We start from the raw sequence: 43,792 nt of genomic DNA, 5'->3' as shown, positions 1-43,792 counted from the left end.
GTCTGCGTTTCCTGCTGGAACCGTTCGGACAGTTCGCTTTTGGCTGTTTCGAAATCGGCCGGCTTACGGCCCTGATCGTCTTCGCGCTGCATGGTATCTCCTAATGGAATCCGAGGAAGGAGAGGATCGCAAGCACGACGACGACAAGGATGAGATAAATGACACTGTTCATGGTGGCAATCTCCTCCATTGCCTAAACGAACTTGGCGGGGGCAAACATGTTCCGTCACTTCAAGCTAAAATAGTAATCGCTAACCAATCGCTGGGCCGGGTGAAGTCTCTGGGAACTTCGCACGCGCCGTGAGCCAACACGCGGACCTAGGCGGGCCATGCGGAGCGCCTCGGTGCACCGGACCTCAAAGGCTCATGGTCGGACTGCATAATGACGCGCCACGCCTAGCTCTCATTAAGGTCAAAGCTCACCGGAAGGTTGTAGTCTATTGCACGATTGGCAATCATGTTCGCCAGGTCGGAATCTGAGACCGAACATGCCGGTACGATCTGTTTGAGCGCCTTAACGGCGAGCCCCGTCGATATGAAACTATGGCGCCGCCTCCGACTATTTACATACTGTTCGATGAGATTTTCGAGCTCACGCATGTGCAATCCTTCTTTGACGTCAACTGTGCCAATTGAACCCAGCCGTAATCGATCCGGAGCGAGGGCTCATTCACATTGTTTATTTGACGAGAAATCTTGATGCCGCATCAGTGCGCCGACGCGTCTTGGCCGAGGGCGGTCACCGTGGCTCATGGAAGAGATTTAGGTAAGTCGTATCAAAGTCGGCCAGTAAGGCCAATCGCTGGAAATCAAGGATAACAATCCTCCGGTCTTTCCAGATAACCAGGTCCTTCGCTCGAAGCTCCTGCAGTGTCCGATTCACGTGAACTACAGATAGACCAAGCACGTCCCCCATTTCCGCTTGCGTCAGTGGAATAGCGAACTTCTGGTCAGAGGCCAATCCGACTATCTCTAATCGGACATACAACTCGCAAATTATATGTGCGAGATGCTGTTTGGCGGAGCGACGCCCGAGGCAGGTTATCCAAGTCCTTTGGATCGAGGCGTCGATAGTCGTCGAAAGCCAGAGCATCCGGGTGAGATGTGGACTTCCACCCATTGCTGTAAGCAGGTCTTTGTGTCGAATGAAAACTACATCGCACGAACCCAGCGCGCTCACGCTGTGGTCCATCACTTTTAGCAGTAAACTATGCAGATCGACAAAGTCTCCCGGCACGTGAATTGCCGTTATTTGACGCTTTCCTTCCCGAATAGCCTGGTTTCGAACTGCGAACCCATTCGCGACAAGGCAGCTTTCGGTGGGGCGGGATCCCTCCCTGACGATCTCCTCATCGGGTCCGAAAGTTACCGGCCGAACCGGAAGAGCCTCAATAAGCGCGATCTCGACTGGCGGCAGGGTGTCGCGGCGGTCGAGCATGTGAACCAGGAGGTCTTTGCCGAACATCGCGGTGCCTTTTGAGCAGATCAGGCATCGAGTTCCAGCGGCTCGTGCCAATTGACATGCCGCAGGTCCCGAGCATCTACGACTTGGCCGCCTGTCGGACACAGATAGAAATGGTCGCTCTCATGTTCGACTTCTTGGCTATGTCTCTTGCCGATCATGGGCGGCCCTGGTTGTGAAAGGTTCGGTCGTCGTTCGAGATCCGTTCTTGTGTGGTCACGGCGTTTCCGAGCTTCCGAGCCTCCCGATACAGGGTCTCGCGATCATTGCCGTGCTTGCCAAAAAGCTCGCGGATCTGCGGTATTGAGAGGCCGAACTTGGTAGCGAAATAGCGGAATTCATAGTCTTGGTCGCGCGCGACGCGGTTTCCGTCGCCAGAACCTCTATTGCTCTTGTCGTCGGCCATTTTGGTTCCTCCCTGGCTGGCCTTCAGATCAAACGCAACGCGGATCAGCGTCTTTTGTTGCCGCCTCTTATTAGAATCACATTATGTTCTGTTCAGCTGATATAGGCCGCTCACCTGGACCTGATCATGTGGCCCTGTGAGGTGTGGCGCCGGCCGGCCCGACTGGGTAAGCTGGAGCGGGTAGCGGGAATCGAACCCGCGCGTTCAGCTTGGGAAGCTGACAAGCTACCATTACATCATACCCGCGCAGCAGCTTCGTTACCACGCAAGCCGGCGTTCGGGCAATGGGTGAGCGTGCACTCGTGCCTTGCCAGACTGTTACTCCGTCGTGGCAAGGGTATTGTCTGTGGCAAAGGCCGGCCAGTATTTCGAAATGGCCAGCGTGGCCCCGACGGTAGAAAAATGGCCGTAATCGAAATAGAGGAACTGGCCTGCGTCGGCGTAGGAGCAGCGTCCGGCGCTGCAGAGGAAATTCAGCGGATCGATGAAGGTGGCGCCTTTGGTAAATGCGCGCACACGGTTGTTGATGTCGGGATCCATGGCCATTGGCCAGGACGTATCATCGAGATTTTCGCGCTTTGCGAAGAACGCGATTTTCCGAACATCGGTTATGAACTGCGGGGACTGGCCGATGACAAACACACGCACACCCAGACCACGAAGCGTATCGATCGTTTGCTGGAGACCGTCGAAACTTCTGGCCTCATAATCGGTCCACCGACCGCTGAGCACGACCGTCTTGATGCGAGCGTCCTGGATAATCTTCAGGGCTTGCTGATTGAACCGCATGCAATCCGGGCGTCCATAGGAGAAGTAGGAGAGAATCGGGGGACAGCCCGCGTAGGTGTATTCCACGATATTGGCCCGGAGTTGATTTATGTTGGCGTCCAGGCCTGGAACATAGTGGGCGGCGAACGAGTCACCCCACAACAAAACGGTTGTAGGGAAGCCGCGTGTGCGCGTGCAATCCTCGATATTCCAGTTTTCGATCCGGCTGAAGCCCTCGTTGAAACAGGTGCCATTGCCCCAGTCCCCGACAGGAATCCGCTGTTGGACATAGTCTGGAAAGCGTTGCGGAAAGCCGTTGCCGAGCGCCCCCGCCGCCCCGCCAAGGCAAAGAACAGCGATTGCGCCCGCTGAAAAGGCGAAGATGGGCGCCGGGGCGGTGAAGCTCCTTTTCTGCCGAAACGGCTGCTCGACATACTTCCAGGAAAACGCAGCCAGCGCGAGGCTTGCTACCGTCAACGCAACGGTCATCGACGGGTCGAATTCTTCTAGTGAGAGATAGTGCGCGAACGCATTGATCGGCCAGTGAACAAGATACAGCGAATAGGAGATGAGGCCGATCCAGACCAGCGGCCGGACTTCTAGTATGCGGCTGGCGATCGTCGAGGGGCTGTTTTGGCCAACATAGATAAGCAGGACCGTTCCGACGCAGGGATACAAGGCGTTGTAGCCCGGGAACGGATCGCTCTCCGAGATCGCAAAGAACCCGATGGCGAGAAGGCCAAATCCGGCCAACCCGAGCAGTTCCATAACAAACCGGCTGCTCAGGGGCGGGGGGCGTTTCAGCATGAGCACGGCGCCCAGCATGAGTTCCCAGATCCGTGTCGGCAGCAGGTAGAATCCCGCGTTTGGCGCCAGCCACGTCGCCATGACCGCCAGCACGAAACTGCCGAGGATGATCGGCAGGAGTATCGTCAGCCAGCGTTTGGCAAAAAAGCGGTAGATCAGGAACATCAGGATCGGGGCAAAGATATAGTACTGCTCCTCGACCGAAAGCGACCAGGTGTGCAACAGCGGTCGGAGCTCGGCATCGATCGAGAAGTAATTTGACGTTTTCCAGAAATAGATGTTCGACCAGAAAGTCGAAGCCGCTATGACGCTGAGACTGAATTCATGCATATCCGACGGCAGAAGAATGAACAGGGCCGCAACGCAGGTGAGAAGCGTGACAAAGATCAGCGCCGGCAGAATGCGCCGGGCGCGGCGCCAGTAGAAGCTGACGATCGAAAACTGGCCGCGTTCAAGGTCGTCCAGCAGGCTTCCGGTGATCAGATAGCCAGATATGACGAAGAAGATATCAACGCCGGTAAAGCCGCCTGGAATTGCCGAGATGCCGAAATGGAAGAGTACGACCGGCAGTACCGCAACGGCCCGAAGACCATCGATATCGCGCCTGTACTTCATTCAAGAAGCCCTGTGTTCGCAAGTCACGGTGAGGCAGCGCAGTCCGTCCATCACCGGGCGATGAGTCTGGCAGTTCGATATCAACTGGTTACCCTCTGTCGCCCAATTTTGCTGCACTGCAACATAAGTGTCAAGAGCACAATTCGGCAAAGCGCCGACCGCAGCAACTGAGCGATCGCCTTGATGCCGGGCGGCCAAGTGCGTATTTCTGGAGTTGTGCCCGAATCGGGGCAACCGAATCTGGAGACACGCCTTGTCTGCACTGACGCGCTTTCTCGGCGACACGCCGCTCCGGGTGCTCCTGAAGCTGCTGGTGCTATCGTTCCTCGTCGGCCTTGTCATGAACGCTTTCGGCTGGTCGCCGATGGATGTGCTCTACGGCATCCGCAATGTCTTCGTCGATCTCTGGAACCTGGGCTTCCGCGCTATTGACCGTTTCCTCGGCTACATCCTGCTGGGTGCGGCGATCGTCATTCCAGCCTTCATCCTGCTCAGGATCGCCAACTACCGGAAATAGAGCAGACGCCGAACCGAAGGTCAGCGTGCGTCAGGCGAAGCCTGAGGCCGTTTCGAACAGGATGGCGTGGCGCGCGGCCAGAGCCGCCACGTCAGTCGAATAGCCGCCGCCGATAACGCCGCAGACCGGGATGCCGAGCGCGCGGAAATGACGGATCACCATGTCGTCGCGCGCACGCAGCCCGTCGTTCGACAGCGACAACCTGCCGAGCCGGTCCTCGGCATGAACGTCGACCCCGGCATTGTAGAAAACGATGTCCCAGCGCGCCTTGGCGGTGAGTTCCGGCAGGATGCCGCCCAACCTTTCGAGATAGGCCGCATCGCCGATGCCGTCGGGCAGGGCGATATCGAGGTCGGAAGCGATCTTGCGCGTCGGATAGTTACGATCGCCATGCATGGAAAAGGTGAAAACGCGCCGTTCAGCGCCCAAAATGTCGGCCGTGCCGTCACCCTGATGCACGTCGAGATCGACGATCAGGATATTGCCGGCGACGGCTTCGGCAAGCAGCACCAGTGAAGCCACCGCAACATCGTTGAAGGTGCAGAAGCCGGCGCCTTGCGCGCGCCGCGCATGATGGCTGCCGCCGGCGGTATTGCAGGCGATGCCGTTCAGCAACGCCAGCCGCGCCGCCAGCACGGTGCCACCCGTTGCGAGCTGCGCCCTGAGCGAGACGCGCGGGCCTACCGGAAAGCCGATCTCGCGCTCGATTTTTTCTGGCACTTCGCAGGCCAGCACCTGGTCGACATAGCCGGCGGCATGGGCAAGCTTCAGCCATGATGCCGGGGCCGGCTCGGGCATGTTGAGCGCGGCGTGGCCGGCCAGTCCGCGCGCGCCCAAGGCTTCCATCAGCAGCTTGTATTTGCTCATCGGAAAACGATGGTTGACGGCGAAGCCGGCGTCGTAGTCGGGATGATGAACGATCTGCAGGGGCATGAGCGGCAGGTGCTTTTTAGAGCGACTTCGGGTTAGAGCGGCTTGGATGCCCATCGGTCGAGGCTGGTATCGCGCAACTCGCGCAGTGATTTGAGCCGTTGCATGTCGGCGAACCGGACCATACCCGCAACAATGCGGCCCGGCAGTGCCGGCCCGGCATAGATCATGCCGGTATAGATCTGGACGAGATCGGCGCCGGCGCGGATCTTTTCGAGTGCCGTCTCCGCGGAATCGACGCCGCCGACGCCGATGATGGCGGGGTCCGGGCCAAGCAGTTTGCGCATCTTTGCCAGCACGATGGTCGAGCGCTCGAACAGCGGTTTTCCCGAAAGCCCGCCGGTCTCGCCGGCAAGATCGGCGCTGCGCAGCCGCGGCCGCGCGATGGTGGTGTTGGAGACGATGACGCCGTCTATTGCCTTCTCGGCGACCTCGGCGGCGATATCCTCCAGTTCGGCCTCGACCAGGTCCGGCGCGATCTTCAGAAGGATGGGCGGCTGCGCGGCCGCTGCCGCACGTGCGGCCATGACGCGCGACAGCAACTCGCCAAGCTGTTCACGCGCCTGCATGTTGCGCAGGCCCGGCGTGTTCGGCGAGGAGATGTTGACCGTCAGATAGCTGGCGTAGGGCGCAAACCTGGCAACGCCGCGTTCATAGTCACCGACGCGGTCGTTGCTGTCCTTGTTGGCGCCGATATTGACGCCGACGATGCCGGCGCGGCCCTTGCGGGCGGCAAGCCGTTGTTCGGCGGCCGCGTGACCCTCATTGTTGAAGCCCAGCCGGTTGATCACCGCTTCGTCGGATGTCAGCCGGAAAATGCGCGGCTTCGGGTTGCCGGCCTGCGGCAGCGGCGTGATCGTGCCGATCTCGGCAAAGCCGAAGCCAAGGCCAAGCAGCGCATCGGGAACCTCGGCGTTCTTGTCGTAGCCGGCGGCCATGCCGAGCGGATTGGGGAAATCGATGCCGCAGACGCTGACTTTCAGCCTGTCGTCGCGCACGGGTCTCCCGCCTATCGGCAGCCCGCATTTCAGCGCCGCGATCGACAGGCCGTGGGCTGCTTCCGGATCGAATGCGAACAGGAACCTCTGGCCGAGCCGGTCGAGCACGCTCATTCGGCCTCCAGCGTCGGGAATTGGTGCAGGCCATCGGTGCCGAGCGGCAATGGTTGCACCCAGACGACGGCGTTGAGGTCGAGTGGGCCGTAAAGATGCGGGAACAGCGCACCACCGCGCGAGACCTCGTATTTCAGCGCATCACCCAGTCTGGCGCCATCGACGGCGACCAGCAGCAGCCCGGTCTGGCCGGCAAAGTGTTTTGCCGCGGTTTCCCTAGCCTGGCCGGCGGTGGAAAAATGAATGAAGCCGTCGGCGACATCGATCGGCGCGCCGGTGAAGCGGCGATTTCTTTCGGCCTCGCGCCACAGCGGTTCAGGTACTATCTTGTAGATAAGCTGAGACATGGTTGCGCTATAGTCCGAACCAACCATACGGGGAAGAGTGCGCCAGGGTTCTTCCCCATTTCCGGCGCAAACATGCGATAAGATTGCGCTTACTGGCCCATGGAGGACAATATGCGTCCGCAGCACGTCTTGATCCCTGCAGCCCTCGTCTCGCTCGTCGCGGCATCAGCATTTTCCGAGGAAGCCGACCGCTACCGGTTGGAAAAGTCGACCACCGGCTATGTCCGCATGGACACGCAGACCGGTGCGATGTCGATCTGCGAGGAGCGTTCCGGCCAGCTCGTCTGCAAGATGGCGGCCGATGAACGCGCCGCCTTCCAGGACGAGATCGACCGGCTGCAAAATTCGGTGAAGGCGCTCGACCAGCGCGTCGTCAAGCTCGAGAACTCGCTTGCCGCCCGCTTTGAGTCGACATTGCCCAGCGAGGAGGATTTCAACAAGACGATGAGCTACATGGAGCGCTTCCTGCGTGGCTTCATGGGCATCGTCAAGGACATGGAAAAGGACAGCGGCGAGGATGGCCTCAAGCCAAATTCGCAAAAAACCTGAGCACCGTTCACCGGGGAAACCCGGCGCACCGGCTTGCCGCTTGAAAATGGCTGATATCGCCGCATAATCGTTCGACTGATCCCGTAAGAAGCAGACAATCACCAATGGGATTCGGGGAGGGCCATGTGCCGTCAGGCTATACTTTCGTCATCGCTGACGATCATCCGCTTTTTCGCGGCGCGCTGAGAGAGGCGCTTGCCGGCATCGGCGACGTCGCCGGCATTCATGAGGCCGGCGATTTCGAAAGCGCCAAGGCGCTGGTCGTTGCCAATGAGGACGTCGATCTGGTGCTGCTCGACCTGTCGATGCCGGGCGCGAGCGGCCTTTCCGGCCTGATCTCGCTGCGCGGCATCCATCCGACGGTGCCGCTGGTGGTGGTGTCGGCACATGACGATCCGGTGACCATCCGGCGCGCGCTCGACCTCGGCGCTTCGGGTTTCATCTCCAAATCGGCCAGCATGGAGGAGATCCGCAGCGCTGTGCAGTCGGTGCTTGCCGGCGACATCGCTGCGCCCACCGGCATCGATCTCGGCGTCGAGCGCGATCCCGAGATATCCGATCTGATCAAGCGGCTGCAGACGCTGACGCCGCAGCAGACGCGCGTGCTCGGCATGCTGGCCGAAGGTCTGCTCAACAAGCAGATCGCCTACGAGCTCGGTGTCTCCGAAGCGACGATCAAGGCGCATGTCTCGGCCATTCTGCAGAAGCTTGGCGTCGACAGCCGCACCCAGGCGGTGATCCTGCTGTCCAAGATCGGCAGCGACCCGCTAGCGGCGGCCGGCTGACCTTCTGGCGCTACTCGGCCGCCGACGCCAGCGGCCTGACCCTCGCCATCATCGAGCGCAGCACCGCTGGTTTGAGCGGCTTGTTGATCACCGGCACGTCGAGCCTGCCGGCGCTGGCGCGCACCTCGCTCGAGCGGTCGGCGGTGACCAGCACCGCCGGCATGTCATGGCCATGGATAGCGCGCAGTTTGGCGATGGCGTCAAGGCCGGTCTCGCCGTCGAGATGATAGTCGGCAAGCACGATGTCGGGCCGACGCATGCCGGACCCCTCGAGATCCCTCGAGCCGGCAAACGTGTCGACGCTGCAGCCCCAGCCTTCGAGCAGCAGCCGCATGCCGTCCAGGATACGGGCGTCGTTGTCGATGCAGAGCACGCGGAGCCCGGCAAGCGAAGCAGCAGTGCGGACCGGCGCCTTGGCCTCGATCTCGCGCCGCGGCTCCTGCACTGCCGCGACCGGCAGGACGACGGAAAAGCGCGTGCCCTTGCCCGGGCTTGAAAATATCTGGAGTTCAAGGCGCAAGACGCGAGCAATGCGGTCGACGATCGAAAGGCCGAGCCCAAGGCCTTCGGCTTCGCGGGCGCCCTCATCGAGCCGGGTGAATTCGTGAAAGACCGTGTTCAACTTGTCGGCGGCAATGCCGATGCCGGTGTCGATCACCTGTATCTCGGCCAGTTCGCCGCGCCGCCGCACGCCGACCAGGATGCGGCCATGGCGGGTGTATTTGATGGCATTGGATACGAGGTTCTGGATCAGGCGGCGCAACAGATTGCGGTCAGTCGTCACGCTGAGCGACGATGGCATGATCGTCAGGCTGAGTTTCTTCTCGGCGGCAAGCGGCTGAAAGTCGTTGCCGATCTGGCGCAGCAGTCCGTCCAGGCTGAAGGCCGTGTCGTCCGGTTTCATCGCGCCGGCGTCGAGACGGGAAATGTCGAGGACTGCGCCGAGAATGGTCTCGACCGATTCCAGCGAGGATTCGATGTTGATCGCGGCCTTGCCCGCAGGTCCCTTGCCGGCCTTTTCGATCAGCGACGAGCAATAAAGACGAGCAGCGTTCAGCGGTTGCAGGATGTCATGGCCGGCGGCAGCGAGGAAGCGGGTCTTGCCGAGATTGGCCTCCTCGGCCAGCATCTGCGCCTGTGCCAGCTCCTCGTTGACGCGGGTCAGTTCGACGGTGCGGTTCTTGACGCGCTGTTCGAGCGTTTCATTGGCGCGCTTCAGCGCCAGGTCCTGCTCGACGCGCCCGGAAATGTCGGCATAGGTGGCGACGATACCGCCATCCGGCATCGGGTTGGAGCGCAATTCCAGGATGCGGCCGCTGGTCTTCAACTCCATCTGCCAGGGGCTGACGAAGCTGGTGAGGCGGTTGAGCATCGCCACCCGCTGGTCGGCCGGAATGTCGCCACGCTCGGCAAGATGGCGCAGGATGCGGTCGAGCGAGACGCCGACTTGGCCCATCTCGTCCGGCAGGTCGAACAGCGCCCGATATTGCCGGTTCCAGCAAATCAGCCGGAAATCCCTGTCGAAGACGGTGATGCCCTGTTCCATCTGGTCGAGCGCGATCTGCAGCAGGTCGCGGTTGTGCTGCAGCGCTTCGGTGGCGTCGTCGAGCAGGCGAAAGGCGTCCTTCGCCTCTCGATCGTTGCGGCGCAGCAGCAGTGACAGGATCAGCCGCGCCGAAGAGGAGCCGACGGCACTTGCCAGAAGCTGCTCGGAGAAACGGATGACGTCCATGCTGGCCTGCTCGTTGCCGTGCAGCGAAGCGCCATTGCTCTTTTCGAATGACTGAAACGACCGCTCAGTGCGTTCCACACCGAGATAGCGCGCGATGGTGTCCTTGAGGTCGTTGACGGTGACAGTGGTGCGGAAGCGGCGCAGGCTCGGCATCGGGCTCGCCTCGCGCGGCACGAAAATCGACGCCTGGATGCGCTCCAGCGGCACCGACGCGCGCGACAGCGAGCCTAGCACGAAGAACAGCGTGTTGACCGACAGGCTCCACAGGACGCCGTGGTTCAGCGGCTCGGCGACGGTGCCGAACAGCGCTTGCGGCCGCAACGCTTCGAAACCGAACAGGCCGTGGACGACGATGCCGGTATCGGACGCGGCGAGCGAAGGAAGCAGCAGCGTATAGCTCCAGACGACGATGCCGGCGACCATGCCGAGCGCCGCCCCCCTGCCGTTGGCGCCGCGCCAGATCAGTCCGCCGATCAAGGCCGGCGCGAACTGCGCGATCGCGGCGAACGACATCAGGCCGATCGAGGAGAGCCGCGCGCTGTTGGTGCTCTCGCGATAATAGAGGAAGGCGACGAACAGCATGATGAAGATCGCCGCCCGTCGCACGTTGAGGATGAGCGCTGACCAGTCCTCGTTCTCCGATGTCGTGGTCTTGAGCAGGCGACGCACAAACAGCGGAATGACGAGATCGTTGGAGATCATGATCGACAGCGCGACGCTTTCGACGATCACCATCGCGGTCGCCGCCGACAGGCCGCCGATGAACGCCGCCATGGCCAACACATCGTGACCGCTGAGCAGCGGCAGCGACAGGACATAGAGGTCGCTGCTGGTCCTGGTGCCGACCAGCGCCAGGCCGGCGAGCGCGATCGGCAGCACGAAAAGGTTGATCGCCACCAGATAGAGCGGAAACACCCATGTCGCGGTGCGCAGTTCGGCCTCGCTGCGGTTCTCGACGATGGTGACATAGAACTGGCGCGGCAGCATGATGATGGCGAAACCGCTCAAACATGTCAGCACCAGCCAGGTTGCCAGCGAGGTGCTGTAGCTCATCGCTTGCTGAACTTGCGAATTCTGGGCGAGCTTGTCGACCATATCGCCCGGGCCGCCGAAGATCAGGAAGGTCACCATCAGGCCGATCGCCAGGAAGGCGGCGAGCTTGACCACGGTTTCGACCGCTACCGCCAGCACCAGCCCGTCCTGGTGTTCGGTGGCGTCGGCATGGCGCGTGCCGAACAGCACCGCAAACAGCGCAAGCAGCATGGCGACGACCAGCGAGATGTCGCTGACGAATGGATCGAAGGAAGGCGGCGAGCCGGTATAATGCTCGACCATCAGGCTGACCGAGCCGGAAATCGCCTTCAACTGCAGTGCCATGTACGGCACCGCGCCGATCGTCGCGATCAGCGTGGCGATCGCTGCTACGGCAAAACTCTTGCCGTAGCGGGCGCCGAGGAAGTCGGCGATCGAAGTGATCTTCTCTGTCTTGGCCAGCCTGACGATGCGCCGAAGCAGCGGAAAGCCGAACACGAACACCAGCACCGGGCCGATATAGATGCCGAGGAATTCGAGGCCGCGCTCGGAAGAAAGGCCGACCGAACCGAAGAAGGTCCAGGAGGTGCAGTAGATCGCCAGGCTGAGCGCATAGATGAAGGGCCGTGCCCGGTCGGGCCCGGATGTCGTCGAGCGTTGGTCGCCGAGGCTGGCGATGACGAACAGCAACGTGACATAGGCGATCGCGATGATGACGATGAACCAGCCCTGCACGGCCCAAAAATCCTCCCTTGCCGGTTTTTGCATCCGGCCTGCTGAGACGCAATCACAGCTTGGCGATCAAGTCCATCGCGGCTTTCGGCGCAGGATGGCTGCGGCTTCGGGAAATTTTGGCCGGAACCGGTCTTTTGCCGATGCTGCAACCGCAGGTTTTTGCTATTGTGCCAGTGGGGGGAACGAAGCGGGGCCGAACGAAGCGGGCAGAGGCGGCGGCCTGGCCCGTCAGAACAAGGAGGGGCGGATGCTGAAAGAATTCCAGGAATTCATTTCCCGGGGCAATGTCATGGACCTGGCCGTCGGCGTCATCATCGGCGCCGCCTTCGGCAGGATCGTCGATTCCCTGGTCAGCGACATCATCATGCCGATAATCGGGGCGATTTTCGGCGGACTCGACTTCAACAATTATTTCCTGCCCTTGTCCTCAGCGGTCAACGCCACATCGCTGGCGGAAGCCAAGAGGCAGGGCGCAGTCTTCGCCTATGGCAGTTTCATCACCGTGGCGCTGAACTTCATCATCCTCGCCTTCATCATCTTCCTGATGGTCAAAGCGGTGAACGATCTGCGCAGGCGGCTGGAGCGTGAGAAACCCGCTGCGCCTGCTGCCGCTCCGCCGGCCGATGTTGCGCTGCTCACCGAAATTCGCGATCTCCTCGCCAGGAAATAGCGCGGGGGCAAGATCTCTGGACCAAAACCCCGGTCGATTTCGGCCGGGGTTTTCTATTTTCGCCTGTCGCAAAACACGCTAGCTGTCCGGAAGGCGAAAAACGGATCCATCCATGACCCTGATCGAGAATTTGCGCGCCGAGGCCCGGGCCGCGCCGGAAAGCGGCATTGTCGCCGTCATGAACCGCGGCCGCGACCGCGACGGCATGATCCCGCTCTGGGCCGGCGAGGGCGACCTGCCGACGCCCGCCTTCATCACCGATGCCGCTGCCCGGGCGCTGGCCGGCGGCGAAACCTTTTATACCTGGCAGAAAGGCATCCCCGAACTGCGGCAGGCGCTCGCTCGCTATTACATCAGGCATTTCGGCAAGAGCTTCGCCGAGCAAGAATTCATCGTCACCGGCTCTGGTATGCATGCCATCCAGCTGGCGCTCGACGCTGTCGCCGGCAATGGCGACGAGGTCGTCTATCTGTCGCCGGCCTGGCCGAACTTCGCCGCAGCCGCCGGCGTGGCGGGCGCCGTCCCGGTCGCAGTCACGCTCGACCAGTCCGGCAATGGCTGGTCCTGTGACATCGACAAGATCGAGGCGGCGATCACGCCAAGGACAAAGGCGCTGTTCGTCAACACACCGTCCAACCCGACCGGTTGGACCGCCGACAGGCAGACGCTGCAGGCGATCCTCGACCTTGCCCGCGAACGGGGGCTGTGGATCATCGCCGACGAGATCTATTCGCTGTTCCACTACGGCGACAGCCGCGCGCCGTCCTTCATCGACATCATGGCCGACGAGGATCGCATCCTGTTCGTCAACAGTTTTTCCAAGAACTGGTCGATGACCGGCTGGCGGGTCGGCTGGATCAAGGTCCATCCCTGCCTGCAGCAAGTGTTCGAGAACCTAGTCCAGTATTCGACCTCCGGCGTTGCCCAGTTCATGCAGCGCGGCGCGGTCGTCGCCCTCGACGAAGGCGACGCCTTCATCGTCGAGCAGGTGGAGCGGGCGAGGGCGGCGCGTGACCTGGTCTGCGGCATCCTGGCTGCGACCGGCAGGGCACGCTTTACCGTGCCGCAGGGCGCGTTCTATCTGTTCTTCGCAGTCGACGGCATCACCGATTCACGCGCCGCCGCCTTCGACATCGTCGACCGCGCCAATATCGGCCTGGCGCCCGGAACCGCATTCGGTCCCGGAGGCGAAGCCTTCCTCAGGCTATGCTTCCACCGCCGCCTCGACCAGCTCGAGGAGGCCGCGCACCGGCTGGCGAAGTGGATGAAAAGTGTGTGAGGTTGTTGAGGTCCGCGCCAAGCCGGACAGCTGCGAACCGTTGCACTCCTTGGCCAACGTAACGGCATGGATCCTAGGGTCTGCGCCGCGTCGCTTCGCTCCTTGCTACGCCCTAGGAAGACGAAGGCAGCGGAAAGATCAGCCGCCGGACTTCGGCACCAGCAGCGGAATGACGCGGTCGCTTTCCCTCACCGCCGGCCGGCCCGCGGAACCGTAAGAGATGCCCAAGGCGTCCCAGGTCTCGACCAACGCGTCCTGAAGTTCCGCGATCAGTTGATCCGAATGGAATGGCGTCGGCGTGATGCGCAGCCGTTCGGTGCCGCGCGGCACGGTCGGGTAGTTGATCGGCTGGATGTAGATGCCGTGGACGCCGAGCAGGCGGTCGCTGGCCATCTTGCACAGTTCGGGATCGCCGACGAGCAGCGGCACGATGTGGGTAGCGGAGTCCATCACCGGCAGGCCGGCGGCGGTAAGAACCTGCTTCGTTCGCGTCGCCTGGCGCTGCTGCGCGGCGCGTTCGGCCTGCGAGCGCTTGAGATGGCGGATCGACGTGGTCGCCGCGGCGGCAATGGCCGGCGGCAGCGCCGTGGTGAAGATGAAGCCCGGCGCATAGGAGCGCACGGCATCGATCACCGCACTTGTGCCGGTGATATAGCCGCCGAGCGTGCCGAACGCCTTGGCCAGCGTGCCTTCGATGATGTCGATGCGGTCGGCCAGCCCTTCGCGCTCGGTGATGCCGCCGCCGCGCGGTCCGTACATGCCGACGGCATGCACCTCGTCGATATAGGTCATGGCGTTGTAGCGCTCGGCAAGTTCGACGATCTGTTTGATCGGCGCGATATCGCCATCCATCGAATAGACGCTCTCGAAGACGATCAACTTGGCGCGCTCGCGGCCCGCCGCCTGCAGCAGGCTTTCGAGATGCGCAACGTCGTTGTGGCGGAAGATCTTCTTCTCGGCGCCCGAACGCCGCACGCCCTCGATCATCGAGGCGTGGTTCAACTCGTCCGAGACGATCAGGCAGTTGGGCAGCAGCCGCGCAATGGTCGAGATCGAAGCTTCGTTGGAGACGAAGCCGGAGGTAAAGACGAGCGCGGCTTCCTTGTCGTGCAGGTCGGCCAGTTCCAGTTCGAGCTCGACCAGCGGATTGCTGGTGCCGGAGATGTTGCGGGTGCCACCGGCGCCGGATCCCATCTTGCCGGCGGCGTTCTGCATCGCGGCGATGACGTCGGGATGCTGGCCCATGCCGAGATAGTCGTTGGAGCACCAGACGGTGATTTCCTGGGCGCGGCCGTTGGCGCGCCAGATGGCGCGTGGGAAGTTCCCCACGATGCGCTCGAGGTCGGCGAAGATGCGATAGCGACGCTCGGCGTGGAGCTGGTCGATCGCGTCTTCGAAGAACCGCTGATAGTTCATTTCGGCTTCCCAATTTTTGCGTGGGATCATAATCATTGCCCTATTCGCCGTCTACTTGGCCTTTTTGGTCAAAATGCCACGCCCCAAGCCTGTTCCTAACGGCCACGGATCATGGCCTATTCCCTTGATGTGGATCAATTTTGTTTCAGGACGATGCCATGCGCCGATGAGACTGGTTACCGCAGGCACTGATGGACATGGACTAATGGCCTGGCGGCAGGCTTTCCAGTAAGGCGGGTGTTGAGACAGCTTCCGACAAATCTTGAGCAGCGAGGACACGGATGACGGTTTTGGTGACAGGCGGCGCCGGCTATATCGGCAGCCATATGGTCTGGGAACTGCTGGACGCGGGCGAGAGCGTTGTCGTCCTCGACCGGCTTTCGACCGGCTTCGAGTGGGCCGTGGCTCCGGAGGCAAAGCTTGTCGTCGGCGATGTCGCCGACAAGGAGCTGGTCGGCGGGGTCATCCGCGACAATCATGTCGATGCGATCATCCATTTTGCCGGCTCCATCGTGGTTCCCGAATCGGTCGCCGACCCGCTCGGCTATTACGAGAACAACACCTGCAAGACGCGCACGCTGATCGAGACCGCGGTGCGCGAAGGCGTGCCCAATTTCATCTTTTCCTCGACCGCCGCCGTCTATGGCGGCGCCGGGCTGGAGCCGGTGCGCGAGGATGCGCGCCTTGCACCGGAATCGCCCTATGGCCTGTCCAAGCTGATGAGCGAATGGATGCTGCGCGACGCCGCAATCGCCCACGGCTTGCGCTATACGGCGCTTCGCTACTTCAACGTCGCCGGCGCCGATCCGAGGGGCCGCACCGGCCAGTCGACGCCGGGCGCCACGCATCTGATCAAGGTCGCCTGCGAGACGGCGCTCGGCAAGCGTCCCTTCATGCAGGTGTTCGGCACCGACTATCCGACGCCCGACGGCACCTGCATGCGCGACTACATCCATGTCAGCGATCTGGCGGCGGCGCATCGGCTGGCGCTGGAACGGCTACGCGCCGGGGGGAAAAGCCTCGTCGCCAATTGCGGCTACAGCCACGGCTATTCGGTGCTCGAGGTGATCGACAGCGTGCGCCGCGTCTTTGGCCATGATTTCGACGTGCGGATCGGCGAGCGCCGTGCAGGCGACGCGGCGGCGGTGGTCGCCAATTCGGAGCTGGCGCGCCGCGAGCTCGGCTGGACCCCGCAGCGCGACGACCTCGACCAGATCGTCGCCGACGCGCTGGCCTGGGAGCGTATCCTGACCGGCAAGAATTCGGCGCGGAGCTGAAGTCCCGGTTTTTCCTCCGTGGGCTCGTAGGTCGAGCGTAGAAGCGCTATTGAAGGAGCTGCGCGGCTGAAACGTGGAGGCGTTTCGGCCGTATCTGATCCTTGGGGGGCGGCATGAAGATATTGGTCCTTGGCGCTGGCGTCGTCGGCACGGCGGCGGCCTATTATCTGGCGAGCGACGGCCACGAGGTGACGGTGATCGAGCGCCATCCGATGGCGGCGCGCGGCACCAGCCAATCGAATGCGGGCCTGGTGTCGCCCGGCGACGCCACCGCCTGGGCCTCGCCCGCTGCGCTGAGGACGTTTTTGCGCGCGCTCTACAACCACGATCTCGGCATCAAGGTGCGGCTGCGCTTCGATCCTTATTTCTTCGCCTGGAGCCTGCGCTTCCTACGCCAATGCACGCATGCGCGACTGCGCGCCAACACCGACATCAAGCTGCGCCTGGCGCTTTATTCGCGCGACTGCATCAACGCCATCTCGGCCGACACCGGCATTCACTATGACGAGCGCAAGAAGGGCATTCTCTATTTCTTCCGCTCGCAGCAGAGTTTTGATACCGGCACCGACAATTACCGCTATCTCGCCGAGCACGGTCTGCCGATCGAGATCGTCGGCCGCGAGCGGCTGGTCGAGCTCGAGCCCGGCCTTGCCGGCGCCAGGGACAGAATAGCCGGCGGCGTCTATTCACCGATCGACCAGACCGGCGACTCCAGCCAGTTCACCCGAAACCTCGCTGCCTATGCCGCCGAGAAACTCGGCGTCCAGTTCCTCTACGGCACGACGGTCGAAGGCCTCGACATCGAAGGCGATCGGGTGCGCGCTGTGATGACCTCGGCCGGCCCGGTAACAGGCGACGCCGTCGTCATCTCGATGGGGCCGGAGAGCGGCCTGCTCGGTCGCCGCTACGGCATCGACCTGCCGGTCTATCCGGTCAAGGGTTACACTGCGACCGTGCCGCTGGAGGACGAGAGCAAGGGGCCGACCATGGGCGGCGCCGACGAGGATCAGCTTATCGGCTATTCCAGGCTCGGCAACCGGCTGCGGCTTGCTTCGACCGCCGAGTTCACCGGCTTCGACCGCAGCCACAAGCCGAGCGATTTCGCCGCCATGTTCAAAACCGGCAAGGAGCTTTTCCCGGACGCCTTCGACGAGAACAAGGCCGAGCTCTGGGCCGGCTTGCGGCCGATGATGCCGAACTCGGTGCCGGTCATCGGCCGGGCGCGCTACAGCAATCTCTATCTCGACACCGGCCACGGCCATGTCGGCTGGACCATGGCCTGCGGCTCGGGAAAATTCCTTGCCGATATGGTCGCCGGCCGCAAGCCGGAGATCGACCCGCAAGGGCTGGTCTACAAGGGCTAGATCATGTCGGGACCGCAAGTCGCCATCGACCTTGGCCGCATCGAGCGCAATGCGCGCACCATCGTCGACCGCTGCGCCCTGTCCGGCATCAAGGTCTTCGGCGTCACCAAGGGCACTTGCGGCATGCCGCAGGTGGCGCGTGCCATGCTGCGCGGCGGCGTCGCCGGCATCGCCGAATCGCGGTTCGAAAACATCCGCCGGCTGCGCGACAGCGGCATCACCGCCCCGATCATGCTGCTGCGTAGTCCGCCGATGGCGCGCATCGAGGAGGTGGTGCGCACTGTCGACATCAGCCTGCAATCCGAACTCGCCACCATCCGCGAAATATCGCGCATCGCCGACCGCATGGGCCGCGTCCACGACATCATGCTGATGATCGATCTTGGCGACCTCAGGGAAGGCATCTGGCCGAACGACCTCATCCCGACGGTCGAACAGATACTGGCGCTCAGCGGCGTGCGCATCGCCGGCATCGGCACCAATCTCGGCTGCTTCGGCGCCATCATGCCGACGCAGGAAAATCTCGGACAGCTCGTCGCCCATGCCTACAAGACCGAGCGCCTGTCCGGCGCAAGGCTCGACTGGATCTCGGGCGGCGCGTCATCGTCGCTGACGTTGCTGCTCGAAGGCAGGCTGCCCGCCGGCATCAACAATCTGCGGGTCGGCGAGGCGATCCTGCAGGGTGGCGTCGAAACTTTTCGCGAGACGCCGTGGGCCGAACTCGAACCCGATGCCTGCCGGCTGACCAGCGACATCATCGAGGTCAAGCTGAAGCCGTCGCGGCCGATCGGCCAATCCGGCTACGACGCTTTCGGCAACCAGCCGGTGTTTGCCGACGATGGCGACAGGTTGCGCGCCATCGCCAATATCGGCCGCGAGGATGTCTTGATCGAAGGTTTGACGCCGATTGCCAAGGGCGTGCGGGTGCTCGGCGCCTCCAGCGACCATCTGCTTCTCGACGTGACCGATGCCGAGCCGCCACCAGCCGTCGGCGATCGTGTCGCCTTCCGTATGAGCTATGGCGCCATGCTGCTGGCGATGACCTCGGAATATGTCGAAAAGGCGCCGATGCACGATGTCGAGGATTTCTCCGGCCGCAAGATGGTGTCGATATCTGCCGAACCGGCGGCCGCGGGCATCCTGGCCAGGGAGGCGACCGGCGCCCGGCTGGAGGCGATGAATTTCGATGTCGTCGAACTGGCCGATATCGAGCGGCCGCCATCCGGCCTGGTCCGGTTCACCGCCGGCAGCGACCGGCGCATCGCCCACAAAGCGCTGACGGCGACCGCGCGGGCGACGCACTCCTTCGGTTTGATCTGGATCGATTCCATCGCCGCCCTGATGCCCGAGGACGAAGACGGCATCGACCTGCCGGAACGTTCGGTGCTGGCGCGGGTGCTCGGCCTCGACCACAAGCCCGGCGCGCTGCAGCCACAACTGTCGCCGGAAAATGTCGTCATTGTCGGTTTGCGCCATGCCGATCCGGCCGAGGCCCGGGTGCTGAAGGATTCGCGCGTCTGTGCCTTCACCATGACCGACATCGACGCCATGGGCATGCGCGATGTGATGCACGAGGCGATCCGCATCGCCAGCTCCGGCACGCAAGGCTTTCATGTCAGCTATTCGCCTGAGGTGACCGAATTCGCCGGCTGGGCGGCGGGCTCCGGCGGCATCACGGTGCGCGAAACGCATCAGGCGATGGAGGCGATCGCGCTGTCCGGCGGGCTGTTGTCGATGGACATTTCCGGCCTGACATCAGGTCTGGAACCGCGATTGGCGGCGGAAACGGTCAATTTCGTCATGTCGGCGTTTGGCAAGCGGATTTTGTGATCAGCCCTGTGCGTCGACCGCCGCGCGCCATGAACGTGCATAATCCGCCCAGGCCGGGTCGGCCGGCGGTTCGAACCTTTCGCCGGCGCCTTGTATCGTTCCATGCTCCGACGCCAGCAGGGCGGCGCCGATGCTGGTGCCGGTTGCCGCCTCCGACGCGATGACGGCACGCGCCGTCGCTGCAGCCAGCATGCGCGTGAAAGGCCGGTTGCGGGCGAACGGCCCCTCGACGGTGGTCGGGCCGCCGGCGCCGATCAGATCGAGGCAAGTCGCGGTCGTCAGCGCCAGGTAGAAAGAGATGGCGGCAAAGCGCTGGCCGCCGTTGATGCCGTCGGCGTCGAGCCATGCTGCTCTGTGGTGCGGGAACGGCCCCGAACCCTGTTGGGTCGAAGGCAGCAGGGACGTCTTCCGCGCGAGCACTGTGGCTATGTCCGCTTCGGTCCAGTCATCCGATTGGCCTTCCGTCAGCAGCGAAAACTCACGGCCGCCCATGAAACGCGCCGACGGCACGGGATTACCGAGCGCGTTGACATTGACCAGCGTGTCGCGAGCCGGGTCGAGCGTGACCTTGTTGCCGCCAACCGCCATCGACACCACCCAGGTGCCGGTCGAGACGACCGAGAACGGCGGCGTGTCGGACAGGAGATGCGGCAACAGCGAGGCGTTGGAATCGTGCAAGCCGCAAAACACCGGCGTTTGCGGATCAAGCCCGGTCCGTATCGCGAGCACGGGCAGGATCCGGCCGAGGCAGTCCTTCGCCGGCCGCACCGGCGCCATCAGCCGGCGCCACTGCATCTTGTCGACCAGCGACGAAAAATCCGCCTTCCACGGGTTCCACAGATCGGTGTGGCAGCCAAGCGAGGTCACTTCGTTGGCGGCGACGCCGGTCAGGCGCAACGCCCAGTATTGCGGGTACATCAGCATCGCGGCGACCGTGGCGAACTCCGCCGGGAAGCGCTTCTGCTGCCAGAACAGCTGCGCGCCGAGGTTGAGGCCGACCGGCAGGCGCGGCGTGCCCGTCTCGGCGAAGGCCGGACGGATCGTGTCATAGTCCTCGGCAAGGGTGTCGGGCCCGGCAAATTCATAGTCGAGCACCGGCAGCGCCAGCTCGCCGGCAGCGTCCACCAGCACGCCCGTCGCGCCATGGGTGGTGATCGATATCGCGCCGATGCGCTGTTCGCGATTGATCTCGGCGAGGCTGTCGAGGATGAACGACCACAGAATCTCGACATCGTGGTGCGGGTAGGGACCGTCAAGGACAGGCGCGTTCGCCATGCGGCGCAGCGCAACTTCGCGCAGATCGGCGAGGTCGACCAGCGCCACCTTGGCATTGGTCTTGCCGATATCGATGACGGCGACGTGGCGGGTCATTCCATATGGAACATTGTTTCCAGCGGCACCGCCACCGGCTCGTTATCAGGCCCGGTCTCCATGATGTCGGCCATTTCAGCCCACCAGCGCTGCATCAGCTTGTGCTTCGGCAGGTCGTCCATGCCATGGTCGTTGAGCCGCCACAGCACGCCGAACAGTATGTTTGTCTCTTCGTCGAGATGGATCGAATAGTCGGAAACGCCGGCCTGTTTCAGCAGTGCCACCAGCGACGGCGAGATCTCGTCATGGCGCCTTTGGTATTCGGCCTTCATCCCCTGATTGAGTTTGATCTTGAACGCGTATTTTTCGGCCATCAGGTAAAGCGCTCCCGCCGCACCCGCCGCCAGACGATCGGCAGCGCGATGACGATGATCAGCAGCAGGCCGATGAAGATCGACATGACGATGCCTGGCACATTGAGCAGCCCGAGGCCGAAAGTCACCAGCCCCATGATGAAGGCGGCGAGCACCACGCCGAGAATGCTGCCGGCGCCGCCCAGGATGCTGACGCCACCGAGCACCACCATGGTGATGACTTCCAATTCATAGCCTTGCGCGATCGATGGCCGGGTCGAGCCGAGCCGCGAGGTGATCAGCACCGAGGCGATGCCCGCCATCAGCCCGGTCAGGCAGAACAGGATGAATTTGATGCGGCCGACACGCACGCCGGAAAACTGTGCCGCGACCGGGTTGTTGCCGATGGCGAAGACGCGGCGGCCGAAGCTGGTCCGGTGCAGAAGGAACCAGTAGATGACCGCCGCGACGAGGAACAGCGTCAGCTCGAACGACACCACCCACCAGACATAGCCCTGGCCGAAGAAGGCGAAGCTCGCGGGATAGCCCTTGTAGGCCTGGTCGCCGAGGACGATGAAGGCGATGCCGCGAAACAGGCTCATCGTGCCGATGGTGACGACGATCGACGGCAGGCCGAGCCTGGTGACGAGCAGCCCGTTGAAGGCGCCGCAGCCGAGCCCGACCAGGATGCCGATCGCCACCAGCACCGGCGTGCCGGCGCCGGCCTGCACCGCCATGCCCATCATCGTCGAGGCCAGCGCAATGATGGCCGCGACCGACAGGTCGATCTCGCCGGAAATGATCAGCAGCGCCATGGCGAGCGCGATCAGCGCCTTCTCGGTGAAGTTGAAGGTCAGGTCCGACAGCGACCACGCGTCGAGGAAATAGGGCGAGGCGAAGCTGTTGACCGCAAAGATTGCAACCGCCACAGCGACCAGCAGCGCCTCCCACGAGAAGATCGCCGAGTTGAGCGGCGTGTCGAGCCGGTCGGGAATGTGGCGCGGGGCTGGGATGTCGGTCATGCCGCCTCTGCCTTCTTGAGAATAATGCGGCCTTGCCGGCGTTCGCCGCGCGCATTGAGCACCACGGCCAGGATGATGGCGCCGCCCGAAATCGCCATCTGCCAGAACGGCGAGATGTTGATGACCGGCAGCGCGTTGGAGATGATGCCGAGGAACAGCGCGCCGAGCACCGCGCCGCCCACCGAGCCGATGCCGCCAGCGATCGAGATGCCGCCGATGACGCAGGCGGCGATGATGTTGAGCTCGTAGCCATTGGCGACCTCGACCGAGGCGATGACATAGCGCGAGATCCAGAGATAGCCGCACAGACCGGCGGCCATCCCCGAGATGCAGAAGACGATGAACTTGGTGCGGCCGACATCGATGCCGGCGTAGACCGATGCGGTCGGATTGACGCCGATGGCATAGATCGAGCGGCCGAGCGCGGTGCGCGTCATCAACAGGAAGAACAAGGCGATGACCAGTATGGCGATCCACGACAGCACCGGAATGCCGAGAAAGGCCGCGCGCTGCAGGCCGATGAAATCAGGGCTCATCTGATCGGCATTGACCCAGGCGCCGCCTGAAATGACGAAGGTAGCGCCGCGATAGATGGTGAGCGTGCCGAGCGTCACCACGATCGAGGGAATGTTCAGCCGCCATACCAGCAGGCCGTTGATCGCGCCGAGCACCAGGCCGACCAGAAGTGCGATGACGATCAGCAGCGGGATCGGGATTGCCGGATGCGCGGCGTTCAGCATCGCCACCACCATGCCGGTGAAGCACAGGTTCGACGCCATCGACAGGTCGATCGAGCGGGTCAGGATCACCACCATCTGCCCCAGCGCCAGGATCATCAGGATCGAGGTGTCGTTGAACACCTGGCGCAGATTGCCGAAGGCGGCAAAGCCCGGAAAGCGCATCGAGATCAGCCCGATCAGCACGACGATTGCCGCGAGCAGCCAGACTTCGCGATATTTGAGAAAAACCTTCATGCCGCGATCCCTGCTGCCGTCTTGACCAGCGTTTCGGCGTCGAGCCCCTTGTTGTCATAGACCGAGGCGATGCGGCCCTCGCGCATGACGACGACCCGGTCGGACATACCGAGGATCTCGGGCAGTTCGGAAGACACCATGATCACCGACAACCCTTGAGCGACCAGCTCAGCCATGAAGCCGTGCACGGCGGCCTTCGAGCCGATGTCGATGCCTTTGGTGGGCTCGTCGAGGATGATCACCTTGGGCGCGGTCGCCAGCCATTTGGCGATGACGATCTTCTGCTGGTTGCCGCCCGACAGCGTGCCGACATCCTGGCTGAGCGAGGCGGCGCGCAGGTCGAGCCGCTCGGTGTAGGCACGGGCCAGCGCGAACTCTTCGGCCAGCTGCAACACACCTGATTTGGACGTCCGCTTGAGCGAGGGCAGCGAGATATTCTGGAAGATCGGCAGGCCGATCACCACGCCTTGCTTGCCGCGTTCTTCCGGCACGTAGACGATGCCGGCGTCGATCGAATCCGCCGCCGATTTCGGCACGATCGACTTGCCTTCCAGCGTGATGGTGCCGCTGCTGGTGCGGGTGATGCCTGATATCGCCTGCATGACCTCGCTGCGCCCGGCGCCGACAAGGCCGTAGAAGCCGAGGATCTCGCCTCTGTGCAGTTCGAAGCCGATGTCGTCGAACTCGGTCGGATGCGACAGGCCGGAGACAGTGAGCACCGGCGCGCCGATCTCGGCCTTGCGCTGCGGAAAGATGTGATCGACGGCACGGCCGACCATCATGCGCACGATCTGGCTCTGGCCGGCATCCTTGATCAGGCCTTCGCCGACCATCTCGCCGTCGCGGAACACCGTATGGCGGTCGGCGATGCGATAGATCTCGTCGAACTTGTGGCTGATGAACAGGATCGCCTTGCCTTCGCTCTTCAGGAACTCGACCAGCAAAAACAGCTCCTCGATCTCCTTCAGCGACAGCGCTGCGGTCGGCTCGTCCATAATGACGATCTGGGCGTCGATCGACATGGCGCGGGCGACTGCGACGAGGTGCTTGTTGGCAATGCCGAGGTCCTTCAGCCGCGCGTCGGCGTCGATGTGGCCGGCACCCATGGTGTTCAATACTTCATGGGCATTCTTGCGCATGGTGCGCCAGTCGATGGTGCCGAAGCGCGATCGCGGCGCATGGCCGAGAAAGATGTTCTCGGCCACCGTCAGATCGTCGAACAGCACGGTTTCCTGGTGGATGGCGGTGATGCCGTGCCCGAAGGCGGCATGCGCGCTGGGCAAAGTGACGGCCTGGCCATCGATGCTGATCGTGCCCGCGTCGGGCTGGTAGATGCCTGTCATGATCTTGACCAGCGTCGACTTGCCGGCGCCGTTCTCGCCGATCAGCGCGGTTACCTGGCCGGGGTAGAGCGACAGGCTGACGTCATGCAGCGCGCGCACGCCGGGAAAACTTTTCGAAATGCCTGACAGGGTCAGGCGCGGAGCCGGAGCTAAAGGGTGCTCGATGGTCGGGTCGAGTTGGGCTGTCGTGTCCATGGTCGTATCAAGCCCTGAAGCAGGTCCGTTTGAGGACGCGGCGGAACTTGAGCTCCGCCGCGCCGGCTTGAAGGGCTCCAGGATCAATAGATCTTGGAGAACTCTTCGATGTTCGACTTGTCGAACTTGAAGGGCGGAGCCATCGCGGCCGAGTTGGTGTCGTCGAGGGTGACCTTGCCGACACGGCCGATCGACAGCGTCGCACCCGGCTTGGCTTCTTCCTTCTTCACCGCCAGATCATGGGCGAGGTAGACGGCCGAGTAGCCGAGATCGATCGGGTTCCACAGCGCAACCGCCTGGCTGGCGCCGTTGTCGATGAACTTCTTGAACTCCGACGGCAGCGCCAGGCCGGTGACGTTGACCTTGCCGATCAGGCCCTGGTCGGTCACCACCTGGGCGGCGGCGACGACGCCGACGGTGGTCGGTGCAATGATCGCCTTGAGGTTCGGATAGGATTTTAGCAGGCCCTTGGCCTCGTCCGTGCTCTTGGCCGAGTCGTCGTCGCCATAGACGGTGGCGACGAGATTGATCTTGGGGAATTTCTCCGGCAGCACCTTCTTGGCCGCTTCGATCCAGGCGTTCTGGTTGGTCGCAGTCGACGAAGCCGACAGTATGGCGACATCGCCGCCTTCCGGCAGATAGTCGGCGGCAAGCTTGATGATGGTCTCGCCGATCAGGTTGGTGTCCGAGGGGTTGAGGTGGAGCTGGCGGCCTTCCGGAGCGACGCCCGAATCCCACGAGATGACGGTGATGCCGCGATCCATCGCCTTCTTCAGCGCCGGCACCAGCGCGTCGGCGTCATTGGCCGAAATGGCGATCGCGTCGACTTTTTGGGCGATCAGCGAATTGATCACCTCGATCTGCGCTTCGGCGGTCGCCTTTGTCGGGCCGGTGTAGATGATGTCGACGTCTCCGAGTTCCTTGGCCGCCTCTTCGGCGCCCTTGTTGGCGGCATCGAAGAAGCCGTTGCCGAGCGACTTCACCACCAGCGCGATCTTGACGTTCTCGGCATAGGCCGCATTCACGAACATGGCGGCGGAGAACGCCGCCGTCACCATCATTTTCTTCAGAAAGCTCATCGAATATCCTCCCTTGAGCGTTGCATTCCATCGCCGCTGCGAACCCTCAGGCCTGCAGCGAAGATTCTTCCCTATTGCCTGCCGTTGTGCGGGCGACGACCAGCGTCACACCAGCGGCCTCCAACATCTTGGCCTCGCGATCCTCGATGCCGTCGTCGGTGATGACCGTGGCAATGCGCGACAGGCCGCACAGGATCAGGCTCGAGCGCTTGCGGAATTTTGACGAGTCGACCAGCACCACCAGTTCGTCGGCCTGATCGATCAGTTTCTGCTCGGCCTGGATCAGCAGCGGATCGCCTTCCATCAGGCCGAGTGGCCCGAGCCCTTGCGCGCCCATGAACATGCGGCGGGCATAGAAATTACGCGTCACGTCATTGTCGAAGGGCGACAGGATGATGTTCTGCTCGCGGTAGATGGTGCCGCCCGACAGCATCACCGTGTTCTTGGAGTGCTTGAGCAGGTGCTCGGCGATCGGAAAGGAATTGGTGAAGATCGGCATGCGGCGGCCGGTCAGGAAATGCACCATCTGGAAGGTGGTGGTGCCGCCATTGATGATGATCGGCTCGCCGTCCTTGCACAGTTCCACGGCGTCCCGCGCGATCGCCCGCTTCTGCGCAGCGTTGATCGTCTCGTTGACGGAAAAAGGCCGGCCGGCAAGGCCGATGAATTGCGGCGGGGTGATCGCCTCGGCGCCGCCACGCACCCGGCGCAGACGCTTTTGCACATGCAGTGCGGCGATGTCGCGCCGGATCGTCGCCTCGGATGAATCCGTCAGGTCGACCATCTCCTGCACCGTCACCACAGGCTTTTCCTGGACGGCGGACAAAATGATCCTGTGGCGCTCTTTTTCGTGCATGGTTCCTCCCTGCCTCAGCATCTACGCACTCAAAACGCGCAGTGTCAATCATTTCCGATCATATAATTCCATTGTGCAGTGCAATATGATCAATCTTGATCGTTTGTGATTGACAATGCCGTCGCTTCCGTGGACATTCGGCCGAAGCTGACCCGCTATACGGTCGCAATTGACCGCACCGTTTGTGCGTCTCACGTCACGGGAGGATTACCTATGCTTGACAAGCGCTCCGGCACGCGCCTCGCCAATCTTTGGAATGAGGCGAAAGCCCTGGGGATGAGCGAGCCGGAACGTCTGGTCTATCGCTCGAATGTTCTTGGCTCCGACAAGCGCGTCACCAACTATGGCGGCGGCAACACCTCTTCCAAGATATGGCAAAAGGATCCGCTCACCGGCGAGAGCGTGGAAGTGCTGTGGGTGAAGGGCTCGGGCGGTGACAGCGCCTCGATCAAGCTCGACGGCTTCGCCACGCTCTACATGGACAAGCTGCGCGCGCTGAAGGGTCTCTATCGCGGCGTCGAGCATGAGGACGAGATGGTCGCCTATCTGCCCCATTGCACCTTCAACCTTAACCCACGCGCGGCCTCGATCGACACGCCGCTGCACGCCTTCGTGCCGAAGCCTCATGTCGACCACATGCATCCCGACGCCATCATCGCGATTGCCGCCGCCAAGGATTCGCAGGCGCTGACCAGGGAGATCTTCGGCGACGCGATCGGCTGGCTGCCATGGAAGCGCCCGGGCTTCGAGCTCGGCCTGTGGCTGGAAAAATTCTGCTCCGAAAATCCTGAGGCCAAGGGCGTTGTGCTGGCAAGCCATGGCCTTTTCACCTGGGGCGAGAGCCCAAAGGAATGCTACGAGACGACGATCTCGGTGATCAACCAGGCGATCGACTGGTTCGAGCGCAAGTCTGAAGGCAAGCCGATCTTCGGCGGCGAAGTCGTCAAATCGCTCGACGCGCCGGCGCGTCGCGCCGTGGCGGCAAGGCTGATGCCGAGGATCCGCGGCCTGATTTCGGAGAAAAGCCACAAGCTCGGCCATTTCGACGATTCGCCGGCCGTGCTCGAATTCGTCAATTCGAAGGTTTTGCGCCCGCTGGCGGCGCTCGGCACCTCCTGCCCGGATCATTTCCTGCGCACCAAGATCCGGCCGCTGGTCATCGAATTCGATCCCAAAAATCCCGATGTCGACGCCGTCATCGCCCGCCTCGCCGACGATTTGGCGGAGTATCGCGTTGGCTACCAGGCCTATTATGACAGGTGCAAGCATGCGGATTCGCCGCCGGTGCGTGATCCGAACGCCGTGGTCTATCTGATGCCCGGCGTCGGCATGTTCACCTTCGCTGGCGACAAGGCGACGGCGCGCATTTCGGGCGAATTCTACGTCAATGCCATCAATGTCATGCGCGGCGCCTCGACAGTGTCGACCTATGTCGGCCTGCCCGAGCAGGAAGCCTTCGACATCGAATACTGGCTGCTCGAAGAGGCAAAGCTGCAGCGCCTGCCCAAGCCGAAATCGCTTGCTGGCCAGATCGCGTTGGTCACCGGCGGCGCCGGCGGCATCGGCCGGGCGACGGCCAACCGGCTGCTGCGCGAGGGCGCCTGCGTCGTGCTGGCCGACATCGACGAGACCGCCCTTGCCAGCGCCAATGACGAGTTGGCCAAGGCCCATGGCAAGGATTTCGTGCGGCCGGTGGTGCTCAACGTCACGTCAGAGGACCAGGTGATCTCCGGTTTCGCCGAGACGGCGGTCGAGTTCGGCGGCATCGACATCCTTGTGTCGAATGCCGGCCTGGCAACCTCGGCGCCGATCGAGGAGACGACGCTGGCGCTGTGGAGCAAGAACATGGACATCTTGTCGACCGGCTATTTCCTCGTTTCGCGCGAAGCATTCCGGCTGTTCCGGGCGCAGAAGATCGGCGGCAATGTCGTCTTCGTCGCCTCCAAGAACGGGCTTGCCGCATCGCCCAATGCCGCCGCCTATTGCACGGCCAAGGCCGCCGAAATCCATCTGGCGCGCTGCCTGGCGCTGGAAGGCGCGGAGGCGCAGATCAGGGTCAATGTCGTCAATCCCGACGCCGTGCTGCGCGGCTCGAAGATCTGGACCGGCGAGTGGAAGGAACAGCGCGCCGCCGCCTACAAGATGTCGACTGACGACCTTGAGGAACACTACCGCTCGCGCTCGATGCTGAAGCGTTCGGTGTTCCCCGAAGACATCGCCGAGGCGATCTATTTCTTCGCCTCCGACATGTCGGCCAAGTCGACCGGCAATATCGTCAATGTCGACGCCGGCAACGCCCAGAGTTTTACGCGCTAGGCGATCATTTTTTGAGGGTGGCGCTGCCCCTCACCCTTACCCTCTCCCCGCGAAGAACGGGGAGAGGGGGTCGCCAATGCCGGAGCGCTTCCCCTCTCCTGTCTCTATACGGACTCTATACGGGGAGAAGGTGCCGACAGGCGGATGAGGGGCAGCGCCAACCAAACGCATTTGGGAGGAAGCACCATGTCCGAAACCATCATCTCCGCCGACATCGTCGACAAGGACAATCTCGCGCGCGCGGCCGAGCTCAAGCGCGATTACGATGCGCTCGGCGAACGCCTCGACCGCCGCGGCATCGCCGTCGACGCCATCCGCGACAAGGTGGAAAAATTCGCCGTGGCGATCCCGTCCTGGGGCGTCGGCACCGGCGGCACCCGCTTTGCCCGCTTTCCCGGCGCCGGCGAGCCGCGCGATATCTTCGACAAGATCGAGGACTGCGCCGTCATCCGGCAGTTGACGCAGGCGACACCCACCGTCTCGCTGCACATTCCCTGGGACAAGGCCGACCCGAACCGGCTGAAGCAGGCGGCCTCGCGCTTCGGCCTCGGCTTCGACGCCATGAACTCCAACACGTTCTCCGACGCCAGTGACCAAAAACTGTCCTACAAGTTCGGTTCGCTGTCGCATGCCGGCGCCGGCACCCGCCGGCAGGCGGTCGAGCACAATCTCGAATGCATCGAGATCGGCAAGACGCTGGGCTCCAAGGCGCTGACGGTGTGGATCGGCGACGGATCGAATTTCCCCGGCCAGGTCAATTTCGCAAAGGCGTTCGAGCGCTATCTCGACGCAATGAAGGAGATCTACGCCAAGCTGCCGGACGACTGGAAGCTGTTCACCGAGCACAAAATGTACGAGCCGGCCTTCTATTCCACGGTCGTGCAGGATTGGGGCACCAACTACATCATCGCCAAAGAGCTCGGCGACAAGGCGTTCTGCCTGGTCGACCTCGGCCATCATGCGCCCAACGTCAACATCGAGATGATCGTCTCGCGGCTGATCCAGTTCAAGAAACTCGGCGGCTTCCATTTCAACGATTCGAAATATGGCGACGACGATCTCGACGCCGGCTCGATCGATCCCTACCGGCTGTTCCTCGTCTTCAACGAGCTGGTCGATGCCGAGCTTGCCGGGGCCGAAGGTTTCGATCCGGCTCACATGCTCGACCAGAGCCACAATGTCACCGACCCGATCGAAAGCCTGATGTTGTCGGCGGTCGAGGTGCAGCGCGCCTATGCGCAGGCGCTGCTGGTCGATCGCCAGGCTTTGGAAGGCTATCAGGATGCCAACGACGCGCTGATGGCGACGCAGACGCTGAAAGCCGCCTATCGCACCGATGTCGAGCCGATCCTCGCCATGGCGCGGCTGAACACGGGCGGCGCCATCGATCCGGTCGCCACCTATCGTGCCGCCGGCTACCGAGCCAAAATCGCGGCGGAACGGCCGGCAGTCGCTGGCGGCGGCGGTGGGATTGTTTGATACCGGCCTGAAACGAAAAAAACCCGCCTGAGGCGGGTCGCGGCGCAAATCAGGATTATGTTAGAATTAGTAGCATAGTTGCCGGCATGGGGCTTGCCATCAACGCTGCGACGCTGAGATGTAACGGCATGGATCCTAGGGTCTCCGCGACGTCGCTTCGCTCCTGCTCCGCCCTAGGATGACGAAGGGAGAGAGGCATCGGCTAATTTCGAACGCCTTCGCTTGTCATCAGCCTACCTACGCTGCGACGCAACTGCCAAATCTGCGCCATCTGCGATTAGCTACAAGCCAACACGCCTTCGTCATCCTAGGGCGGAGCAGGAGCGAAGCGACGTCGCGGAGACCCTAGGATCCATGCCGTTACATCAGCCGAAGATTGCAACGGTGGTTACGAACCGAACCGGCGCAGGCGTGCAAGCCCGGCGAAATCTTCTTTATTGTCAGTAGACTCAACCTCTCCAAACGGCTTTTCTAGGCGCATCCCACGCCCCGGAGAACGGCCATGCACCGCCGCACCCTAATCGCCCTCAGTCTTTCCCTCACCTTGACCTTTGCGCCGCTGGCGGCCGCATTGGCCGCCTCGCCGCAGCCGGCGAAGGGCGAGCATGGCATGGTGGTGACCGCCCAGCATCTGGCGTCTGAAGTCGGCGTCGAGGTGCTGAAGAAGGGCGGCAACGCCGTCGATGCCGCAGTCGCCGTCGGCTACGCACTGGCTGTGGTCTATCCAAACGCCGGCAATATCGGCGGTGGCGGCTTCATGACCATCCGCTTCAAGGACGGCCGCTCGACGTTCCTCGATTTCCGCGAGCGCGCGCCGCTCGCCTCGACGAAAACCATGTATCTCGACAAGGATGGCAAGCCGGTGAAAGGCGCCAGCCTCGACGGCTATCTCGCTGTCGGCGTGCCGGGCTCGGTGGCAGGCTTCGAGACCGCACGGGAAAAATACGGCACGCTGACGCGGCAGGACTTGATGGCGCCGGCCATCCGCTATGCCAGGGACGGTTTTGTGCTGGAGCAGGGGGATGTCGCCTCGCTCGAAGCCGGCGCCGCGCGGCTGGCCAAGGACCCTGCCGCGGCCGCCATCTTCCTGAAGCCTGGCGGCAAGCCCTATGCCGTCGGCGAGCGCCTTGTCCAGGCCGATCTCGCCGCCTCGCTTTCGGCGGTTTCGGAACGAGGTCGCGATGCCTTCTACAAAGGACCGATCGCCGACGGCATCGTCAAGGCGAGCGCGGAGAAGGGCGGTATTCTGGCCAAGGCGGATTTCGAGACCTACGCGGTCCGCGAGCTCGAGCCGGTGACCTGCAACTACCGTGGCTATCAGATCACCTCGTCGCCGCCGCCGAGCTCGGGCGGCGTCATCATCTGCGAGATCCTCAACGTGCTGGAATTCTATCCGCTGTCATATCTCGGCACCGGTTCTGCCGAAACCGTCAAAGTCATGGTCGAGGCGATGCGCCATGCCTATGTCGACCGCAATTCGGCACTCGGCGATCCCGACTTCGTCGACAATCCGGTCGAAAAGCTGCTCGACAAGAATTATGCCAAAGAAATCCGCGAAAAGATCGATCCGTTCCGGGCCGGCGTGTCGCAGGATCTGATGCCGAAGGGCTTTGGCGAGAGCCAGGAGACGACGCATTATTCGATCGTCGACAATGACGGCAACGCCGTCGCGGTGACCTATACGCTGAACGGTTCGTTCGGCGCCGCCGTCGTAGCCGACGGCACCGGCATCCTGCTCAACAACGAGATGGACGATTTCACCCAGAAACCGGGCGTGCCCAATCTCTACGGCCTGGTCCAGGGCGAGGCGAATGCGATCGCGCCGAGGAAGACGCCGCTGTCGTCGATGAGCCCGACCATCGTCGCCAAAGACGGCAAGCCGTTCATGGTCATCGGCAGCCCCGGCGGCTCGCGCATCATCACCATCACGCTGGAAGCGATCGTCAACGTCGTCGACCACGGCATGAACATCCAGGAGGCGATCGACGCGCCGCGCATCCATCACCAATGGCTGCCCGACACGGTCTATGTCGAACCGTTCGGCCTGTCGCCCGATACCGAAAAACTGCTTGCCGGGATGGGCTACCACCTCGATGTCGCCGATGCGACCTGGGGTCAGGCGGCCGGTATCCTGGTCGGCGGCAAGAGCCTGGCCGAGATCGAAAAGGGCGGCGGCGCCCGCTACAATGGCGCCATCGACAGCCGCGCCGCGTCCGGCGAGGCGATTGGATATTAGATTCGTGCGCCCCGGGTCTGTTGAGATTCAGGTCAGGCCGCGCCGGGCCCGTCAGATGACCAGCGTTATGGTGGACGCAATCAGCATCACCGCTGCGATGCCGACGAACAAGGCATAGATACGCGGCCGATCGAGCAGCAGCGCATTTCCCGATATCCACGCCGCCGTGGCGCCGCCAAGCGCGTACAGGAAGCCGTTGCGGTGCCCCAGGGCAAGGTTTGCGGCCATCAAGCCGCCAATGATGAGGGCGCCGAACACGATGATCACGGCGACCGCGTATTTCTCGAAATCGTTGCTGGCCACACCCGGACCCATCACGTTCAACGTCGTCAGGTCGTCCGGGTCGAAGGGGCTGGCCGACCCATATTCGTCTTGACCGGCAGGCTCGTGCATCATTCATTCTCCTTGAAGCGGCAACAAATCATCAAGCCTTGCCGAGTGCAACCGGATCGCGACGCGTTCAATGCCATCGGCACGGTCTTCAACACTTTCTGGCCGCGGCTTGCTACCGTCTTTTTGGATTTAATGCATGTCGCGCAAAAGTGTGCAGCGGTTTTGCGGTAACGACATGCAAAAAAACAACAACCTGAAGCGCGTCGCCGGTCAAACGCGACGCGCTTCAGGTCGGATCGTGCTGCCGCTCCAGGCGATCTGTCGCACTGGAATCGCCAGTCAGGGCGTTTTGACATGAAAGGCCGCCGCTCTGGAGGCGGATTAAGAACCGCTGTCCTGGCTTCGGCCTGACCGCGCGTGACGTTCTAGTGGCCAGGATTGGGCCGGTGGCGAAGATTGGGCCGGCGGCGAAGATTGGGTTGGTGGTGAAGAGTGGCCGGCGCCACTTTGGGGGGGCGTTGGGGTAGATTGCCTGATGGGCGCCGGCCAAGCGGAAATCAGGTCCGCCGCGAGCAAACATAGCAAGGAATGGCGCGGTATGGCAGTGGTGTGATCGCGGAAGATGGTTCGCGCTTTCCCGGTGCGGTGTCCCATTATCGGTCAACCCGTCTGGCACCTGAATTGCACAGTAAGCAATGCCGGGGCAACGGCCCGGAAGTCGTTCCCGAATATCGGGCCTCGCCGCTTCGCAAATGGAGCGGCGGGCCTTTTTGGCTAGAGCATCGGCCCCGAACGTGGCTACCGGTTGCGGCAGCGTTTCGCAGCCCGCCGAGATTTGTCAGGCGGCGGGAGCCGGCGGCAGTTCGAACAGTTGGGCGCCATTCTCCTGGCCCCGCTCGACATAGCCGATTATCCGGAACCATTTTGCGACGTCCGGTCTATGCAGCCAGCTGCGCGAGTGAATGGGGAGGTTGCCTGCAAGCGCCTGGATATGGCGAATGTGCCGCTTGCAGAAGCGAACGGTCGCGGCGCTGAAGAAATCTTCTTGCGCGGCGAACAGCGTATCGGCAGCGTCGCTATTCTCGTGCCAGGCGATGAGCGCTACGGTTTTTTCGCCCTGCACGAGCGCATGAGCACGGCCTTCCTTCAAGTTCATCATCAGATTGTCGTAGGCGATCTTGCTGTCCTTGCCGGCCGCGACGTACTCGTCCGATATCCGCTTGGACAGATCACGGAAAACACTTTCCAGATCTCCAACCGTTGCTGCGCGTGCTCTCATTTCGCCTCCTGGAGCCCCAACGGGCAGTTTGCCCTAAGGATAGGGGATCACCAAGCAAATCAAATCCGTCATTCCCCCAATGCGAGCAAACAGTTTCGCCAGTGCCGGCCCTGTCGGGCGCGGGAAAAATGATTGGAGGTCGCCGAGAACTGCTACGCAACCTGCCGCAACACGGCGACCTGAACTCCCCCAACCGATTTCAGCCAAGCCGGCGTCATGCGCAACTTGCTGACTGAAATTGTCTTGGAAAAATGGTGCCCAGAGGCGGATTCGAACCACCGACACGCGGATTTTCAGTCCGCTGCTCTACCAACTGAGCTATCTGGGCCTGTTCCGGCACGCGGGCAGTTCTGCACGCCGGATTTCTTGAAAGCGCCGCAGGCGCCCCTTGAAAGCGCGTGGGTTATAGCACGGGAATCCCGCCTGTCCAGCGCTTAAGCGTTGATTTCAAGCGGCAAACGAGCAGTCGCTGGACAGGTCGATTCATGGGACGCGGTCGAAGTCACCAAGCCGTGCCGAACAGCTTCATTTGGGAGGGTCGTTGTCCGTTTCGTCCTCGTCGTCGCGGCCCGGAATGACATAGGCGCCCTTGAGCCAGCGGTTGAGGTCGATGTCCTTGCAGCGCACGGAGCAGAACGGGTAGGTCTCGCGCGCCGACGGCTTGCCGCATTCGGGGCAGGGCCGCTTGGGGCGCAGCGGCGTGACCTTGTCGTCCGAACCCGAGTTCATGGCCGAACTGACTGCCAGTTGGCATGCACCTTGAAGCCCTCGCCGGCCAGCAGCGCCACCGTCTCATACAGCGGCAGGCCGACGACGTTGGTGTAGGAGCCGACAAGCTTGACCACGAAGGCGCCGGCGAGACCCTGGACTGCGTAGCCGCCGGCCTTGCCGCGCCATTCTCCCGAGGCCACATAGGCGTCGATCTCGGCGCGCGGCAGCCGCTTGAAACGCACCCTGGTCTCGACCAGCCGCTGGCGCAGCTTGCCGCTCGGCGTAACCAAGCAGATGCCGGAATAGACCCGATGCGAACGGCCTGACAGCAGTCCGAGGCAATTGACGACGTCGTCGAACGTTTCGGCCTTGGGGAGGATGCGCCGGCCGACGGCGACCACCGTGTCGGCGGCCAGCACGAAGCTCGGTGCATAATCCTCTTCCGTCTGCAGCGAGGCCAGCGCCTTTTCGGCCTTTTCCTTCGACAGGCGCTTGGCCAGCGAGCGTGGATGCTCGGCGCGCAACGGCGTTTCGTCGACACCGGCCGGCAGCACGCGGTCCGGCTCGATGCCGGCCTGCTGCAGCAGCTCGATTCGGCGCGGCGAACCCGAGGCAAGCACGAGCTTCTGCAAAATGATCATCGCGATCCCGGCCGAGCTCTGACGATCTTACTTGAAACGGTAGGTGATGCGGCCCTTGGTCAGGTCGTAGGGTGTCATCTCGACAAGGACCTTGTCGCCGGTCAGCACGCGGATACGGTTCTTGCGCATGCGGCCGGCGGTGTGGGCGATGATTTCGTGTTCGTTTTCAAGCTTCACCCTGAACATCGCATTGGGCAATAATTCCGTGACGACACCCGGAAACTCGAGGACTTCTTCCTTCGGCATTCGATACCTTTGCTTGGATGGATTCCCAGCGCCCCGGCCGGAATTTGGGCGGAACCTATATGATAATCGTGCGCTTGTGAACATGCTTAAATCAGCCCGGTTTCTCTGCTTCCGGCGCCAGAAAACGGCGGCCGATCCGCGCCCTCAGCCGTTCGCGCACCTCGCGATAGGCGGCCATGATCTGCTCGCGCGTGCCGCCGACGCCAGTCGGGTCCGGCATCGGCCAATATTCGACGTCGACGGCAAGCGAGCGGGTAAGCTCGAGCGCGGTGTGATGGGCTTCCGGCGACAGCGTGATGATCAGGTCGAAATAGTCGTCCTCGAGATCGTCCAATGTCCTCGGGTGCCGGTCGCCGAGCGAAAGCCCGTCCTCGGCCAGCACGGCGTCGACGAACGGGTCGCGTTCGCCGCCGCGCACCCCGGCCGACGCGACGAAGGTGGTGGCCGGAAGTACCTGACGCGCCAGCAGTTCGGCCATCGGCGAGCGCACGGCGTTCATGGCGCAGACGAACAGGATCGAGCGGGGCAGGATCGAGCGGGGCAGAGGGACTGACAGTTCAGCCTCGCCAGTGCAGTACGCAGACCAGCGTGAACAGCCGGCGCGCCGTGTCGAAATCGATATCGATCTTGCCGGCCAGCCGGTCCATCAGTGTCTGCGAGCCCTCATTGTGCAGGCCGCGCCGGCCCATGTCGATCGCCTCGATCTGGCTGGGCGTCGAGGTGCGGATGGCATCGTAATAGCTTTCGCAGATCATGTAATAGTCCTTGACGATGCGCCTGAGCGGCGTCAGCGACAGGATGTGGGTGACGACCGCCGCGCCATCCTCGCGCGTCACCGCGAAGACCAGGCGGGATTCGGCCAGCGACAGTTTTAGCCGGTAGGGCCCGGCGCCGTCGTCATTGACCGGCTGGAAGCTGTTTTCCTCGATCAGGTCGAAGATCGCCACCGCCCGCTCATGCTCGACGTCGGGCGTCGAACGGCCGATCGATTCGTCGAGTTCGACATCGATCAGCCTGGCACGGGTTCGATCGTAGTCCGCCATGTCAGCTACATATTCAGCCGGATGGCGACGGAGCGTCCATGCGCGTCGAGGCCTTCCGCTGTGGCCAGCGCGATGGCCGCCGGCGCCAGCGCCCGCAATTGCTCCGGCCCGAGCTTCAGGATCGAGGTGCGCTTGACGAAATCGAGCACCGAAAGCCCGGACGAGAAGCGCGCCGAGCGCGCCGTCGGCAGAACGTGGTTGGAGCCGCCGACATAGTCGCCGATGGCTTCCGGCGTGTGGCGGCCGAGAAAGACTGCGCCGGCATTGCGCATCCGCGCCAGGAAGGCTTCCGGCTCGTCGATGGCAAGCTCGACATGTTCGGCCGCGATGCGGTCGACCAGCGGCAGCGCCGCCTCGATTCGGGGGACGTGGATGACGGCGCCGAAATCGCGCCAGCTCGCCGCCGCCGTCCCGGCGCGCGACAGGCTTTGCAACTGGCGTTCGACCGCCTGTTCGACCGCCGCGCCGAAGGCGGGGTCGTCGGTGATCAGGATCGACTGCGCCGACACGTCATGCTCGGCCTGGGCAAGCAGGTCGGCGGCGATCCAGTCCGGATCGTTATTGCCGTCGGCCACGACAAGCACTTCCGAGGGCCCGGCGATCATGTCGATGCCGACCGTGCCGAACACCTGGCGCTTGGCCGCCGCGACATAGGCATTGCCGGGGCCGACGATCTTGGCGACCGGCTTTATCGTCTCGGTGCCGTAGGCCAGCGCTGCGATCGCCTGCGCGCCGCCGACACGATAGATCTCGGATATGCCGGTCAGGTCCGCCGCCACCAGCACCAGCGGATTGATGACGCCGCCGGGCGCCGGCACCGCCATGACGATGCGCTCGACGCCGGCGACCTTGGCCGGCACGGCGCTCATCAGCACCGAGCTTGGATAGCTCGCCGTACCGCCCGGTACGTAGAGCCCGACCGCCTCGATCGCGGTCCAGCGCGAGCCGAGCTCGACGCCGGCAGCGTCGGTATAGCGGTCGTCGTTGGGCCGCTGCCGCTCGTGATGCGAACGGATGCGGTCACGGGCGAATTTGAGCGCCTCGATCGTCTGCGGGTCGGCCGCATCGTAGGCCCTGGCGATGTCGTCTTGCGACACGGCAATGCCGAGGCCTTTCAGGTCGGCCTTTTCGAATCTCAGCGTGTAGTCGATGAGCGCCGCGTCGCCCTCGGCGCGCACCCGCGCGACGATCGCGCGCACCACCGCGTCGACGTCCTCCGAGACCTCGCGCTTGGTCAAAAGGAACGCGGCAAACCGCGGCTCGAAATCGGCATCGGACAGGCGAAGCGTGATGGCCATCTTGTGTGCTCAGACTCTGTGGAAGGGGCGCGACGTCGCTTCCCAGGCGCCGCCAGTGTCAGCCAGCCGCGCCTCGATGCACTCGACATCGAGCATGATCGCGCCGCCGCCTGAAAAGATCAGCTCGACAATGCCGGCCGGCTTGTCGAGCGCGATGAAGCTGATCGCCAGCAGCGACAGCACCTCGTCCGGCTTGTCGCGGGCAATGCCGCTGGTCTTGGCGCCCAGCACCCGGTCGAAATGCAGCACGCTTTGCCGCCGCTCATTGTGCTGGCGGAACAGCCCCGATTTCGCCTCCCAGACGAAGCGGTTCATCGTCATCACGAAGCGCTTGACCGCCGGCATGTATTCGAGGTCGCCGACCTTGAGCACGGCGTCCTGGACATGGGCCGAGACGATGCTCAGATCCTGATCGTCGAGCGCGACAAGCTTGAGAAGGTTCATGCGGAGTTCGCACCTGCGAAGGTTACATCGGCTTTCTGTTAGGCGGTCTTGGCGATCCGTGCAACCGCGCCGCGGATTCCAGGACAATCGCTTCAGGTGTGCGCTGCCCCTCATCGCCCTGCCCGTCCTCCGCAGCAGCTGCGGAGGGTGGACCGGGCACTCTCCCCGTATAGTGACGGGGAGAAGGGCGCCTTCGCCGGACGATTTCGCCAATCAGCAGCGGTGCAGGAATAAGCCCCTTCTCCCCGTTACTATACGGGGAGAAGGTGCCGGCAGGCAGATGAGGGGCAGCGCCGACCTCAGGCCGTTACCTCTACCCCGAAATCCGCTCGATCACCGCGCCGCAGCCGGACAGCTTTTCTTCCAGCCGCTCAAAACCGCGGTCGAGATGATAGACCCGGTTGACCGTGGTCTCGCCTTCGGCCGCCAGGCCGGCGATGACCAGCGACACCGAAGCGCGAAGGTCGGTCGCCATCACCGGCGCGCCCTTCAGCTTCGGCACGCCGTCGACGATCGCCGTCTGGCCGGACAATGTTATGTGGGCGCCGAGCCGGGCAAGTTCCTGGACGTGCATGAAGCGGTTTTCGAAGATCGTCTCGGTGATGCGCGACTTGCCCTTGGCCATCGTCATCAGGCCCATGAACTGCGCCTGCAGGTCGGTCGGGAACGCCGGGAAGGGCGCTGTCGTCACGTCGACCGGCGCAATGCCGGCGCCGTTGCGCCTGACGCGGATGCCGGAATTGGTCTGCGTGATCTCGGCGCCGGTTTGGGAAATCACGTCGAGCGCGGTCTGCAACAGGTCCGCCCGCGCACCTTCGAGCACGACATCGCCGCCGGTCATGGCGACGGCCATCGCATAGGTGCCGGTCTCGATGCGGTCGGGTATCACCCGCACGCGCGCGCCCGACAGCGCCTCGACGCCGTCGATGGTGATGGTCTCGGTGCCGGCGCCGGAAATCCTGGCGCCCATGGCGTTGAGGCATTCGGCGAGGTTGACGATCTCGGGCTCGCGGGCGGCGTTTTCGAGCACCGTCTCGCCCTTGGCCAGTGACGCGGCCATCATCAGCACATGGGTGGCGCCGACCGACACTTTCGGGAAGACGTAGCGATTGCCGACAAGACGGCCGTTCCTGGTCTTGGCGATGACATAGCCGGTGTCGACGTCGATATCGGCGCCCAGCGCCTGGAGGCCTTCCAGGAAAATGTCGACCGGCCGCGTGCCGATGGCGCAGCCGCCGGGCAGCGACACCTTGGCCTCGCCCATGCGGGCAAGCAGCGGGCCGATCACCCAGAACGAGGCGCGCATCTTCGACACCAGCTCGTAGGGTGCCGTTGTGTCGACGATGTTGCGGGCGGAGAAAGTGACGGTGCGCGAATAGCCCTGCTGCTGCTTTTCGCGGCGTCCGTTGACCGAGTAGTCGACGCCATGATTGCCGAGGATGCGGATCAACTGCTCGACATCGGCCAGATGCGGCACGTTTTCCAGGGTCAGTGTGTCGTCGGTGAGCAGCGAAGCGATCATCAGCGGCAGCGCGGCGTTCTTCGCGCCCGAGATCGGGATGCTTCCGGCAAGCTTGTTGCCGCCGACGATTCTGATGCGATCCATGGAAGAACGTCCCCTCGGCCGAAAGGCCGGTTTTAATCGGTTGAGTCTGTTGTGGCCGGTCTAGACCCCGGCCCGTCTAAACCATTGGCCGGCTTGGTTCAAGAAACAGGATTCCCGCGCCGTGGCTGTCGATAATAGGTCAATCCTTTTGCGTTTCGAGCCCGTCCGGCCGCTTGTCGGCCCCGCCAGTGCGTCGCGAGCGCGACTGCGCCTTGCGCTTCTGCAGATTGGCGCGCAATTGCTCGGCGAGCCGGGTCTTGCGGTCAGCTTTTGTCGACGGCCCGCCCTTGTCAGATGGGCCCTCCTTGTCGGGTGGACCCTCCTTGTCAGATGGAATTGCCTTGTCGTTCATGGTTCCGTCCCGGCTGACCCGCTATTCAGGGATAGCCAACATTGTGGCGCTGCCATGTCCGCAAAAGCCGTCGGAGCGGGCTTTCACAGATGGCTTGCACTTGGCCTTGCGCTTGCCGGTTCGATATGGCAGAAGCCCCGCCATCAGCGGCTGCGGTAGCTCAGTGGTAGAGCACTCCCTTGGTAAGGGAGAGGTCGAGAGTTCAATCCTCTCTCGCAGCACCAGATTTTCCTAACAAATTCAACGTATTACCGACCGCAGAGAGCGGTCGGTATCTCTGCGCCTCGGCACAGTTCGGCACGGTTCAGCACCCGTGGTGGTGCAGAATTGGTGCGAGATTGGATCAAAGAACATGGCGCCGATATCATAGGCTATGTTGCTCGTTACGGCAGTAAGGACGACCCAAAGCATTATGGGGATGGTGGCGAACTGATTTACGCGGCGGATATAGCCGCCTTGCGTCGTCTAGAAGGTGGGAAATAGCATGACCCTAGATCAAGCTTATCTTATTGGAGTGATCCCCGCTGCTTTAGTTTCTGTTGTGGGGCTTCCGCTCACATGGTGGAAACCGGGTATTTTTGGGCCGCTGTGTTTTTACGTAGTGTTGTGTGGTTTTGTTTGTGGCTCAATAGCAATGAACCTATCACCATGAATACTATGCCGGACTATCTACGGATTGGTGCACACACTTACCGAATGTCAGAGATATCCATTGTAGATGCTGACGGCAATCTAGGTGAGTGCGATACTGACGGCATGGTGATCCTGATCAAAGAAGGCATAGTGCCGAGTAAGAAGCGTGAGATTGTACTGCATGAGGTATTTCATGCTGTATGGGAAGCTGTAGGGCTAGACATCATTGCCAAGCCTACAGAGGAACAAGTTGTGGATCGGATGGCTTGCGGGTTCTTGCAAGTTATGCGCGATAATCCTAAGCTGGTCGCCTATCTAACGGGAGGCCAGCATGAACTGGAAAAACTTGCGGCATGATCTGCTGGTACTGCTCATAGCGGTAGCCTGCTACTTCCTGTACCCGCCGCTGTTGCTGATAGTGCTCGGTTGGGTAGTGATCAAGCGGTACTGCCTGGATACAGGTGGTGCAGAATTGGTGCAGCCGAAATCGGAACCCGAAATAAAGCAGCAATAACAGTAGCATACTAGCTGCTAGCCGCTTCCTTGGTAAGGGAGAGGTCGAGAGTTCAATCCTCTCTCGCAGCACCAGTTTATCCCCTTGAAATCGCTCAAGCCCTTGACACGCAAGGCTCTCGTGATCGCTGCAGATTCCTTCAACGGAATTGGTTGGCACAAGATCGACAAGCGCAGCCCCTTGACATCGAGGTGTATCCATTCCCATACGATGAAAGTGATGTGCGACGAGATTCAGGCTCCCACGGCCAGAACAGGTCATAGCGCCCGGGAATCAGCCTTGCGTGCGAACATCCTGGCTGCACAAACCATGCCGGCTGGGATTTTCGCGAGGCCTAGGCAAGCCTCGCGCTGGTTCTGCTTCGAACATCGCGCCGAGAGGGAGCGGTTTCTTTTAGAACGTCAACCAATCCGCCATCCCTTCGCGTCTGAAGCCCTACCGGGTTTTGACGTCGATCAGCCTCGTGCCGCCGAAGGATTTCTACAACGCGATGGCAAGACTTTAGGCCTGTCACCGTTTCGCGGTGTCAGCATCCCGCTCGTCGCGTCTGAGGAACTCGCTGGTGACCGTGCCGAGTTGGTTTTCCAGCCAATCTGCCATCGCCTCTTCTTCGCGCAGGTTTTCTTTACACGCTCTTTGGGTCTCGGAGTCGCCGACCTCGCCGGCTGCGGCAATGAGCATTTTGTAGCTGGCGATTTCCATATGCTCGAATGTGTAGCTAGCCAGTGATCCTTTCATCACCTCGTCGCCTGCAAACATGCCGCTGATGTTCTGTCCGATGGCGATTAGCTTACCGCCGGCGTCCTTCAGCGTCGAAGATCCGTCGCCGATCCGGTCGAGGCATTGTTCAAGACGTTTTGCCTGTTGCCTCGTTTCTTCGAGATGCATGTTCATCCGGTCGCGAATCTCGGGATAGTTTTCGAGACGCTCGATTTGGCCGCTCAACATGGTCTCGGCTTGTTCTTCCATGGCGTGAGCGTCGCGAAGCCACTGCACCAGACGTTCCTTGGAGTCTGTCATGTCTGTCTCCGTTGGTCAGCATTGTCTTACTGCCATCGCAACGCCGCCACAGACCGTTAGTTCCGATCGCCTGCAAAGCGCAGTCGATACCCGGCGGTGACCACGACAACCCGTCCCGCAGGTCGCTGCCTCCCCGGCCAAAAGCCCCCAGAAGCGCAACATTAGCGTCAGCTAATGGTGCTCTGTGAGCAGTGGGCGTTGCCTGGTAGGCGCCGGCCGGCAGCTTTGGTCCGCCGCAGGAACAAGTTCCAGAGGTTAGGGCGGTGAGTATCGCGCGATACGTAGGCCAACAGTTCGAAAAATCCTGCCCCCAAATCAGATCAGAGTGGCCCGAGGACAAATGTGGCCAGTAGGGCAACAAAAAGCACAGCGGTGATCACGGCGCCCCACATGAGGACCCTTCCTGTGCCGCGTTGCTCTTCCTCGCGAGGTATCTCTTTCGCCATAGCAAGCATCCTTTTTGAGAAGTTCGGTGACTCAGCAATGTGTCTTGCGGAGGCTGGTTCCCGGCAGGAGGGGCCTATTGATGCCCTGGTTCATTTGGATGTTCCCTTGGACCCACGCCATGGGCGCGCTGTCGCTAGAAATCCATGCGAGGCACGCCGGTTATGGCACCGAATTCTTACTGCTAATTTAGCTGGAAGTGATGGAACCAGTTTGCCCCCGCCAAGTTCGTTAGGCAATGGAGGAGATTGCCGCCATGAACAGTGTCATTTATCTCATCGGCCTTGTCGTCGTCGTGCTTGCGATCCTCTCCTTCCTCGGATTCCATTAGGAGACACCATGCAGCGCGAAGACGATCAGGGCCGTAAGCCGGCCGATTTCGAAACAGCCAAAAGCGAACTGTCCGAACGGTTCCAGCAGGAAACGCAGAC

Annotated in this window: 41 protein-coding genes and 3 tRNA genes; 15 read left to right on the top strand and 29 right to left on the bottom strand. The window is 62.4% G+C overall.

Going from position 1 to position 43,792, the window contains the following annotated elements; genetic code table 11:
• Positions 1-739: 739 nt before the first annotated feature.
• The 4 genes from M727_RS0128865 to M727_RS0128845 form a co-directional block, all read right to left on the bottom strand.
• Entirely contained in the window at positions 740-1,438 is a 699-nt protein-coding gene (locus M727_RS0128865; protein ID WP_156941667.1) for a Crp/Fnr family transcriptional regulator, read from the bottom strand.
• 181 nt (positions 1,439-1,619) lie between these two features.
• Positions 1,620-1,868, bottom strand: coding sequence for a DUF3606 domain-containing protein (locus M727_RS37860; protein WP_023802203.1), 249 nt, complete (start codon positions 1,866-1,868; stop codon positions 1,620-1,622).
• A 172-nt stretch (positions 1,869-2,040) separates the two neighbouring features.
• Positions 2,041-2,114, bottom strand: a tRNA-Gly gene (locus M727_RS0128850).
• Positions 2,115-2,186: 72 nt separating this feature from the next.
• On the bottom strand, positions 2,187-4,058 hold the full coding sequence (locus tag M727_RS0128845) for an acyltransferase family protein (RefSeq protein WP_027155531.1): 1,872 nt from the start codon (positions 4,056-4,058) through the stop codon (positions 2,187-2,189).
• A gap of 253 nt (positions 4,059-4,311) precedes the next feature.
• Between M727_RS0128845 and M727_RS0128840 the strand changes: the two genes are divergently transcribed.
• Positions 4,312-4,575, top strand: coding sequence for a DUF6460 domain-containing protein (locus tag M727_RS0128840; protein WP_027155530.1), 264 nt, complete (start codon positions 4,312-4,314; stop codon positions 4,573-4,575).
• 30 nt (positions 4,576-4,605) lie between these two features.
• Here the strand turns inward: M727_RS0128840 and M727_RS0128835 are convergent, their stop codons facing one another.
• From M727_RS0128835 to M727_RS0128825, 3 genes are read right to left on the bottom strand one after another with little or no spacing between them, the layout of a single operon-like run.
• The gene (locus tag M727_RS0128835) at positions 4,606-5,508 is read right to left on the bottom strand and encodes a histone deacetylase (protein ID WP_027155529.1); all 903 of its coding nucleotides are present in this window, start codon (positions 5,506-5,508) and stop codon (positions 4,606-4,608) included.
• A 32-nt stretch (positions 5,509-5,540) separates the two neighbouring features.
• Entirely contained in the window at positions 5,541-6,617 is a 1,077-nt protein-coding gene (locus M727_RS0128830) for a quinone-dependent dihydroorotate dehydrogenase (RefSeq protein ID WP_027155528.1), read from the bottom strand.
• A complete protein-coding gene (locus M727_RS0128825) occupies positions 6,614-6,964 on the bottom strand; it encodes a DUF952 domain-containing protein (RefSeq protein WP_027155527.1) in 351 nt (116 codons plus the stop codon). The genes M727_RS0128830 and M727_RS0128825 overlap by 4 nt, the downstream gene beginning before the upstream one ends.
• A 111-nt stretch (positions 6,965-7,075) precedes the next feature.
• Between M727_RS0128825 and M727_RS0128820 the strand changes: the two genes are divergently transcribed.
• Positions 7,076-7,513 carry a hypothetical protein gene (locus M727_RS0128820; protein ID WP_027155526.1) on the top strand — a complete coding sequence of 146 codons (438 nt, stop codon included), beginning with the start codon at positions 7,076-7,078 and terminating at the stop codon, positions 7,511-7,513.
• A 125-nt stretch (positions 7,514-7,638) separates the two neighbouring features.
• On the top strand, positions 7,639-8,298 hold the full coding sequence (locus tag M727_RS0128815; RefSeq protein ID WP_023803301.1) for a response regulator transcription factor: 660 nt from the start codon (positions 7,639-7,641) through the stop codon (positions 8,296-8,298).
• Positions 8,299-8,308: 10 nt separating this feature from the next.
• On the opposite strand, the gene M727_RS0128810 is transcribed toward M727_RS0128815, so the two are convergent.
• On the bottom strand, positions 8,309-11,797 hold the full coding sequence (locus M727_RS0128810; protein WP_027155525.1) for a PAS domain-containing hybrid sensor histidine kinase/response regulator: 3,489 nt from the start codon (positions 11,795-11,797) through the stop codon (positions 8,309-8,311).
• A gap of 247 nt (positions 11,798-12,044) precedes the next feature.
• Here M727_RS0128810 and mscL point away from each other — a divergent pair, with 247 nt between their 5' ends.
• Entirely contained in the window at positions 12,045-12,467 is a 423-nt protein-coding gene (mscL, locus tag M727_RS0128805; RefSeq protein ID WP_027155524.1) for a large conductance mechanosensitive channel protein MscL, read from the top strand.
• Between the two features lie 112 nt (positions 12,468-12,579).
• Positions 12,580-13,746 (top strand): pyridoxal phosphate-dependent aminotransferase, encoded by a 1,167-nt coding sequence (locus M727_RS0128800; protein WP_027155523.1) that lies wholly within the window; start codon positions 12,580-12,582, stop codon positions 13,744-13,746.
• Positions 13,747-13,884: 138 nt separating this feature from the next.
• Here M727_RS0128800 and hemA read toward each other — a convergent pair whose 3' ends face one another.
• Positions 13,885-15,162: a 5-aminolevulinate synthase gene (hemA, locus tag M727_RS0128795; RefSeq protein ID WP_027155522.1), complete on the bottom strand. Its 1,278-nt coding sequence runs from the start codon at positions 15,160-15,162 to the stop codon at positions 13,885-13,887.
• 281 nt (positions 15,163-15,443) lie between these two features.
• On the opposite strand from hemA, the gene galE reads away from it, so the two are divergent.
• The 3 genes from galE (at position 15,444) to M727_RS0128780 (ending at position 19,633) form a co-directional block, all read left to right on the top strand.
• On the top strand, positions 15,444-16,439 hold the full coding sequence (galE, locus tag M727_RS0128790; RefSeq protein WP_027155521.1) for a UDP-glucose 4-epimerase GalE: 996 nt from the start codon (positions 15,444-15,446) through the stop codon (positions 16,437-16,439).
• 113 nt (positions 16,440-16,552) lie between these two features.
• Positions 16,553-17,803 (top strand): D-amino acid dehydrogenase, encoded by a 1,251-nt coding sequence (locus M727_RS0128785; RefSeq protein WP_027155520.1) that lies wholly within the window; start codon positions 16,553-16,555, stop codon positions 17,801-17,803.
• Between the two features lie 3 nt (positions 17,804-17,806).
• Entirely contained in the window at positions 17,807-19,633 is a 1,827-nt protein-coding gene (locus M727_RS0128780; RefSeq protein WP_027155519.1) for an alanine racemase, read from the top strand.
• Here the strand turns inward: M727_RS0128780 and M727_RS0128775 are convergent, their stop codons facing one another.
• The 7 genes from M727_RS0128775 to M727_RS0128745 all read right to left on the bottom strand — a co-directional run bounded on the left by M727_RS0128775 (position 19,634) and on the right by M727_RS0128745 (position 26,766).
• The gene (locus M727_RS0128775; protein WP_027155518.1) at positions 19,634-21,004 is read right to left on the bottom strand and encodes an FGGY-family carbohydrate kinase; all 1,371 of its coding nucleotides are present in this window, start codon (positions 21,002-21,004) and stop codon (positions 19,634-19,636) included.
• Positions 21,001-21,318, bottom strand: coding sequence for an L-rhamnose mutarotase (locus M727_RS0128770; RefSeq protein WP_027155517.1), 318 nt, complete (start codon positions 21,316-21,318; stop codon positions 21,001-21,003). Before M727_RS0128770 ends, M727_RS0128775 begins: the two co-directional genes overlap by 4 nt.
• Complete coding sequence (locus tag M727_RS0128765) at positions 21,318-22,319, bottom strand: ABC transporter permease (protein ID WP_027155516.1); 1,002 nt, start codon at positions 22,317-22,319, stop codon at positions 21,318-21,320. The genes M727_RS0128770 and M727_RS0128765 overlap by 1 nt, the downstream gene beginning before the upstream one ends.
• Positions 22,316-23,293 (bottom strand): ABC transporter permease, encoded by a 978-nt coding sequence (locus M727_RS0128760; protein WP_027155515.1) that lies wholly within the window; start codon positions 23,291-23,293, stop codon positions 22,316-22,318. The genes M727_RS0128765 and M727_RS0128760 overlap by 4 nt, the downstream gene beginning before the upstream one ends.
• On the bottom strand, positions 23,290-24,831 hold the full coding sequence (locus tag M727_RS0128755) for a sugar ABC transporter ATP-binding protein (RefSeq protein ID WP_027155514.1): 1,542 nt from the start codon (positions 24,829-24,831) through the stop codon (positions 23,290-23,292). Before M727_RS0128755 ends, M727_RS0128760 begins: the two co-directional genes overlap by 4 nt.
• 83 nt (positions 24,832-24,914) lie before the next feature.
• Positions 24,915-25,910, bottom strand: a complete 996-nt coding sequence (gene rhaS, locus M727_RS0128750; RefSeq protein ID WP_027155513.1) for a rhamnose ABC transporter substrate-binding protein — start codon at positions 25,908-25,910, stop codon at positions 24,915-24,917.
• 46 nt (positions 25,911-25,956) lie between these two features.
• On the bottom strand, positions 25,957-26,766 hold the full coding sequence (locus M727_RS0128745) for a DeoR/GlpR family DNA-binding transcription regulator (RefSeq protein WP_027155512.1): 810 nt from the start codon (positions 26,764-26,766) through the stop codon (positions 25,957-25,959).
• Positions 26,767-26,979: 213 nt separating this feature from the next.
• On the opposite strand from M727_RS0128745, the gene M727_RS0128740 reads away from it, so the two are divergent.
• The 3 genes from M727_RS0128740 (at position 26,980) to ggt (ending at position 32,797) form a co-directional block, all read left to right on the top strand.
• Positions 26,980-29,082, top strand: coding sequence for a bifunctional rhamnulose-1-phosphate aldolase/short-chain dehydrogenase (locus M727_RS0128740; protein ID WP_027155511.1), 2,103 nt, complete (start codon positions 26,980-26,982; stop codon positions 29,080-29,082).
• A 186-nt stretch (positions 29,083-29,268) separates the two neighbouring features.
• Positions 29,269-30,561 carry an L-rhamnose catabolism isomerase gene (rhaI, locus tag M727_RS0128735; protein WP_027155510.1) on the top strand — a complete coding sequence of 431 codons (1,293 nt, stop codon included), beginning with the start codon at positions 29,269-29,271 and terminating at the stop codon, positions 30,559-30,561.
• 502 nt (positions 30,562-31,063) lie between these two features.
• Positions 31,064-32,797, top strand: a complete 1,734-nt coding sequence (gene ggt, locus M727_RS0128730; RefSeq protein WP_027155509.1) for a gamma-glutamyltransferase — start codon at positions 31,064-31,066, stop codon at positions 32,795-32,797.
• 51 nt (positions 32,798-32,848) lie between these two features.
• On the opposite strand, the gene M727_RS37855 is transcribed toward ggt, so the two are convergent.
• Positions 32,849-33,112, bottom strand: a complete 264-nt coding sequence (locus tag M727_RS37855; protein WP_031256784.1) for a hypothetical protein — start codon at positions 33,110-33,112, stop codon at positions 32,849-32,851.
• A 214-nt stretch (positions 33,113-33,326) separates the two neighbouring features.
• Between M727_RS37855 and M727_RS41880 the strand changes: the two genes are divergently transcribed.
• Positions 33,327-33,488, top strand: coding sequence for a hypothetical protein (locus tag M727_RS41880; protein WP_156941666.1), 162 nt, complete (start codon positions 33,327-33,329; stop codon positions 33,486-33,488).
• 480 nt (positions 33,489-33,968) lie between these two features.
• Here the strand turns inward: M727_RS41880 and M727_RS0128715 are convergent, their stop codons facing one another.
• The 11 genes from M727_RS0128715 to M727_RS0128665 all read right to left on the bottom strand — a co-directional run bounded on the left by M727_RS0128715 (position 33,969) and on the right by M727_RS0128665 (position 40,750).
• Complete coding sequence (locus M727_RS0128715) at positions 33,969-34,409, bottom strand: hypothetical protein (RefSeq protein WP_027155507.1); 441 nt, start codon at positions 34,407-34,409, stop codon at positions 33,969-33,971.
• A 252-nt stretch (positions 34,410-34,661) separates the two neighbouring features.
• Positions 34,662-34,737 (bottom strand) — tRNA-Phe (locus tag M727_RS0128710).
• A gap of 197 nt (positions 34,738-34,934) precedes the next feature.
• Positions 34,935-35,138: a DNA gyrase inhibitor YacG gene (yacG, locus tag M727_RS0128705; protein WP_027155506.1), complete on the bottom strand. Its 204-nt coding sequence runs from the start codon at positions 35,136-35,138 to the stop codon at positions 34,935-34,937.
• The gene (locus tag M727_RS0128700; protein ID WP_027155505.1) at positions 35,135-35,761 is read right to left on the bottom strand and encodes a Maf-like protein; all 627 of its coding nucleotides are present in this window, start codon (positions 35,759-35,761) and stop codon (positions 35,135-35,137) included. The genes yacG and M727_RS0128700 overlap by 4 nt, the downstream gene beginning before the upstream one ends.
• A 27-nt stretch (positions 35,762-35,788) precedes the next feature.
• Entirely contained in the window at positions 35,789-36,007 is a 219-nt protein-coding gene (infA, locus tag M727_RS0128695) for a translation initiation factor IF-1 (protein WP_006200926.1), read from the bottom strand.
• 91 nt (positions 36,008-36,098) lie between these two features.
• The gene (locus M727_RS0128690; RefSeq protein ID WP_268931755.1) at positions 36,099-36,563 is read right to left on the bottom strand and encodes a low molecular weight phosphatase family protein; all 465 of its coding nucleotides are present in this window, start codon (positions 36,561-36,563) and stop codon (positions 36,099-36,101) included.
• A gap of 1 nt (position 36,564) precedes the next feature.
• Positions 36,565-37,050, bottom strand: coding sequence for a UPF0262 family protein (locus M727_RS0128685; protein ID WP_027155503.1), 486 nt, complete (start codon positions 37,048-37,050; stop codon positions 36,565-36,567).
• A 5-nt stretch (positions 37,051-37,055) separates the two neighbouring features.
• Complete coding sequence (gene hisD, locus M727_RS0128680) at positions 37,056-38,348, bottom strand: histidinol dehydrogenase (protein ID WP_027155502.1); 1,293 nt, start codon at positions 38,346-38,348, stop codon at positions 37,056-37,058.
• 9 nt (positions 38,349-38,357) lie between these two features.
• Complete coding sequence (locus tag M727_RS0128675) at positions 38,358-38,792, bottom strand: DUF2948 family protein (RefSeq protein WP_027155501.1); 435 nt, start codon at positions 38,790-38,792, stop codon at positions 38,358-38,360.
• A 313-nt stretch (positions 38,793-39,105) separates the two neighbouring features.
• Positions 39,106-40,398 carry a UDP-N-acetylglucosamine 1-carboxyvinyltransferase gene (gene murA / locus M727_RS0128670; protein ID WP_027155500.1) on the bottom strand — a complete coding sequence of 431 codons (1,293 nt, stop codon included), beginning with the start codon at positions 40,396-40,398 and terminating at the stop codon, positions 39,106-39,108.
• A gap of 139 nt (positions 40,399-40,537) precedes the next feature.
• Positions 40,538-40,750 (bottom strand): hypothetical protein, encoded by a 213-nt coding sequence (locus M727_RS0128665; protein WP_027155499.1) that lies wholly within the window; start codon positions 40,748-40,750, stop codon positions 40,538-40,540.
• 149 nt (positions 40,751-40,899) lie between these two features.
• Here M727_RS0128665 and M727_RS0128660 point away from each other — a divergent pair.
• The 3 genes from M727_RS0128660 to M727_RS41875 all read left to right on the top strand — a co-directional run bounded on the left by M727_RS0128660 (position 40,900) and on the right by M727_RS41875 (position 41,897).
• Positions 40,900-40,974, top strand: a tRNA-Thr gene (locus M727_RS0128660).
• A 334-nt stretch (positions 40,975-41,308) separates the two neighbouring features.
• Positions 41,309-41,740, top strand: a complete 432-nt coding sequence (locus M727_RS37850; protein ID WP_027155498.1) for a hypothetical protein — start codon at positions 41,309-41,311, stop codon at positions 41,738-41,740.
• Positions 41,715-41,897 carry a hypothetical protein gene (locus M727_RS41875; RefSeq protein WP_156941665.1) on the top strand — a complete coding sequence of 61 codons (183 nt, stop codon included), beginning with the start codon at positions 41,715-41,717 and terminating at the stop codon, positions 41,895-41,897. The genes M727_RS37850 and M727_RS41875 overlap by 26 nt, the downstream gene beginning before the upstream one ends.
• Before the next feature lie 510 nt (positions 41,898-42,407).
• On the opposite strand, the gene M727_RS0128640 is transcribed toward M727_RS41875, so the two are convergent.
• Positions 42,408-42,917, bottom strand: a complete 510-nt coding sequence (locus M727_RS0128640; RefSeq protein WP_027155497.1) for a DUF892 family protein — start codon at positions 42,915-42,917, stop codon at positions 42,408-42,410.
• Positions 42,918-43,792 lie beyond the last annotated feature (875 nt).

The sequence above is a fragment of the Mesorhizobium sp. WSM2561 genome, assembly GCF_000513915.1.
GTDB classification, from domain to species: Bacteria; Pseudomonadota; Alphaproteobacteria; order Rhizobiales; family Rhizobiaceae; genus Mesorhizobium; species Mesorhizobium muleiense.
The sequence above is the reverse complement of the archived record's forward strand: the minus strand, read 5'-3'. Positions and strand labels throughout refer to the sequence as shown.

Coding starts and splice junctions, on each gene's coding strand:
- M727_RS0128640 (WP_027155497.1), bottom strand. CDS start 42,917: ATGACAGACTCCAAGGAACGTCTGGTGCAGTGGCTTCGCGACGCTCAC.
- rhaS (WP_027155513.1), bottom strand. CDS start 25,910: ATGAGCTTTCTGAAGAAAATGATGGTGACGGCGGCGTTCTCCGCCGCC.
- hisD (WP_027155502.1), bottom strand. CDS start 38,348: ATGGCCATCACGCTTCGCCTGTCCGATGCCGATTTCGAGCCGCGGTTT.
- ggt (WP_027155509.1), top strand. CDS start 31,064: ATGCACCGCCGCACCCTAATCGCCCTCAGTCTTTCCCTCACCTTGACC.
- M727_RS0128740 (WP_027155511.1), top strand. CDS start 26,980: ATGCTTGACAAGCGCTCCGGCACGCGCCTCGCCAATCTTTGGAATGAG.
- M727_RS0128785 (WP_027155520.1), top strand. CDS start 16,553: ATGAAGATATTGGTCCTTGGCGCTGGCGTCGTCGGCACGGCGGCGGCC.
- M727_RS37850 (WP_027155498.1), top strand. CDS start 41,309: ATGGTGGAAACCGGGTATTTTTGGGCCGCTGTGTTTTTACGTAGTGTT.
- M727_RS0128835 (WP_027155529.1), bottom strand. CDS start 5,508: ATGCCCCTGCAGATCGTTCATCATCCCGACTACGACGCCGGCTTCGCC.
- hemA (WP_027155522.1), bottom strand. CDS start 15,162: ATGAACTATCAGCGGTTCTTCGAAGACGCGATCGACCAGCTCCACGCC.
- M727_RS0128745 (WP_027155512.1), bottom strand. CDS start 26,766: ATGCACGAAAAAGAGCGCCACAGGATCATTTTGTCCGCCGTCCAGGAA.
- M727_RS41875 (WP_156941665.1), top strand. CDS start 41,715: ATGAACTGGAAAAACTTGCGGCATGATCTGCTGGTACTGCTCATAGCG.
- M727_RS0128685 (WP_027155503.1), bottom strand. CDS start 37,050: ATGGCGGACTACGATCGAACCCGTGCCAGGCTGATCGATGTCGAACTC.
- rhaI (WP_027155510.1), top strand. CDS start 29,269: ATGTCCGAAACCATCATCTCCGCCGACATCGTCGACAAGGACAATCTC.
- M727_RS37860 (WP_023802203.1), bottom strand. CDS start 1,868: ATGGCCGACGACAAGAGCAATAGAGGTTCTGGCGACGGAAACCGCGTC.
- M727_RS37855 (WP_031256784.1), bottom strand. CDS start 33,112: ATGGGTCCGGGTGTGGCCAGCAACGATTTCGAGAAATACGCGGTCGCC.
- M727_RS41880 (WP_156941666.1), top strand. CDS start 33,327: ATGTCGCGCAAAAGTGTGCAGCGGTTTTGCGGTAACGACATGCAAAAA.
- galE (WP_027155521.1), top strand. CDS start 15,444: ATGACGGTTTTGGTGACAGGCGGCGCCGGCTATATCGGCAGCCATATG.
- M727_RS0128765 (WP_027155516.1), bottom strand. CDS start 22,319: ATGACCGACATCCCAGCCCCGCGCCACATTCCCGACCGGCTCGACACG.
- infA (WP_006200926.1), bottom strand. CDS start 36,007: ATGCCGAAGGAAGAAGTCCTCGAGTTTCCGGGTGTCGTCACGGAATTA.
- M727_RS0128755 (WP_027155514.1), bottom strand. CDS start 24,831: ATGGACACGACAGCCCAACTCGACCCGACCATCGAGCACCCTTTAGCT.
- M727_RS0128700 (WP_027155505.1), bottom strand. CDS start 35,761: ATGATCATTTTGCAGAAGCTCGTGCTTGCCTCGGGTTCGCCGCGCCGA.
- mscL (WP_027155524.1), top strand. CDS start 12,045: ATGCTGAAAGAATTCCAGGAATTCATTTCCCGGGGCAATGTCATGGAC.
- M727_RS0128770 (WP_027155517.1), bottom strand. CDS start 21,318: ATGGCCGAAAAATACGCGTTCAAGATCAAACTCAATCAGGGGATGAAG.
- murA (WP_027155500.1), bottom strand. CDS start 40,398: ATGGATCGCATCAGAATCGTCGGCGGCAACAAGCTTGCCGGAAGCATC.
- M727_RS0128715 (WP_027155507.1), bottom strand. CDS start 34,409: ATGAGAGCACGCGCAGCAACGGTTGGAGATCTGGAAAGTGTTTTCCGT.
- M727_RS0128865 (WP_156941667.1), bottom strand. CDS start 1,438: ATGCTCGACCGCCGCGACACCCTGCCGCCAGTCGAGATCGCGCTTATT.
- M727_RS0128760 (WP_027155515.1), bottom strand. CDS start 23,293: ATGAAGGTTTTTCTCAAATATCGCGAAGTCTGGCTGCTCGCGGCAATC.
- M727_RS0128800 (WP_027155523.1), top strand. CDS start 12,580: ATGACCCTGATCGAGAATTTGCGCGCCGAGGCCCGGGCCGCGCCGGAA.
- M727_RS0128780 (WP_027155519.1), top strand. CDS start 17,807: ATGTCGGGACCGCAAGTCGCCATCGACCTTGGCCGCATCGAGCGCAAT.
- M727_RS0128825 (WP_027155527.1), bottom strand. CDS start 6,964: ATGTCTCAGCTTATCTACAAGATAGTACCTGAACCGCTGTGGCGCGAG.
- M727_RS0128675 (WP_027155501.1), bottom strand. CDS start 38,792: ATGAACCTTCTCAAGCTTGTCGCGCTCGACGATCAGGATCTGAGCATC.
- M727_RS0128775 (WP_027155518.1), bottom strand. CDS start 21,004: ATGACCCGCCACGTCGCCGTCATCGATATCGGCAAGACCAATGCCAAG.
- yacG (WP_027155506.1), bottom strand. CDS start 35,138: ATGAACTCGGGTTCGGACGACAAGGTCACGCCGCTGCGCCCCAAGCGG.
- M727_RS0128830 (WP_027155528.1), bottom strand. CDS start 6,617: ATGAGCGTGCTCGACCGGCTCGGCCAGAGGTTCCTGTTCGCATTCGAT.
- M727_RS0128820 (WP_027155526.1), top strand. CDS start 7,076: ATGCGTCCGCAGCACGTCTTGATCCCTGCAGCCCTCGTCTCGCTCGTC.
- M727_RS0128665 (WP_027155499.1), bottom strand. CDS start 40,750: ATGAACGACAAGGCAATTCCATCTGACAAGGAGGGTCCACCCGACAAG.
- M727_RS0128845 (WP_027155531.1), bottom strand. CDS start 4,058: ATGAAGTACAGGCGCGATATCGATGGTCTTCGGGCCGTTGCGGTACTG.